Annotated in this window: 67 protein-coding genes and 1 tRNA gene; 56 read left to right on the top strand and 12 right to left on the bottom strand. The window is 70.8% G+C overall.

Going from position 1 to position 45,883, the window contains the following annotated elements; genetic code table 11:
• Positions 1 to 175: 175 nt before the first annotated feature.
• Both ACFWEP_RS03700 and ACFWEP_RS03695 read right to left on the bottom strand, forming a co-directional pair.
• Positions 176 to 1,426 carry a hypothetical protein gene (locus tag ACFWEP_RS03700; protein ID WP_387364981.1) on the bottom strand — a complete coding sequence of 417 codons (1,251 nt, stop codon included), beginning with the start codon at positions 1,424 to 1,426 and terminating at the stop codon, positions 176 to 178.
• Positions 1,427 to 1,715: 289 nt separating this feature from the next.
• Positions 1,716 to 2,216, bottom strand: a complete 501-nt coding sequence (locus ACFWEP_RS03695) for a helix-turn-helix domain-containing protein (protein WP_387364978.1) — start codon at positions 2,214 to 2,216, stop codon at positions 1,716 to 1,718.
• A gap of 213 nt (positions 2,217 to 2,429) precedes the next feature.
• On the opposite strand from ACFWEP_RS03695, the gene ACFWEP_RS03690 reads away from it, so the two are divergent.
• The 23 genes from ACFWEP_RS03690 to ACFWEP_RS03580 all read left to right on the top strand — a co-directional run bounded on the left by ACFWEP_RS03690 (position 2,430) and on the right by ACFWEP_RS03580 (position 16,870).
• The gene (locus tag ACFWEP_RS03690) at positions 2,430 to 2,642 is read left to right on the top strand and encodes a helix-turn-helix domain-containing protein (RefSeq protein ID WP_387364975.1); all 213 of its coding nucleotides are present in this window, start codon (positions 2,430 to 2,432) and stop codon (positions 2,640 to 2,642) included.
• Entirely contained in the window at positions 2,639 to 2,908 is a 270-nt protein-coding gene (locus ACFWEP_RS03685; protein ID WP_387364972.1) for a hypothetical protein, read from the top strand. Before ACFWEP_RS03690 ends, ACFWEP_RS03685 begins: the two co-directional genes overlap by 4 nt.
• A gap of 90 nt (positions 2,909 to 2,998) precedes the next feature.
• On the top strand, positions 2,999 to 3,412 hold the full coding sequence (locus ACFWEP_RS03680; protein WP_387364969.1) for a hypothetical protein: 414 nt from the start codon (positions 2,999 to 3,001) through the stop codon (positions 3,410 to 3,412).
• On the top strand, positions 3,409 to 4,272 hold the full coding sequence (locus ACFWEP_RS03675) for a hypothetical protein (RefSeq protein ID WP_387364966.1): 864 nt from the start codon (positions 3,409 to 3,411) through the stop codon (positions 4,270 to 4,272). Before ACFWEP_RS03680 ends, ACFWEP_RS03675 begins: the two co-directional genes overlap by 4 nt.
• Complete coding sequence (locus tag ACFWEP_RS03670; RefSeq protein WP_387364963.1) at positions 4,269 to 4,415, top strand: hypothetical protein; 147 nt, start codon at positions 4,269 to 4,271, stop codon at positions 4,413 to 4,415. The genes ACFWEP_RS03675 and ACFWEP_RS03670 overlap by 4 nt, the downstream gene beginning before the upstream one ends.
• Positions 4,408 to 4,611, top strand: coding sequence for a hypothetical protein (locus ACFWEP_RS03665; protein WP_387364960.1), 204 nt, complete (start codon positions 4,408 to 4,410; stop codon positions 4,609 to 4,611). Before ACFWEP_RS03670 ends, ACFWEP_RS03665 begins: the two co-directional genes overlap by 8 nt.
• Entirely contained in the window at positions 4,611 to 5,021 is a 411-nt protein-coding gene (locus tag ACFWEP_RS03660; RefSeq protein ID WP_387364958.1) for a hypothetical protein, read from the top strand. The genes ACFWEP_RS03665 and ACFWEP_RS03660 overlap by 1 nt, the downstream gene beginning before the upstream one ends.
• Positions 5,018 to 5,284, top strand: a complete 267-nt coding sequence (locus ACFWEP_RS03655) for a hypothetical protein (RefSeq protein ID WP_387364955.1) — start codon at positions 5,018 to 5,020, stop codon at positions 5,282 to 5,284. The genes ACFWEP_RS03660 and ACFWEP_RS03655 overlap by 4 nt, the downstream gene beginning before the upstream one ends.
• Positions 5,281 to 7,932 (top strand): bifunctional DNA primase/polymerase, encoded by a 2,652-nt coding sequence (locus ACFWEP_RS03650; protein WP_387364952.1) that lies wholly within the window; start codon positions 5,281 to 5,283, stop codon positions 7,930 to 7,932. The genes ACFWEP_RS03655 and ACFWEP_RS03650 overlap by 4 nt, the downstream gene beginning before the upstream one ends.
• Before the next feature lie 360 nt (positions 7,933 to 8,292).
• Complete coding sequence (locus ACFWEP_RS03645) at positions 8,293 to 9,909, top strand: DEAD/DEAH box helicase (RefSeq protein WP_387364949.1); 1,617 nt, start codon at positions 8,293 to 8,295, stop codon at positions 9,907 to 9,909.
• A gap of 59 nt (positions 9,910 to 9,968) precedes the next feature.
• Positions 9,969 to 10,238, top strand: a complete 270-nt coding sequence (locus ACFWEP_RS03640) for a WhiB family transcriptional regulator (RefSeq protein ID WP_387364946.1) — start codon at positions 9,969 to 9,971, stop codon at positions 10,236 to 10,238.
• Complete coding sequence (locus tag ACFWEP_RS03635) at positions 10,235 to 10,780, top strand: WhiB family transcriptional regulator (protein ID WP_387364943.1); 546 nt, start codon at positions 10,235 to 10,237, stop codon at positions 10,778 to 10,780. The genes ACFWEP_RS03640 and ACFWEP_RS03635 overlap by 4 nt, the downstream gene beginning before the upstream one ends.
• 79 nt (positions 10,781 to 10,859) lie before the next feature.
• A complete protein-coding gene (locus ACFWEP_RS03630; RefSeq protein ID WP_387364939.1) occupies positions 10,860 to 11,900 on the top strand; it encodes a hypothetical protein in 1,041 nt (346 codons plus the stop codon).
• Between the two features lie 90 nt (positions 11,901 to 11,990).
• Positions 11,991 to 12,647, top strand: a complete 657-nt coding sequence (locus ACFWEP_RS03625; RefSeq protein ID WP_387364936.1) for a hypothetical protein — start codon at positions 11,991 to 11,993, stop codon at positions 12,645 to 12,647.
• A gap of 40 nt (positions 12,648 to 12,687) precedes the next feature.
• Positions 12,688 to 12,939, top strand: coding sequence for a hypothetical protein (locus ACFWEP_RS03620; RefSeq protein WP_387364933.1), 252 nt, complete (start codon positions 12,688 to 12,690; stop codon positions 12,937 to 12,939).
• A 116-nt stretch (positions 12,940 to 13,055) separates the two neighbouring features.
• Positions 13,056 to 13,217, top strand: a complete 162-nt coding sequence (locus ACFWEP_RS03615; protein WP_387364930.1) for a hypothetical protein — start codon at positions 13,056 to 13,058, stop codon at positions 13,215 to 13,217.
• Positions 13,214 to 13,507 carry a hypothetical protein gene (locus ACFWEP_RS03610; protein ID WP_387364927.1) on the top strand — a complete coding sequence of 98 codons (294 nt, stop codon included), beginning with the start codon at positions 13,214 to 13,216 and terminating at the stop codon, positions 13,505 to 13,507. Before ACFWEP_RS03615 ends, ACFWEP_RS03610 begins: the two co-directional genes overlap by 4 nt.
• The gene (locus tag ACFWEP_RS03605; RefSeq protein ID WP_387364924.1) at positions 13,504 to 13,719 is read left to right on the top strand and encodes a hypothetical protein; all 216 of its coding nucleotides are present in this window, start codon (positions 13,504 to 13,506) and stop codon (positions 13,717 to 13,719) included. Before ACFWEP_RS03610 ends, ACFWEP_RS03605 begins: the two co-directional genes overlap by 4 nt.
• Positions 13,716 to 14,723 carry a hypothetical protein gene (locus ACFWEP_RS03600; protein ID WP_387364922.1) on the top strand — a complete coding sequence of 336 codons (1,008 nt, stop codon included), beginning with the start codon at positions 13,716 to 13,718 and terminating at the stop codon, positions 14,721 to 14,723. The genes ACFWEP_RS03605 and ACFWEP_RS03600 overlap by 4 nt, the downstream gene beginning before the upstream one ends.
• A complete protein-coding gene (locus tag ACFWEP_RS03595; RefSeq protein WP_387364919.1) occupies positions 14,720 to 14,869 on the top strand; it encodes a hypothetical protein in 150 nt (49 codons plus the stop codon). The genes ACFWEP_RS03600 and ACFWEP_RS03595 overlap by 4 nt, the downstream gene beginning before the upstream one ends.
• 8 nt (positions 14,870 to 14,877) lie before the next feature.
• Complete coding sequence (locus ACFWEP_RS03590) at positions 14,878 to 15,450, top strand: hypothetical protein (RefSeq protein WP_387364916.1); 573 nt, start codon at positions 14,878 to 14,880, stop codon at positions 15,448 to 15,450.
• Positions 15,447 to 16,055 (top strand): hypothetical protein, encoded by a 609-nt coding sequence (locus ACFWEP_RS03585; RefSeq protein ID WP_387364913.1) that lies wholly within the window; start codon positions 15,447 to 15,449, stop codon positions 16,053 to 16,055. Before ACFWEP_RS03590 ends, ACFWEP_RS03585 begins: the two co-directional genes overlap by 4 nt.
• Positions 16,052 to 16,870: a hypothetical protein gene (locus ACFWEP_RS03580; RefSeq protein ID WP_387364910.1), complete on the top strand. Its 819-nt coding sequence runs from the start codon at positions 16,052 to 16,054 to the stop codon at positions 16,868 to 16,870. The genes ACFWEP_RS03585 and ACFWEP_RS03580 overlap by 4 nt, the downstream gene beginning before the upstream one ends.
• 69 nt (positions 16,871 to 16,939) lie before the next feature.
• Here ACFWEP_RS03580 and ACFWEP_RS03575 read toward each other — a convergent pair whose 3' ends face one another.
• Positions 16,940 to 17,185, bottom strand: a complete 246-nt coding sequence (locus ACFWEP_RS03575) for a hypothetical protein (protein ID WP_387364907.1) — start codon at positions 17,183 to 17,185, stop codon at positions 16,940 to 16,942.
• Positions 17,186 to 17,323: 138 nt separating this feature from the next.
• Between ACFWEP_RS03575 and ACFWEP_RS03570 the strand changes: the two genes are divergently transcribed.
• Positions 17,324 to 17,899 carry a GIY-YIG nuclease family protein gene (locus tag ACFWEP_RS03570; protein WP_387364904.1) on the top strand — a complete coding sequence of 192 codons (576 nt, stop codon included), beginning with the start codon at positions 17,324 to 17,326 and terminating at the stop codon, positions 17,897 to 17,899.
• A complete protein-coding gene (locus ACFWEP_RS03565) occupies positions 17,896 to 18,072 on the top strand; it encodes a hypothetical protein (protein WP_387364901.1) in 177 nt (58 codons plus the stop codon). Before ACFWEP_RS03570 ends, ACFWEP_RS03565 begins: the two co-directional genes overlap by 4 nt.
• Positions 18,073 to 18,208: 136 nt before the next feature.
• On the opposite strand, the gene ACFWEP_RS03560 is transcribed toward ACFWEP_RS03565, so the two are convergent.
• Positions 18,209 to 18,433, bottom strand: a complete 225-nt coding sequence (locus ACFWEP_RS03560; protein WP_387364898.1) for a hypothetical protein — start codon at positions 18,431 to 18,433, stop codon at positions 18,209 to 18,211.
• Positions 18,434 to 18,868: 435 nt separating this feature from the next.
• On the opposite strand from ACFWEP_RS03560, the gene ACFWEP_RS03555 reads away from it, so the two are divergent.
• The 29 genes from ACFWEP_RS03555 (at position 18,869) to ACFWEP_RS03415 (ending at position 39,757) form a co-directional block, all read left to right on the top strand.
• A complete protein-coding gene (locus ACFWEP_RS03555) occupies positions 18,869 to 19,123 on the top strand; it encodes a hypothetical protein (protein WP_387364895.1) in 255 nt (84 codons plus the stop codon).
• Positions 19,124 to 19,317: 194 nt separating this feature from the next.
• Positions 19,318 to 19,779, top strand: a complete 462-nt coding sequence (locus ACFWEP_RS03550) for a hypothetical protein (RefSeq protein ID WP_387364892.1) — start codon at positions 19,318 to 19,320, stop codon at positions 19,777 to 19,779.
• A complete protein-coding gene (locus ACFWEP_RS03545) occupies positions 19,779 to 19,973 on the top strand; it encodes a hypothetical protein (RefSeq protein WP_387364889.1) in 195 nt (64 codons plus the stop codon). Before ACFWEP_RS03550 ends, ACFWEP_RS03545 begins: the two co-directional genes overlap by 1 nt.
• Positions 19,960 to 21,600: a hypothetical protein gene (locus ACFWEP_RS03540; protein WP_387364886.1), complete on the top strand. Its 1,641-nt coding sequence runs from the start codon at positions 19,960 to 19,962 to the stop codon at positions 21,598 to 21,600. Before ACFWEP_RS03545 ends, ACFWEP_RS03540 begins: the two co-directional genes overlap by 14 nt.
• Positions 21,601 to 21,604: 4 nt before the next feature.
• Positions 21,605 to 23,017 carry a phage portal protein gene (locus ACFWEP_RS03535; protein ID WP_387364883.1) on the top strand — a complete coding sequence of 471 codons (1,413 nt, stop codon included), beginning with the start codon at positions 21,605 to 21,607 and terminating at the stop codon, positions 23,015 to 23,017.
• Between the two features lie 3 nt (positions 23,018 to 23,020).
• Entirely contained in the window at positions 23,021 to 24,061 is a 1,041-nt protein-coding gene (locus tag ACFWEP_RS03530) for a hypothetical protein (RefSeq protein WP_387364880.1), read from the top strand.
• A 48-nt stretch (positions 24,062 to 24,109) separates the two neighbouring features.
• A complete protein-coding gene (locus ACFWEP_RS03525; RefSeq protein WP_387364877.1) occupies positions 24,110 to 24,748 on the top strand; it encodes a hypothetical protein in 639 nt (212 codons plus the stop codon).
• A gap of 49 nt (positions 24,749 to 24,797) precedes the next feature.
• Positions 24,798 to 25,754 (top strand): DUF5309 family protein, encoded by a 957-nt coding sequence (locus ACFWEP_RS03520; RefSeq protein WP_387364874.1) that lies wholly within the window; start codon positions 24,798 to 24,800, stop codon positions 25,752 to 25,754.
• A gap of 11 nt (positions 25,755 to 25,765) precedes the next feature.
• The gene (locus ACFWEP_RS03515; RefSeq protein WP_387364871.1) at positions 25,766 to 25,960 is read left to right on the top strand and encodes a hypothetical protein; all 195 of its coding nucleotides are present in this window, start codon (positions 25,766 to 25,768) and stop codon (positions 25,958 to 25,960) included.
• 2 nt (positions 25,961 to 25,962) lie between these two features.
• Positions 25,963 to 26,322 (top strand): hypothetical protein, encoded by a 360-nt coding sequence (locus tag ACFWEP_RS03510; protein ID WP_387364868.1) that lies wholly within the window; start codon positions 25,963 to 25,965, stop codon positions 26,320 to 26,322.
• Positions 26,319 to 26,729 carry a DUF6093 family protein gene (locus ACFWEP_RS03505; protein ID WP_387364865.1) on the top strand — a complete coding sequence of 137 codons (411 nt, stop codon included), beginning with the start codon at positions 26,319 to 26,321 and terminating at the stop codon, positions 26,727 to 26,729. Before ACFWEP_RS03510 ends, ACFWEP_RS03505 begins: the two co-directional genes overlap by 4 nt.
• Positions 26,726 to 27,136, top strand: coding sequence for a hypothetical protein (locus ACFWEP_RS03500; protein WP_387364862.1), 411 nt, complete (start codon positions 26,726 to 26,728; stop codon positions 27,134 to 27,136). The genes ACFWEP_RS03505 and ACFWEP_RS03500 overlap by 4 nt, the downstream gene beginning before the upstream one ends.
• Before the next feature lies 1 nt (position 27,137).
• Positions 27,138 to 27,545, top strand: a complete 408-nt coding sequence (locus ACFWEP_RS03495) for a hypothetical protein (protein WP_387364859.1) — start codon at positions 27,138 to 27,140, stop codon at positions 27,543 to 27,545.
• Between the two features lie 12 nt (positions 27,546 to 27,557).
• Positions 27,558 to 27,887, top strand: coding sequence for a hypothetical protein (locus tag ACFWEP_RS03490; RefSeq protein ID WP_387364856.1), 330 nt, complete (start codon positions 27,558 to 27,560; stop codon positions 27,885 to 27,887).
• Positions 27,888 to 27,951: 64 nt separating this feature from the next.
• Positions 27,952 to 28,431: a hypothetical protein gene (locus ACFWEP_RS03485; RefSeq protein WP_387364853.1), complete on the top strand. Its 480-nt coding sequence runs from the start codon at positions 27,952 to 27,954 to the stop codon at positions 28,429 to 28,431.
• Positions 28,431 to 28,952, top strand: a complete 522-nt coding sequence (locus ACFWEP_RS03480) for a hypothetical protein (protein ID WP_387364851.1) — start codon at positions 28,431 to 28,433, stop codon at positions 28,950 to 28,952. Before ACFWEP_RS03485 ends, ACFWEP_RS03480 begins: the two co-directional genes overlap by 1 nt.
• 50 nt (positions 28,953 to 29,002) lie before the next feature.
• Complete coding sequence (locus ACFWEP_RS03475; RefSeq protein ID WP_387364848.1) at positions 29,003 to 29,266, top strand: hypothetical protein; 264 nt, start codon at positions 29,003 to 29,005, stop codon at positions 29,264 to 29,266.
• 7 nt (positions 29,267 to 29,273) lie between these two features.
• The gene (locus ACFWEP_RS03470; protein ID WP_387364845.1) at positions 29,274 to 33,308 is read left to right on the top strand and encodes a phage tail tape measure protein; all 4,035 of its coding nucleotides are present in this window, start codon (positions 29,274 to 29,276) and stop codon (positions 33,306 to 33,308) included.
• 13 nt (positions 33,309 to 33,321) lie between these two features.
• A complete protein-coding gene (locus ACFWEP_RS03465) occupies positions 33,322 to 34,191 on the top strand; it encodes a phage distal tail protein (RefSeq protein ID WP_387364842.1) in 870 nt (289 codons plus the stop codon).
• A gap of 12 nt (positions 34,192 to 34,203) precedes the next feature.
• A complete protein-coding gene (locus tag ACFWEP_RS03460; RefSeq protein ID WP_387364839.1) occupies positions 34,204 to 35,184 on the top strand; it encodes a hypothetical protein in 981 nt (326 codons plus the stop codon).
• The gene (locus tag ACFWEP_RS03455) at positions 35,174 to 36,268 is read left to right on the top strand and encodes a hypothetical protein (protein ID WP_387364836.1); all 1,095 of its coding nucleotides are present in this window, start codon (positions 35,174 to 35,176) and stop codon (positions 36,266 to 36,268) included. Before ACFWEP_RS03460 ends, ACFWEP_RS03455 begins: the two co-directional genes overlap by 11 nt.
• A complete protein-coding gene (locus tag ACFWEP_RS03450; protein ID WP_387364833.1) occupies positions 36,269 to 37,018 on the top strand; it encodes a hypothetical protein in 750 nt (249 codons plus the stop codon).
• A gap of 14 nt (positions 37,019 to 37,032) precedes the next feature.
• Positions 37,033 to 37,338, top strand: coding sequence for a hypothetical protein (locus ACFWEP_RS03445; RefSeq protein ID WP_387364830.1), 306 nt, complete (start codon positions 37,033 to 37,035; stop codon positions 37,336 to 37,338).
• A gap of 64 nt (positions 37,339 to 37,402) precedes the next feature.
• Entirely contained in the window at positions 37,403 to 38,314 is a 912-nt protein-coding gene (locus tag ACFWEP_RS03440; protein WP_387364828.1) for an N-acetylmuramoyl-L-alanine amidase, read from the top strand.
• A gap of 2 nt (positions 38,315 to 38,316) precedes the next feature.
• Positions 38,317 to 38,538 carry a hypothetical protein gene (locus tag ACFWEP_RS03435; protein ID WP_387364984.1) on the top strand — a complete coding sequence of 74 codons (222 nt, stop codon included), beginning with the start codon at positions 38,317 to 38,319 and terminating at the stop codon, positions 38,536 to 38,538.
• A gap of 2 nt (positions 38,539 to 38,540) precedes the next feature.
• Positions 38,541 to 38,699, top strand: a complete 159-nt coding sequence (locus ACFWEP_RS03430; protein ID WP_387364825.1) for a hypothetical protein — start codon at positions 38,541 to 38,543, stop codon at positions 38,697 to 38,699.
• Positions 38,699 to 38,962 (top strand): hypothetical protein, encoded by a 264-nt coding sequence (locus ACFWEP_RS03425; RefSeq protein WP_387364822.1) that lies wholly within the window; start codon positions 38,699 to 38,701, stop codon positions 38,960 to 38,962. Before ACFWEP_RS03430 ends, ACFWEP_RS03425 begins: the two co-directional genes overlap by 1 nt.
• Positions 38,962 to 39,396, top strand: coding sequence for a hypothetical protein (locus tag ACFWEP_RS03420; RefSeq protein ID WP_387364819.1), 435 nt, complete (start codon positions 38,962 to 38,964; stop codon positions 39,394 to 39,396). The genes ACFWEP_RS03425 and ACFWEP_RS03420 overlap by 1 nt, the downstream gene beginning before the upstream one ends.
• Complete coding sequence (locus ACFWEP_RS03415; RefSeq protein WP_387364816.1) at positions 39,386 to 39,757, top strand: hypothetical protein; 372 nt, start codon at positions 39,386 to 39,388, stop codon at positions 39,755 to 39,757. Before ACFWEP_RS03420 ends, ACFWEP_RS03415 begins: the two co-directional genes overlap by 11 nt.
• A gap of 46 nt (positions 39,758 to 39,803) precedes the next feature.
• Here ACFWEP_RS03415 and ACFWEP_RS03410 read toward each other — a convergent pair whose 3' ends face one another.
• The 4 genes from ACFWEP_RS03410 to ACFWEP_RS03395 form a co-directional block, all read right to left on the bottom strand.
• The gene (locus ACFWEP_RS03410; protein WP_387364813.1) at positions 39,804 to 39,977 is read right to left on the bottom strand and encodes a hypothetical protein; all 174 of its coding nucleotides are present in this window, start codon (positions 39,975 to 39,977) and stop codon (positions 39,804 to 39,806) included.
• A 29-nt stretch (positions 39,978 to 40,006) separates the two neighbouring features.
• Positions 40,007 to 40,360: a DUF6233 domain-containing protein gene (locus ACFWEP_RS03405; protein WP_387364810.1), complete on the bottom strand. Its 354-nt coding sequence runs from the start codon at positions 40,358 to 40,360 to the stop codon at positions 40,007 to 40,009.
• 247 nt (positions 40,361 to 40,607) lie between these two features.
• The gene (locus tag ACFWEP_RS03400) at positions 40,608 to 41,054 is read right to left on the bottom strand and encodes a GNAT family N-acetyltransferase (protein WP_387364807.1); all 447 of its coding nucleotides are present in this window, start codon (positions 41,052 to 41,054) and stop codon (positions 40,608 to 40,610) included.
• 10 nt (positions 41,055 to 41,064) lie between these two features.
• A complete protein-coding gene (locus ACFWEP_RS03395) occupies positions 41,065 to 42,231 on the bottom strand; it encodes a helix-turn-helix transcriptional regulator (RefSeq protein WP_387364804.1) in 1,167 nt (388 codons plus the stop codon).
• A 99-nt stretch (positions 42,232 to 42,330) separates the two neighbouring features.
• Between ACFWEP_RS03395 and ACFWEP_RS03390 the strand changes: the two genes are divergently transcribed.
• Together ACFWEP_RS03390 and ACFWEP_RS03385 are read left to right on the top strand one after the other, a co-directional pair.
• Positions 42,331 to 42,522: a hypothetical protein gene (locus ACFWEP_RS03390; protein ID WP_387364801.1), complete on the top strand. Its 192-nt coding sequence runs from the start codon at positions 42,331 to 42,333 to the stop codon at positions 42,520 to 42,522.
• Between the two features lie 142 nt (positions 42,523 to 42,664).
• A complete protein-coding gene (locus ACFWEP_RS03385) occupies positions 42,665 to 42,865 on the top strand; it encodes a hypothetical protein (RefSeq protein ID WP_387364798.1) in 201 nt (66 codons plus the stop codon).
• A 9-nt stretch (positions 42,866 to 42,874) separates the two neighbouring features.
• On the opposite strand, the gene ACFWEP_RS03380 is transcribed toward ACFWEP_RS03385, so the two are convergent.
• The 4 genes from ACFWEP_RS03380 to ACFWEP_RS03365 form a co-directional block, all read right to left on the bottom strand.
• Positions 42,875 to 43,120: a helix-turn-helix domain-containing protein gene (locus ACFWEP_RS03380; protein ID WP_387364795.1), complete on the bottom strand. Its 246-nt coding sequence runs from the start codon at positions 43,118 to 43,120 to the stop codon at positions 42,875 to 42,877.
• A 423-nt stretch (positions 43,121 to 43,543) separates the two neighbouring features.
• Positions 43,544 to 43,616: transfer RNA gene (locus ACFWEP_RS03375), tRNA-Arg, on the bottom strand.
• Positions 43,617 to 43,819: 203 nt separating this feature from the next.
• Positions 43,820 to 44,500, bottom strand: a complete 681-nt coding sequence (locus ACFWEP_RS03370; protein ID WP_387364792.1) for a response regulator — start codon at positions 44,498 to 44,500, stop codon at positions 43,820 to 43,822.
• A gap of 19 nt (positions 44,501 to 44,519) precedes the next feature.
• On the bottom strand, positions 44,520 to 45,701 hold the full coding sequence (locus tag ACFWEP_RS03365) for a sensor histidine kinase (RefSeq protein ID WP_387364789.1): 1,182 nt from the start codon (positions 45,699 to 45,701) through the stop codon (positions 44,520 to 44,522).
• Positions 45,702 to 45,883 lie beyond the last annotated feature (182 nt).

Below are 45,883 nucleotides of genomic sequence, written 5' to 3'. Positions count from 1 at the left end.
GGACGTGCGCCCCGGCCCGGCCCTCGGCCGGATGCTGCTTCTTGGAACTGTGCCCCCGGCAGGATTCGAACCTGCGACACCCACTTTAGGAGAGTGGTGCTTCCCGGGTGTACCTGCCCTGATCAGGCATGCTGTCGGCACTCCCGTGAAGATCATCTGGGGAAGATTTGGGAGATCAACTTCCCGAACTCCTCCGGAGATCCACCCGACCCCACAAGGTCTTCAGCCCTGCGTTCCTCATCGCCTTCCAGAATACTTCTTCGAGCCCGTCCAGCCGCTCCTGGCGCATGTCCGGCGTCGGCTTCTGGTAGTGCCGCTTGATGCCCGGTCGTTGGTGCCCGGCTGCCTCGAACGCCAACGGTTCCTTCACGCCGATCTGTGACTGGAGGGTGTCGTGCAGCGCGCGGAGCGCTCGCATGTCCAGTCCGGGCAGGATCGGCCCCCAGGCCGCCCGGGCGGAGACGCCCTGTCGGCGCTCGCGTTCGTCGCGCCCGTCGCACGCAGGCCGGAAATCTCGGCTCCAGTTGCCACGGCGCCAGGGCTTCCCGGTCGACGTGCTGAACGGCCGCTCGAAGGGCCAGTCGTCGAGGTGGTACCCGAGCAGGCGGGCGAGGAACGGTGGCACATCGATGTCGCGGGTGCTGCCGTCGTTTTTCGTCGGCTCCAACTGGAGGATGTAGCCCCGCTTCGTACCGTCCGGGGCGCGCTCCTGGTACTCCGCGTACTCCTCGACGATCCGCAGGATCGGGCACGCGAACTCGCCTGCCCCCCAGGGCTGTCGACGCTCCAGCAGCGTGCGGTCGCGGTCCAGCCCGAGCCCTTCGCCCCAGCGGATACCGGTAAACGCCGTCGTGAGGACGTGGATGCCGCGCGCGGGTCCGAGCCGGTCCGCCACCAGGATGGCGTCCTCGGGTCGCGGGTCGCGGCTGACCTTCGGCGCCTTCGGTCTGGCCGCGTCGCCAGCGGTATCCCGCGTACGGCGCCGACCGAACAACGGGTTGACCGTGAGGTGTTGGGCGTCGACAGCGGCCGTCATGATGCTGGACATCAGCGAGACGCAGTGTCCCCGCGAGACGTCGTCCAGCGGGAGGGTCTGCTGCCACGCGTCAACGTCGTACCAGGTGATACTGCCGATGGCAGTGTCGGCCCATCGAGGCAGGATGTGGTTGTCGAGTTTGTCCCAGCGCACGCCCACGGTGCGCCCGCGCTTCTTCCGCGAGGACATGAACGTCTTGGCGAACTCCCCGAAGGAGACGGCCCGCAGATCCGGGTCGACCCAACGGCCGGCCCGGATCGCTGCCTCCTGCTCTTCGCCCCACTTCAGCGCGGTGCGCTTGGTGGGGAACCCTGGCTCGCTTCCCAGCGTGCCGTTCGGCAATTTGTACCGCGCCCGCCACGTGCGACCGCGCTTCTCTGCTGACGCCATCGCGTCCCCTTAGATCCTCCAACGGGGCGTGATGACAACGGGCTCGCACCCAGGAAGCACACCCCTGAGAGCAGTCAACACCTCTTCGGCGATGTAGAGAATCCACTCGCCGCCCCGCTTCACCAACCATGCGCACACGTCGAAGGGCATCGACGGAACGCACTTGATCTGAACCCGCATCGGACCCCCTGAATTGACCGAGCGGCGGCACCCTCGTCACGCGTTCACCATGCAACCACATCGCATGGCATATGCGGAGCCCCTTTCGTAACATTCCGAAACTAAGCGGTCACCCTGTGCCCGGTTTCCGGATGTGCGCCTCGGCGCGCTCCCACTGAAGTAGGGCCCGCTTGATCTGCTCGGGCGTGGCCTCCTGTCGGCGGCCCTTCACGATGACCACCATCTGGGCCTCTGGGTCCTCGCCCTCGGCGGCCGGTAGGTCGATCACGACCGCGTCCAGAAGGGGGCCCGCGGCGAGCGCTGCCTTGATGCGGAGGGGAAGCTCATCGGGCGTGACGTCGGCGAGGGTGGCAACGGAGTGGGGCGCGGGGGTGTCCGGGATCGTCGGATCGCCACCCGCCAGGACGGATTCCACGGAGTCATCGGTCCAGCCGACTGTCCGCGCGTATGCCCGCACGGTGGGGGTGACGCGGCTGACGTCGCCTACCTCGATGTTTCGGAGGGCGCCCCGCTTCACGCCGATTCGCTCGGCGACCTGCTGTTGCTCCAGCCCGAGGTCCTCGCGTCCGGCCTTCAGGGCCGCTCCCAGCCGTGCCCAGTCTCGCTCCATGGGGCACATCATGCCGCATGGTTCTGCAACCCGACAGCCCGACTCTCGGCCTCTGAGCAGCAGTAAGTGGGCGCATAGGGCGCACAAGGGTTGCATTTCGTGCGCCGGTCACGTGCTCCGCGAGCATTCGCTACGCGCAGTCATGCGCAGAAAGCGTCCGTCGAGCGGGTGAGAACGCTTGCATCACGGGAGTTGTCGTGTCAGTCTCTGAGCGTGACACCGAACGGCGATGCAATCCGAGCCCTCCGTGAAGCGCAGAAACTGAGCATTCGGCAGCTGGCGCTACGCACGGGGCTGAATCGCGGCTATCTCTCCCGGCTGGAGCGAGGACAGATCCAGCAACCGGGAGAGGCGAAGGTCGCGGCGATCGCGGCGGCGATGCAGGTGTCCACCACCGCCATCACTCACAAGGAGACACCGACGTGACCACGACGGCCACGAAGAAGGCGCACCCCACCGCCCGGGTCGGCGGCGCCACGGACCTCACCGACCTCGTCCTCTACAGCCCGGAGCAGGTCGAGGCGAATGCCTGGCTGCCGTACTCGGCCAGGACCCTTCGCGACCGAGCGGGTGACCGCACCTTCCCCCACAGCAAGGCCGGCGGACGTATCAGCTTCTCGCTCCGGCACATCCGGGAGATCCAGGCCATGTACGAGGTGCGCCCGATCCGCGAGCTGAAGCGCTCCGCCTGACCCCCGATACGGGTCGGGGCCGCCCGGACGGCCAGGTCCGATGCAGCCCCTGCCGGCAGTACCCCAACACGAACAGAAATGAGGACCACCGTGTCCAACGACCCTACCCCCACCATCGCCGACCAGGGCGGCCCGATCGGGCTCCTCGCCTACCTGCACACGGCGATGCCCCACCTGCCGGCCGCCACGGTCGGCGTGGACCGTGGCGCCACGACCACGCTGGAAGTCCGCGTCTACGACGGGCTGGCCAACTTCAACGTGTGGCTGACCGCCCTCGGTCTCGGCTACCCGACGCCCGGCCAACACGGCACCACGGCGTGGCTGACCACCAGCGGCAAGGTCGCGAACGTCGAGGTGGAGCTGACCGCGTATGCGTCGGCCGACGAGGTCGACGCGTACATGCAGCCGCTGCCCACCGCCCCCGCCGAGGTGTCCGCCGCGCTCACCGCGATGGCCACGGCGACCGCGAGCGCCACGGTGCAGCAGCAGGGCGGTGCCGCATGAGCACCACCGACACCGTGCGCCGGGCGCTCCTCGCCACGGGCCGCACCCCGGCCGAGGCGCAGCAGCTGCTCGACAGCCTGGCACTGGCCCGGCCCACGTTCCCCTGGGGCCCGGACCGCCAGGTCTGCTCGGAGGAGGACGCCCGCGCCGTCGGCCTGGACGTCGCCCCGTCGCCGACCGTGCTCAAACTCTTGGCCGAGCAGATCGTCTCCATGTGGGGCGACCGCTGGGCGGAGCCCGACGACCTGACCGCGAGCGTCGCAGACTCCGGCGCTCAACTGGCGCGCGCCACGCTGCTGATGCTCGCGGCGATGGACCGGCTCAGCACCGAGAGCAGCCAGCTGTACGCCGACCTCACCGGGGCAAACCTCGCCCGGTACGAGGAGGAGCAGGACAACGCGCGCCTCCGGCTGGCGCTCGCCTCGGCGAAGCGCGGCCGGCGCAGACTCCGGGACCGGGTCAACACCGTCGTCGCCGACCGGGACGCCCAGATCATCGAGTGGCTGGTGAAGAAGGGGCGCGAGGAGGGCGCGTCGAACCGCGAGGCCCGGAACCGGAGCGAGTTCGCCTTCCGCCTCGCCGACAAGCTCTCTCGCGGCGCCGTCCGCCCGCCGCTCAGCGGTGAGGTGCAGCAGCTGCGCAACAAGGTCGCCGAACTGGAGGCGCAGGCCGAACAGGTCGCCGCGTTCTGCGCCCAGCGCGCGGAGTACGTCACCCACCTGCGGGAGCCCCGCGAAAACGGGGAGCACGACTACTTCCGTTGGACGGGCCACGCCGAGGCGCGGAGGCAGCTCTCCCAGGCCCTCGGCTTGCCGGTGAGCTGGCCCGCCGAGGACGCCACCGAGGTGACCGCCTCGTGACCACGGTCCTCTTCATCACGGGTGCCGCGGGCACCGCGTACGGCTGCGGTGCCGCGCTGGTCGTCGCAGTCCTCGACGACCACCACCCGGTGGCCCGGATCATCCAGCTCGCCCAGCTGATCGGCGGTGCCCGCCGTGGCTGACCGCAGCGTCTTCGGCGGCGAGCACCGCCGCCCGCGGCAGGACGGACTCGGCCACAGCCAGCGCGAACTCCAGGACAGGGCGTCCTTCGACCAGGCGCCGCCGGCCGGAGTCGGCTGCCTCATCGCCCTCCCCATCAGCCTCGCCATGTGGGCGGGGATCCTCACCGCCGCCGCACACACGATCGGAGCCATCTGATGTTCGGACAGAAGAGCCAGCGCATTGCCGAGCTGGAGGCGCTCGCCGCACGGCGCGCCGAGCGGATCACCGAGCTGGAGGGCGACGCCCGGGGCCTGCGGTACAGCAGCCGCCACCACGCGGAGCTCGCCGACCGGCTCGGACAGCGCGCCCTGATGACGACCGGCGCCCACGCGCGCACCGTCCTCGCCCTGGGCCGGGTCTCCGTTCGCCTCCACCGCGTGATCCGCGCCGTCGCCCGGGAGCGCGCCGAGAACACGGGGCTCCGGGCCCGGCTCGTCACGCTCCAGGCGGCGTACGACAACGCGGTCGGGCTCGACCGCCCCGCGCTCGACGCGGGCGCCGACTGGCAGTCCCGGCGCGCCGACAAGCGGGCGGAGTACGCCACCACGGGTGTGGTCCGCCAGTGACTGAACCCCTGACTGCCGCGACGGCCGGGGTGGCTACCGCCCCCGGCCGTCCGGCCCAGGCCCAGCAGGTCGTGGCCGCCCTCTTCGTGGACTTCGGTAACGACCGCGGCGACAACCGCCGCCCGCCCCGTGCCCGCTACGAGTGCGTCCGCTGCAACCACCGCAGCGAGGTCGTCACCGGCCCCGCAGCCGTCGCGGCTTTCACCGCGACCGTCAGGGACACCCATCGCTCCGTCTGCCCCGCACTTCAGGAGAACCAGTGATCGACGCGCAGACGCCCGACCTGCGGGCAGCAGCCCGTGAGTACGACAACGCCGGGCTGTGCGTACTCCCCATCAAGGCCGACGGCAGCAAGGCCGCCTCCGTCAAGTGGACGCCGTACAAGGTGACCCGCTCGACCCCGGCCGAGCACGACCGGTGGTTCCCTGCAGCCACGAACGCCGGTATCGCGGTGGTCTACGGAGCCGTATCCGGCGGCGTGGAACTCATCGAGTTCGAGGGCACGGCCATCGAGGAGGGACTCCTCGAAGAGGTCACCGAGGTCATGGAGGCATCCGGTCTCGGCGAAGAGTGGCACGCCATTCTCACCGGGTGGGCCAGCACGTCCCCGTCCGGCGGCCGGCACTTCCGGGTTCGCGTCGACGGCGGCACCGTCCGCCCCAACACGAAGCTGGCGAGTCGGCTGGCACGCCCGGAGGAGTACACGCCGGAGGAACAGCAGCGCCTGGCAGAGAGGCCCGGCAGCCAGATCATCCGCGTGCAGATCGAGACGCGCGGCGAGGGCGGGTACGGGCTCGTTGAGCCGAGCGGAGGAGCCGTTCACGCGACCGGCCGCCCCTACCTCCGTACCAGCGGCACCCCCGCCAGCATCCCCACCGTCAGCGCCGAGCGTCTGGACGCCATCCACGAGGTCTGCCGGATGGTCGACACGCTCCCCAAGCCCGAGTCCCCGAAGGCGGTCGGCAAGGCGCTGCCGCCGCTGCCCGACGGCGGTCTGCGCCCAGGCGACGACTTCGAGCGGCGGTCGGACTGGGGGACGATTTTGAACGGGACCTTCGTCCCGGTGACCACGCGCGGCAACACCACCTACTGGGGGTGGGCCGACGGGAAAGGCGGGGTCAAGGCCACCACGGGCCGTGGGGACGCCGACCGGCTGTACGTCTTCACCACCAGCAGCGAGTTCACCGCCGAGACGCCCTACTCGAAGTTCGGGGCGTACGCGCAGCTGCACCACGGGGGGAACCACAAGGCGGCCGCCGCCGCCCTCCGGGAACAGGGGTACGGCAGCGCCCCCGTGCGCCGCCGCCTCTCCTCCGTGCCAGCGCAGCAGCAGCACTTCGCCGACGGCTCCTCCGCACTCGACCCAGACCACGAACCCGACCCGCAGGACGGGTTCGAGGGCGGCCCGCAGCTGCGCGCCGTCCCGGCCCGCCCCGAGCTGGACATCACGAACGAGGCCGACGGCATCGACGGTGTCCTCGCCCTCATGAAGGACTGCCGCCTGCCCGACCTCTACAAGCGGTCCGGCGGCCCGTGCTGGGTATACCGCGACGACAACGACGACCCCGTGGTGCAGCAGCTCGCCTCCGACAACCTGCGGGCGTACCTCGCCGACCACGTCTCCAGCTACGTCGTGAAGCGCAACCCTGTCACCGAGCAGATGGAGGAGCACCGGGAGCTCCTCATGCCGAAAAGCTGCGCCACGGTCCTCGGACGGAAGGACTGGCCGCTGCCGACGCTGCGCGGGGTCGTTACGTCTCCTGTGATCCGGCCCGACGGCAGCCTGCTGGAGTCTCCCGGGTATGACCGGGCCACCGGCCTCTACCTGGAGCCTCGGGTGCCGCTGCGCCGCCTGCAGCCGCAGGTGACCAAGGACAGCCTGGAGCGGGCAAAAGACATCGTGCTCGGGCAGCTGCTCTGCGACTTCCCATGGGTGGAGCCGAGCGACAAGGCCAACTTCCTGGGCGCGCTGCTCACCCCGATCGTGCGGGCCTACTTCCACGGGCCGACCCAGATGGTCGCCATCACCGCGACGGCGGCCGGCAGCGGCAAGACCCTGCTGAAGGACATCTTCAAGTACTGCTACGGCACGGCGGACACGGCCTGGCCCGAGAACGACACCGAACTCCGAAAGTCGATCACGACGCAGCTGTACGGCACCGGCTCGCCCGTTGTCGTGTTCGACAACCTGCCGAACGGCTTCGTCTTGAAGACGCCGATCCTCTCCGCTCTCCTCACCGGCGAGCACTGGGGCGACCGGATCCTCGGGGCCACCGGCAAGGTGACCATGCGGAATGACCGGCTGTGGATCGCCACCGGCAACGCGCTGCGCACCGGCGGCGACAACGGCCGCCGAGTCCTGTGGGTGCGGCTGGACCCGGACTGCCCCGACCCCGACCAGCGGGACGGGTTCCGCGTCGGTGACCTTCGCCCCTGGCTACGCACCAATGCCTCCACGCTGGTCGCTGCGCTCGTCACGCTCGTCCGGTCCTGGCTGGCCGCCGGGGCTCCCGTCATCCGCGTTCGAAAGGGCGACTACAGCGAGTGGGCCTCCATGATGGCGGGCCTCCTGCACTACCTCGGTGTCGACGGCTGGATGGCCGACAGCGCTGACGCCCGCAACCAGGACGACGAGCAGCAGGAGTGGTCGCTCTTCCTTGAGATGTGGCGCGAGACCTACGGGGCCGAGCCGCTGGCGACGGGCGCGGTCATCAAGGGCCTGCCCAACCACGTGCCGCGCAAGGGTGACGAGCCGCCCTCGGCGAACCAGCTCGGCATCTGGCTCAAGGCGAGGGCGGGCCGCTACTTCGGCGTCCACAAGGTCGTGATGGTTGTCGACAGCCACCGGAAGCAGAACCTGTGGCGGGTCGACGTCCATGCCGACCGCGGCACCGGCCGGCATGAGTCATGAGCCGCTGTCCTGCGGGGAGTGCGGGGACTCTGCGGGGACCTGTGCGGGGACCTGGAGAGGTCCCCGCGCAGCGGGCCACCTGCGCCGATGCGGGGACGCGGGGAGTTGCGGGAGCTCGTCCCACTCCCCCATATACCGCGCGCGTCTCACATACATCGGACGTCACATGCGCTGTGTGTCATCGCGCAACAGCTCAACAGCTTCTCGACATCAGTGGACTTTCCAAGTCCCCGCAAGTCCCCGCATCCCCGCAAAACCGCTGATCAATGCCACTGCGGGGACCTGGCGGAAGTCCCCGCAGAGCTTCCGCCAGGTCCCCGCACTCCCCGCAAACGCCCAGCAACCCGAAACGAGGTAACCGTGACCAGCACCGCCTTCACCCCTCGCCCCTACCAGCTCGACGCCATTGAGGCGCTGCGCAAGGGATGGGCCACCGGAACGAACCGCCTGGCCGTCGTCCTGCCCACCGGCGCCGGAAAGACCGTCGTCTTCAGCACTCTGGCCCACCAGATGCTCGACAGCCTCGGCGGCCGACGCGTCCTCGTCATCGCCCACCGCGAGGAGCTGATCGAGCAGGCCGCTTCCAAGCTGCTCACCGTCGACCCGCTGCTGCGCGTCGGCATCGTCAAGGCCGCCCGCGACGACCACCACGATGCCGACGTCATCGTCGCCAGCGTCCAGACCCTGGCCGTCGCCCGCCGGCGCGAAGCCATTCGGGACATCGGGCTGATCATCGTGGACGAGTGCCACCACGCCGCGGCCCGCACCTACATGGAGGTCCTCCGGCACTTCGGTGCCTGGAACGGCGTACCCACGGCCGGCTTCACCGCGACCATGACCCGCACGGACGGCGGCCTGGCCGAGGTCTGGACCGACGTCGTCTTCCGCATGGACATCCTCGACATGATCAGCGACGGCTACCTCTGCGACGTCCGAGGCAAGTCCATCACCGTCGACACCCTCGACCTGAACAAGGTGAAAACCCGCGGCGGCGACCTGGTCGACGGCCAGCTCGGCAAGGCGCTGGAGGACTCCGGGGCCCTGGACGCCATCGCCAAGGCATACGTCGACCACGCGGCCGACCGGCCCGGTGTCGTCTTCACCCCGACCGTTGCCACCGCGCAGGGTGCTGCCGCCTCGCTACAGGCGGCCGGTATCAGCGCAGCCCCCGTCTGGGGCGACATGGGCCGGGACGAGCGGCGCGCCACGCTCGCCCGGTACGAGGCCGGAGAGGTCCAGGTCCTCACCAACTGCCAGGTCTTGACCGAGGGGTTCGACGCGCCGCACACCTCCTGCGTCGTCGTCGCCCGCCCGACTAAGTCCCCCGGCTTGTACGTGCAGATGGTCGGTCGCGGCCTGCGCCCTTCGCCCGGCAAGAAGGACGCCCTGCTGCTCGACGTCATGGGCGCCGCGAGCCGCCACAAGCTGGCCTCGATGGTCGACCTCACCGAGCGGGAGATCGGGCAGGCCAAAGAGGGGCAGAGCCTGCGCCAGATCGCCGAGGTGCACCAGGCCGCGGAGAAGCAGCGCGCCCTGGCCGCGCAGGTCAGGGCGGAGGAGATCAACCTGTTCGGCGGGTCGTCCATCTGCTGGTTGCGCACGCCCGCGGGCACATGGTTCATCCGCGCCTCGGCCGCGATGCTCCTGTTCCTCGCCAGAGAGCCGGGAGACCGCCTCTACCGGATGCGGCGTTGGACGGCCGACGGCGGTGTTCAGCAACCCCGCGAGGACGTGGCCCGGCCGCTCGGCGACGCGCTGGCGTGGCTGGAACAGCAGGCGCGGGTGCTTGCCCCGGAGGCGTTCGTCAACCGCGAGGCCCGCTGGCGTGCGGGGCGGCCCAGCCCTCGCCAGCTCGGCCTGTGTCGGCGCAGGGGCATCGAGGTACCGCAGCGGGCCACCGCCGGTGAGGTGGCGGACCTGATCGACACGGACCATGCCGCGTTGATCCTCGACGCCCTGCTCGTCTCAGCCGCGTGAAGGCCGGGCCTGTCGTTACCAGGCCCGGCCTTCACGCCCATCACACCACGGAGGAAGGCATGAACAAGACCACCGCCCGCGCCGAGATCGACTCGCAGGCGATCTGCGCACAGACCGACCCCGAGATTTTCTTCCCCGAGAAGGGGCACGGCGACGTCGCCCGCGCCGCAAAGCGGATCTGCGTCGGCTGCCCCGTCCGCCGGGCCTGCCTCGCCGAGGCGCTCGCCACCGAGGGCGACCTGACCGCGTCGAGCCGCCATGGCGTCCTCGGCGGGCACACCCCGCAGGAACGCGCCCGGATCGCGAAGAGCTGGAGGACCGCGTCATGACGAGCCTGTTCTGGCGGGACGACGCGGCGTGCCGCGACGCGGACCCGCGGATCTTCTTCCCCGTGTATGGCAGTGGGCGGTCGACGAAGGCCACGGCCGAAGCAAAGGCCACCTGTGCCACCTGCCTGGTGCGCATCGCGTGCCGCGACTTCGCCCTGGAGATCGGTGACGACAACGGGGTATGGGGCGGGCTGTCGATCCACGAACGGCGCACCGCCCGGGCAAGGCGGTCCGCGAATCCGTCCCTCTCCTGGGACGAGGTGGTGCCGGCGCCCCGCCCGCCGCTGGACGAGTACTTCACCTCACGCATCAAGGTCGACGACGACGGTCACACCCGGTGGATCTACAACGGGACGAGCCTCTTCGTCGACGGGCAACGCCGCACCCCGGGGCAGGTCGCATTCCTCCTTGGCCACGGGCGCGAACCCGAGAGCCGCATCCACGCCGAGTGCCGTGTCCATGGGTGCATCACCAGCGGCCACCTCATCGACGACCGAATCCGCCGCGAACGCCAGGCCATCCAGGACGACATCGCCGCGTGACACGCAGTACGGCCGGCCCGGGGGCAATCCGGGCCGGCCGCCCACCCACATCCCGCCACACCACCAGGGAGACACCCCGATGACCACTGACCACGAGTACGACAACGTCATCAAGGCCGCGCTGCGCGTCATCAGCGCCACCCACTACGCCCGGGTTGAGGACCCGCACGCGGACGCCGAGCAGGAGTACTCGCGCGAGCAGCTCGCCCTGGCCGCCCGTGCGCTCGTCCAGGCCGTCGACGAGCAGCCGGCCGACGACCAGCCCATCGGCTGGAACGAGACCGTGCCGGACACTGGGCTCCGCGACCGGATCGCCCAGGCGCTCGTCGCTTGGGCGTATCGCGGCAAGGCTCCTGAGCACAGCGGCATCCTGGCGACCGTGCGCGCCAACGCGTACAGCCGCGCCGACGCGGTCCTCGCCGTCCTGCCCGCGCCCACCGACTGGGGCGCCGTGCTCCGAGAGGCCGGATGGACGGAGTGCTCGCCGAGCTGGCTCCACGCCCGTTCGGGAGAGTGCGACACCGCTCCACGCCTCCCTGGAGACGCCGACACGTCGCACTGGCACCCGACCCGCCGCCTGGCCGACGAGACGCAGCAACCCGAGGCCACCGCGAGCTCGGGGCCCGACCGCATCCCGCTCGACGACCTCACCAGCGACCAACTCGACGCGCTGTACGACCGGATCGACACGTTGGAGGCGGTCTGCGAGAGCAACAAGCGCGCCTACGTAGGTGCGGTGCGCGCCGCCTGGGCCGCTGAGGCCGAGCGCGACCGGTACCGCACCGCCTGGACGTCCGCCCGCCTCCGCGCCGAGGCGCGCGGGGAGGGCATCGAACGCCTCTGCGGCGACCGCGACGCCTACATGGGGTGGATGGGGCAGGAGCAACGCTTCACCGCCTCACTCCGGGCGCGCATCACCGAGCTGGAGGCGGGGGCCGTCGAGCACCGTGCGGCGCACGAGCAGGAGACCGCCAACACTGCCGCCGAGATCGACCGGGCACGGACTACCGAGTCCACGCTCGCCCGGGTGCGCCGCCTCCTCGACTGGGGGCCGATCGGCACCTGCTGCTCCCACTACCTCCGGGCCGCGCTCGACGCACCGCAGCCGCCCACCACCTGACCCACCACCACCCGCCGGCCGGGACGACCACCGCCGTCGTCCCGGCCGGCACCACCACCCGAGTCCCACCGCACGCCCATGGAGCCCGCCGTGACCGTCATCCTCTGCCTCCACTGCACCGACCGCGACGCCCAGGGCGGCCAGCTCTGCCCCGTGTGCGCCCGCGCGACCCTGGTGCGGCTCCAGTGCCTGCCCGAGCTGTACACCGCGCTGGAGGACGTCCTCGCCCCCTCCGGGGGAAGCGCGCTCGGTGTCCGCGGCCCGAAGCCGGTGTGGGCGCCGCTGCCGGTCCGCGAGGACGTTCTCGACCTCCGCCTCACCGATGGGATGCTCGCCCCGCTGGAGTCCTGGGTCGACGCGGTCCGCGAGGAGCGTGCCCGTCCGCCCCGGGTCCGTACCGGGTCCGCCACCGGGCGGGTGCAGCGCGCCGCCGCCGAGCTGATCGGGCACATGCCGTGGATCGCCATGTCCTGGCCGCAGGCTGGGGTGTTCGCGGCGGAGATTCGCGACCTGGCCCGTGACGTCCGGTCGGTCATCAGCCCCAGCTCTGCCAGCGAGCGGGGGACGCGCATCGGCCGCTGCCCGGCGCAGCACGAGGACGGGACGGTGTGCGGGGCGGTGCTCCGGCTGGGCCAGGGCGAGCGGGTGGTGACGTGCGACTGGTGCGGGTGCACCTACCCGCCGGCCACGTGGGTCGGGCTGAAGGCGTTCATCGACGAGGACGCGGCGGCCTCGAATGCCGCATAGCGCTTGCCCTGGGACACTGGTGTCCTATAGAGTGTTGCTCGTGCCGAACTCCACTTGGCGCGAACGGTTCGAGGTCGAGCAACAGCGACACCGCGACCTGCTGGAAGAGATGTCCGCCAGCGCCCGGAGACGGGCCGCAGCCCTGCAAGACGGGGTGGCGGAACTCGGAACGAAGAGCGCCGTGGCGCGAGCCGTCGGCATCGACGTAAGCGCAGTACGCAGATCCATCCGCGAGTACGGGGCGACTCCACTGCCCACGGACTCAACAACAGAACACCCGAGCAACAAGTAGACCCCCCGGCAAAGGCGACTCCACCGCCAAGCCGAGGGGCTGCTACCCGGGACACCGGACGCGCGCAAACGCGGCCGGCTCCTACCGCCCACCTTGATACGACCAAGGAGACGGCTATGGCTCATCGTGCCATGCCCGCTGCACAGAGCAGCACCCCGCCCGACCGGCGCATTCTCGCCGTCGGCACCATCACCAAGCGCGACGGCCGTACCACCACCGTCTGCGCCACCGAGGCCGGCGTCACCCGCAGCACCCGCCCCACCGGCGGTGCCCGGTGAGCATCGACACCGAGCTGCACCAGCTCCTCACCACACCGTCCCGCCCCCAGCAGATCCTCACCGCGGTTGCCTCGGCGCTCCTCTCCGAGGACCCGCTCGCCCCGGTCACCCTGGACGCGGTCGACGCGTGCCTCTACGGCGCCGCCCTCGTCATCACCCACGGCCTGCCCGACGTCGTCGCCACCCAGGTCTGCGAGACCGCCGCCCGCGCCCTCCCGAGCATCCACCCCGGGGAAACCCCCGACGCCTACGCCCTGCGCCTCCACAGCATCGTCAGGGGGCTGCGATGAGCGACGCCTACCACCCACTGTTCGACCCGGCGACCGACGGCGACACCTGGGTCCCGTCGCTCGATATGGCCCTGGAACTCGCCCGCGACACGCTCGCCATGCAGGCCACCGCGAACATCCACGACCACAACGCAATGGTGCGTGCCGCCGTCGCCCTGGAAGACCGCCTCCGCACCCTGGTTGCCTCCCTCGACAAGGAGGCCGGCCGATGAGGCGCCCCGCTCCGGGCGCCGGGCCGCGCCTCGCCAAGGCGGTCGTCTCCCTGGCCGCGCTCGCCACGACCGGCTGGTCGCTGTACGCGGTGGCCCGCCACTACGACGCACCCAAGCCGATCGCGGTCGCTGTCTTCGCCGTCTTCGACGGGATCGCCTACGTCGCGCTGCACCTCGCGTCCGAGGCGTCCGCCGCCGGCCGGTCCGCGTTCGGCGCCCGGCTCACCGCGTTCGGCATGGCCGGGGTGTCGGTCTACCTCAACCGGTTCCACGCTGACCTGATCGACGGTGGCGTCCCGGCGGCGCTGCTCTTCGCCATCCCGACCATCGGCCTGCTGCTGCTCTCCGAGCTGTCCTGGGCCGGGCCGCGGGCAGCCGCACGAGCCGAACGGGGCGCCGAGCAGCCGTACAGGCTCCCCGCGTTCGGCGGCTGGGCCTGGGCCCTGGCACCCCACCTCGCTGGGAAGACCGTCCGCAAGCGGGCCATCGCGCACATCATGAGCGAGCCTGAGCCCCCGGCGCTGCCTGTCCGGCACTCGGCGACCGAGGCGCTGCGGCCCCGCTTCTCCTCGATGAACCCGGCTGACGCGATCCGTGTCGCACATGATGCGCAGCCTGATATGCCCCCGGGTGAACTGGCCGCGCTCCTCGTCACCTACGGGGTGATCGTGGACGCGGTCCAGGTCGCCCTGGTCCTCCACGACCAGCCGGAGCGCATCACCGTCGACCGCGATGATGCGGATGACGCGGGCGATGATGCGGACGCTGATACGGGTGATGCGCCGCAGGTCACGCCCGTGCCCGCCCTCACCAAGGCCGAGGCGATCATGGCCGCAGTTGCCGCCCTCGGCCCCGGGTTCACGCACGCCGACATCGTCGACCGCGTCCAGCGCATCAACCAGATCAGCACCGACCGGGCCTACGTCCGCACGGTCCTGTCCCGCGAGGCCAAGAAGTCCGAGCAGCCCCAGGGCGACGACCACATGGAGGGCGGCTTCCTGTGACTGCCCTGGCCCTGTTCTTCCCGGTCGCCGCCGTCAGCTCTGTGGTCGCGTTCGTCGTGCTCCTCTCCGGCGAGACGCCCCGCTTCCGCGCCACCCTCGCCCTGCTGCTCACCGCCGCCGCGCTCACCGCGGCACTCCTCCGCTGAGGACCCACATGCCCGAACCCATCACCCCGAGCCGGATCATCCCGGCTGGGGCCCCGCTCCCCGGAGGCAGCATCCCGCCGCCCCCGCCCCCCGCGCCGCCGGTCTTCCCTCCGATCCCGGCCCCCGGAGGCGAGTGGTGGAGGCGCCCCCCGCCGCCGGCGCCCGTCGCCGTACCGCCGCCGATCGACATCACCATCCACATCGACCCGTCCGCCTGGCTCCCCGCACAACCCGAGCCCGCCCCCGGGCCGCCGTGGTGGAGGCGGCTCCGCCTCGGCTACAACGCCGCCTGCATCCTCTGCTCGTTCCCCACGACCGGCCTCTGGTCCGACGTCCTCCAGGCCGTCCGCGACGCCGACGCCCTCGCAGGCGCCTGGGTCATCGCCGCAGTGCCGTTCGGTGTCGCAGCCGTCGCCGACAACGCGCACCGCATCCGCGCCGCCCACGCCGACCCGGATCTGTGGGCCCCGAAGATCCGGGCGTTCGCGGCCCGGACCGCCCTCTGGACCACGATCCTCGGCCCCGGTATCGCCCTCCCCGTCACCACGATCACCTACCTCATCACCGGAGTTCGCCCATGAGCGTCACCCTCGCCGCCGGACTCAGCGGCGCCACCTCGGCCACCATCACCTCTGCCGGCCTCGCCGTCGGCCTCGCACTCCTCGCCGTCGAGCACGTCACGTGGTGGCGCGGCGCCACCGCCGGGGGAGGGGGCAAGAAGGGTGGCGCCCCGGTCGAGGGGGGAGGCAAGGCGAAGGACCCGCGGGCCCTGATCCCGTTCTGGTTCGGCGTCGCCTTCGGCACCCTTGCGGTCGCCTGCCCCGCCGGGCTCCTCGGCTACGGCGCCGGGTTCCTCCGCTGGGGCGGCAACACCGTGGGCGGAACCGTCATGTCGTGGATGACCGGCCAGAGCGCACCCACCGTTGCCACCGGCAGCGCACCCAGCCTCGACGGGTACGGCGCCCTCGTCGTCACCGCGCTCGTCATCGTCCTGTGGCTGCTCCGCAAGAAGTTCGGCAAGGCCACCACGGGCAAGTGGAAGAAGGGCGTGGTCGTCGGCGTCCTCATCGGCATCGGCACCGGCGTGTTCGCCATGGTCGGCAATCTTGTCGTCCCCGGGGCCAACGACCTCGGGGCCTGGGCCCTCGACGGCCTCATCCACGGCGACCTCGGGAGCATGCTGTGAGCGAGGACCAGACCACCGCCCAGTGGCTCCGCGCCGCCGCCGAACGAATCGCGATCGGCTCCAGCAGGATCTGCCTCGTGTGTGCCCGGCAGCTCGCCGAGCGCCTCCTCCGCAAGGGCCGGGCATGGAAGGGCAACATCGGTGACTGGCTCGGAGAGGCCGAAGGGCTCAACTGGGCGTTCCGTGTTGCTCTGCTCGTCGGCGGCGCGTTGATCCTCCGGAAGGTCGGCGGCGGGGTCCTCGTCGCCCTCGGCCACGCTGTCCAGTCGCCCTCCGCCCGCTGGCTCCTCTGGCCGGCCGCCGCAGTCTGGATCGTTGCCGCGTACCGGATCGGCCACCCCGAGTGGGCACCGAAGGAGAGGCCCGAGTCGGCGGCCCCGGCTGAGGAGCCGACCGAGGACGACGACTCGCCGGAGGAGACACCGCTCCCCGAGGCGCCCCCGGCGCCCGCCGGACCGACCCTCAGCGACCTTCACGAGACCCTCGCCCGCATCGGTACTCCGCATGCCCACATCACCGCCCTCGCCGAGGCGCTCGACACCACCCCCGAGCTCGTCCGCGAGGCCCTCGGAAAGGCGGGCGTACCGGTCGAGGCGGTGAGGATGCGCGGGCGCGGCTCCTCCACCGGCGTCCGCGGCGGCAGCATCCCCGCCCCCCTCCCCGCCCAGAAGGGCCCCCTGACGAACGTTGTTGTCGCAGGTCAGCCCGCCAACAACAACGACAACAACGGCGGCGACACGGTCACCGTGCAACGGCACGCGAACGGGGCGCACATCACCGTCACCCCGGCCCGCCAGGACATCCACGCCGCCTGACGGCCGCCCGATCCACACCGGTGCCCCACCGCCACAATCCCCCGACGGTGGGGCACCGGTGTGTACGAGTCAGCTCTGGAGTACGGAGAAGGCCAGGATGAGACTGAGGAAGGCGTTGAGCAGGGTCAGCCACGCCACCCACTTCACCTTGGCGTCCACCCCCAGGACCACCTTCCGTATCTGCGCAACGTCCTCAACCGTGGAGGGGCGATCGGCCTCGTTCGCCTGCTTCGCAAGCGAGATGAGTGCCAGAACGCCCCCGACACCTGTGGCGAAGGCGGCCAGTATTCCAATGACGAACAGAGCGATCTTCATGGACGCAACGTAGCTGGACGCCATGCAGCCCGTAGGAGGTACGAAGCACGTGCTCCTCCTCGGCCCCTCAACTGTCAGAAGCACGTGCGACAGTGACCGCCTGGACTCGGGTGGTAGGCATGCTGAATAGGAGTCGATGTGTACGAGGAGCATCGTGGCCACCTCTGGGGGCCCGATACGCAAGCTGCCCCGCTGGCGGAGCAACTCGCCTTGGCAGGAGCCCTCATCGACCCCCACGACCCTGCGCTCACCGAGATTCTCCTCGAACTCGGGCGCATCGGCGGGGAGCTCAGGAACCTTGCCGCCCCCGACGACGACACGGTCCGCATGGCCATCCGCCTCGGCAGGGCCCGCCACGAACGGCTCAGCAATCAGGTGCCCGCACCCCGCCGAAAATCGGCCCGCGAAAACCCAAACGGTTCGATCTACTACGTGCGGCGCGGCGCCATGGTGAAGATCGGAACCACGATCAATCTGCAAGCACGCATGGCCGCCCTGCTGCCAGAGGAGATCCTGGCCATCGAGCCAGGGAGCCACGCGAAGGAGGCCGAGCTGCACCGGCAGTTCCGGTCGCTCCTCGTGCCCGGACAGCGCGAGTGGTTCTACGCGGGTCCCGAGCTTCAGGAGCACATAGAGAAGGTGCTCGACGCACAAGGCCCGCCGCCGGCTAACCTGCCCACGCTTCCGCCCACCACTGGCATCCTGGACTCGTGAGCAGACTCGTCGACACCGCAGCAGCCCAGCTCGGCATGGGCGTCAAGCCCGCCACGATGCGGAAGTGGATTCAGCGCGGCAAGCTGACCCGCCACGGCCACGACTACCGCGGCCGTGCGCTCGTCGACCTGGACGAGGTCGAGCAGATCCTCGCCGCACGCCAAGCCGCTTGAAAGATCAATGACCGGGTGTCACAATGACTCCGGACCCGCATGTCCAAGCTCAGGCCCGCCCACTCGGCGGGCCTTTCGCGTTCCCCCACGAACCGGCCCGGTCGCATCCCCCCGTTGCGGCCGGGCCTTCCACGCGTCAGTGCTTGCGGTGCCACGGGCGCTTGTCCCCGCCGGGGCGCAACGTGACCTCCGGTGCTGGACCAGTCCTCCGGGTCCGCACCGTCGCAGCCACGGCCCCGAACATCAGCAGGCCGCCGATCACGAGCGGCCACACCGTGAACCCGGTCATCACCCCACCCATGAACACGACCAGACCCACCACGAAGACACCCACCGCACCATCAGCACGACCAGCAGCCACAACAACCCCCTCGGTAGGGGGACACGCTACGGCGACGGAGGTGCATCACGTGGCCAGACGTTCTACCTGGCGGGTGTGCTCCACCCCTGGGTGCCCCCAGTACACCGACCAGGGCGGCCGGTGCGACGACCATCGGCGCGAGGCCGAGCAGCGACGAGGCAGCGCACGACAGCGCGGCTACGGCGCTCGGCACGAGCGGCGCTTCCGTGCCGCCGTCCTGGCCCGGGACCCGCAGTGTGTGTGCACCGAGCGAACGCACGGGCACGGCAGTCCGTGCGGGCAGCCGTCCGTTCACGCCGACCACTGGCCATTCGACCGGCGCGACCTGGTCCGCCAAGGCCTCGACCCTGATGACCCGAAGCGGGGCCGCGGGCTGTGCCAGCCGTGCCACAGCAGCGAGACGGCACAGCACCAACCAGGAGGGTGGGCCGCACAGTGAGCACGCATCAGGTGGAGATCGGCAGCAAGGGCTTCACGCACAGCCTCAAGATCGATGGACACGACCTGTCGAGGGGTGCCCGCGGCTGCACCCTGACGCTGGGCCTGGCCGGCACCATGCCGCAACTGGAGGTCGACCTCCAGCTCATCGACGTGAGCACGGTCGGCTCCATCGAGGCCGAGGTGACCCTGGGCGCCGGCGCTCGCGAGGTCCTGGTGGCGCTCGGCTGGACCCCGCCGGCCGGGGCCTGATCATCCGATGGTTACGCAGAGTGATCCCACCTCATGATCACCCCTGGGGAGGGACCCCAATCAAGATCATCAGAAGGACCGCCGGGGAGGTGTCTGGCAGGTCTGCCAGGTTCAGAACCCCGATGATCATGCTCCGCTGTCACGCAACGTGATGGCGCTCTCGTCGCGCAACGCGACCAACAGGAGTGATCAACATGGCAAAGGGTGGTGCACGAGCACGGTCCGGTCCCGCCCCCGACCCTGACGCCCTGCGCCGGGAGCGGGACGCCGGCGAATGGTCGATCCTGCCCGCCGAGGGCCGCCAGGGCGCAACGCCCGACTGGCCGTTGACGGACCAGACCGACCGAGAAGACGTGCTCTGGGAACGCCTGTGGCAGATGCCGCAGGCCCTGATGTGGGAACGGTACGGCCAGGACATCGAAGTGGCCCTGTACGTCCGGCGGCTGGCCGAGGCCGAGTCCGCCGAGGCGTCCGTGGCCGTCGGCACGCTGGTTCGGCAGATGTCCGACTCGCTCGGGCTGACCACCCCGGGGATGCGCGCGAACCGGTGGCGGATCGACCGGGCCGAAGAGACAGAGGAGCGGCCGGCGGGGCCGGTGCAACCCGCCCCGAACTCGGCGCGCGCCCGACTGCGTGCTGTGGCTGGAGGTGCGTGATGGCCCGCAGCGAGAAGCGTGTAGTCCTGGTCAAGCCCGGCGACGTTCTCCTGATCGGCAACCTGGGTTTGTCCTGCGACGAAGCGCTGGAGGGCGCGCTGGCGTTGGGTGAGTTCCTGGCCACGCTCGGGATCTCCGCAGCGCTTTTCGACGAGGACATCGACTTGGACATGGTGCCTGGTGGTAGCGGCTGACGACGGGACGTGGCCTACCGACTTCCCCACGCTCTTCATCGTCCCGGACTGGATTGCTCGGCACTGCTGGCTGGAGTCGGTCGGCGGGCTGGTCAGCGAACCGCAGCCGTTCGAGATGTACGACTGGCAGCTGCGAGCAACCGTCAACCACTACCGGGTCAAGCCGACGGCGAAGGTCGGGCAGTTGGCCACGGCGTTCTTCTACCGGCGCTCGCAGATCGTGGCTCCGCAGAAGAGCGGCAAGGGGCCTTGGACGGCGGGGATCACGGCCGCCGAGGGGGCCGGGCCGGTGCTCTTCGCCGGGTTCGCGTCCGGTGGTGAGCGGTACCGGTGCTCAGATCACCGGTGCGGGTGCGGCTGGGTGTACGAGTACGAGCCTGGCGAGCCGATGGGCCGCCCGTGGAACCGGCCTCTGATCCAGATCACGGCGACGTCCGAGGACCAGACCGACAACGTCTACCGGCCCCTTCAGGCGATGATCCGGAACGGCCCGCTGGGCGAACTGATGAAGGTCGGCGAGCAGTTCATCCGCCTGCCGAACGACGGGCGGATCGACGTCGTCACCAGCAGCGCGCAGTCCCGCCTCGGGAACCCGATCACGTTCGCTCCGCAGGACGAGACGGGGATCTGGACCGACACGAACAAGATGACGCGGGTGGCAACCACCCAGCGGCGCGGCCTCGCGGGCATGTCAGGGCGGTCGATGGAGACCACCAACGGGTGGGACCCGTCGGAGAACAGCGTGGCCCAGAAGACGGCGGAGACGAAGACGAAGGACGTCTACCGCCTCCACCGGCTGCCGCCGAAAGGCCTGTCGTACACGAACAAGGCCGAGCGCCGGCGCATCCACGCGCACGTCTACGAGGGGTCCACCCACATCGACCTCGACTCCATCGAGGGCGAGGCGGCCGAGTTGCTGGAGAAGGAACCGGCCGAGGCCGAGCGCTTCTTCGGCAACCGCATCGTCGCCGGTATGGGTGCCTGGATTCAGCAGGACCGGTGGGACGCCCGCAAGGACATCCAGGCGGTCCCGGACGGCACGCGGATCGTCCTCGGGTTCGACGGGTCGGACGTGGACGACTGGACGGGCATCCGAGCGGAGACGCTGGACGGCTACCAGTTCACCCCGGTGTACGGGCCGGACCGGCTGGCGACGGTGTGGAATCCGGCGGACTGGGAGGGGCAGGTGCCCCGCCTGGAGGTCGACACCGCGTTCCGGGAGATGTTCGACCGGTTCGACGTGGTGCGGGCGTACTGCGACCCGCCGTACTGGACGTCGGAGGTGGCCGCGTGGCAGGCGGCTTTCGGGGAGAAGCGGGTGACGGAGTGGCATACGACGCGGGTGGTGCAGATGCACGCGGCGTGCGAGTCCCTGCTGACGGACGTGCTCAAGGCGGAGACCAGCTTTCGGCACGACGGGTGCGAGACGACGTCCACGCACGTCCGCAACGCGAGGAAGGCCGCGCGGCCGTCGAACCGGTACGTACTTCGCAAGGCCAGCGTGCAGCAAAAGATCGACCTGACCGTGTGCTCCGTGCTCGCCCACGAGGCGGCGTCGGACGCCATCGCGGCAGGCCAAGCCAAGCCCAAGAAGAGCGGGCGCATGATCGTGATGGGGCGGAGGTGAGCAGGTGAAGCCGTCGGACCGCACCCCTGACGAGTGGGTGGCCTACCTGGCCCGGGTGCACGAGGCGCAGAAGCCCGGCCTTGAGGAGCTGAACCGGTACTACGAGGGTCAGCAGCCGCTCGCCTACCTCCACCCGGAGCTGCTGGAGGAACTGGGCGAGCAGCTCCGCCAGGTCGTCATCAACTGGCCGAGGCTGGTGGTCGACGCGCTGGAGGAACGCCTCGACGTCGAGGGCTTCCGGTACGCCGACGACGAGTCGGCGGCTGAGGACCTGTGGGACACCTGGCAGGCCAACGGGATGGACGAGCAGTCCCAGCAGGGCATCGTGGACGCCCTCGTGATGCGGCGGTCGTTCATGGTCGTCGGGACGAATGAGAAGGACCCGGCCCACCCGCTGGTCACCGTGGAGTCCCCGTTGCAAATGCAGGTGGACTGGGACCCGCGCACCCGGGCGGTCCGGGCTGGCCTGAAACGCTGGCACGAACAGGACCCGATCACCGACGCGATCACCGACCGGTACGCGGCGCTGTACCTTCCGGGAGTCACGCACTGGTTCGAGCAGACCACCGCGAACGGATGGCGAGAGACCAACCGGGACGCGCACGGCCTGGAGGTCCCCCCGGTGGTCGCGCAGGTGAACCGCCCGCGGCTGATGAGCCCGGGTGGCGTGTCCGAGCTGGCCGACGTCATCCCGCTGTCCGACGCGGCCTGCAAGATCGCTACGGACATGATGGTGTCGGCGGAGTACCACGCGATGCCGCGCCGGGTTGCTTTCGGGTTCGACGAGAGCGACTTCACCGACGCGGACGGCAACCCAGTCTCGGCCTGGTCGCGGCTGGCCGGCCGTATCTGGGCCACGGTGCGGAACCGGAAGACTGGGGTGGACGGCGACGGCGCGGACGTCATCCAGTTCCCGGAAGCCCAGCTGTCGAACTTCCACAGCACGGCCGAGCTCCTGGCCAGGCTGGTCGCGTCACTTGCCGGGCTGCCCCCGAACTACATGGGCCTCGACACGAACAATCCACCGTCGGCGGATGCGATCCGGTCCGCTGAGACCCGCCTGATCAAGCGGGCCGAGCGGCGCCACCGCCCGTACGGCGGCTCCTATGAGCAGATGAACCGGCTGGTGCTGCGAATCCGCGACGGCGACTGGGACCCGAAGGCGCAACGCCTGGAGACCCTCTGGCGAGACCCAGCGACTCCGACCTACGCGCAGAAGGCGGACGCCGTCGTGAAGTTGAGGCAGGCCGGCATCCTGCCGGTCGAGCAGTCCCGCGAGGACCTCGGGTACACCGCGGTGCAGCGGCAGCGGATGCGGCAGATGGACCAGGACGCGCTCGACCGGGCACTCGGCGGCGACCTGGCCGCCGAGTACGGGCCGAAGCCGCCGGCGGACGACCCCACGGTCCTGGAGTAGCCGGTGGTGACCACCGAGGTCCGGGACATCGCCATGGACCAGTATCGGGCCCAGCAGCGTGCGGTACGCCGGGCCACGAACCGGGTGCAGGCTCTGTGGCGGCAGATCGACCGCGGGGACATCACCGGTTCCTGGACGGCGCTGGCCCCGGCGCTGGAGCGGGCCGTGACCGTCGAGCAGACCACGGCGGCGCTGCTGGCCGACGCCTACCTCGACGCGGTCCAGGCAGCCGAGGGAGCTGAGACCGCGGCAGCCGGTGCGGTCCGGGCGTCGTCGCTCGCCGGGATCGCGTCGGACGGGCGCCCGCTGCTGTCCCTGCTGTACCAGCCGGTCATCGACTGGAAAGTCCGTCTGCTGGCCGGGCAGTCTCCGCAAGAGGCCGCCCGGGGCTCGTTGGCCTCGGCGCTCCGGATCACGAGCACCCAGGTCGCGGACGCCGGGCGGGGTGCGGTCGCTACGGGCATGGCCGGGCGCAGAACAATCCAGGGCTACGTGCGGGTCGTGCAGCCTCCGGCGTGCGCCCGGTGCGTGATCCTCGCGGGCAAGGAGTTCGGCTGGAACACCGGCTTCCAGCGGCATCCGAAGTGCGACTGCATCCACCTGCCGACCACGCTGATCGCCCGCAACCAGCGGGGCCGCCAGGGCGCGGACAGCTTCACCCCGACCACCCGGCCGGGCACCGGGGCACCGGGGTTCCTCGACCCCCGGGCGTACTTCAACAGCCTCCCGGCGGCCGAGCAGCGGCGCGTCTTCGGCGAAGCCGGGGCCCGCGCGATCCGTGAAGGCGCCGACATGGGCCAGGTCGTCAACGCGCGGCGCGGGATGAACGCCGCGGGGACGACCACCAGGGTCGGGCTCCGGCGCGGCTCCCGGTACTGGCACGTCGAACGCCGCCGGGCACTCAACGCCGGGGAGATCACCCCAGACGTCGACCGGGCGTTCCGCATCAGGTCCGCGCGCCTGATGCCCGAAGAGATCTTCCGCACCGCCACGAGCCGCGACGACGCGGTGCAGATGCTGCGGCGGTACGGCTACCTGACCTGACCCCGGCGCAACGCCGACGGTCACCACCTCCTGCAACGGGAGCACCTGATGAGCACACCCACACCTGCCAAGCCGACGACGGAACCGGCGGGCGACCCGCCGAACCCGACGCCGGCCGAACCGACGACGGAACCGGCGGGCGAACCGTCCACGGATGACGCCCCTCTCGGCCCGGCTGGCGAGAAGGCCCTGGCCGAGTGGAAGGCCCGCGCGAAGGCGGCGGAGAAGGAACGCGCCGAGCAGGCCGCGCGGCTGCGGGAGTTCGAGGACCGCGACAAGACCGAGGCGGAGCGGCAGGCCGACGCGCTGAAGGCGGCGGAGACGCGCGCCGAACAGGCCACCCGGCTCGCGGTGTCCGCGTCGGTCCAGGCCCTTGCGGCGGGCCGGTTCCAGGACCCGCAGGACGCGGTGGACGCCCTCGCCAACGGCGAGTTCCTCACCGAGGACGGTGCCGTGGACGGCGAGGCCATCAAGGCGGCCCTGGACGGGCTGCTGGAGCGCAAGCCGCACTGGGCGGTCGGCAGCAGCGGGCCGCGTCTCCCCGCGCCGGACCCGTCGCAGGGCGCCCGTCCTGGTGGGACGCCGACGCTCGACGCGCAGGTTGCCGAGGCGGAGAAGGCGGGCGACACCCGGCGGGCGATGGCGCTCAAGACGCTCCAGCTCCGCGAGATCACCAAGACGAAGTAGGGCAGCAGGCCACCAGGCCGGGCCCTCACCCTTTTGAGAGGACAACCCCATGGGTGCAGTTTCCGGGCAGGGCACGACCTTCAACCTGCCGAACTACCACGGCCAGCTCTACACGGTCACCCCGACCGAGACGCCGTTCCTGTCCGCGATCGGCGGCCTGTCCGGCGGGAAGCGGACCAAGTCGGTCGAGTTCGAGTGGCAGACCGTCGACCGGCGCACGTCGACCGCCGGCAACGCGGTCGTCGAGGGAGCGAACGCGCCCACCGCGGTCGCCCGGTCCCGGTCGAACGTGTCCAACGTGGTGGAGATCCACCACTCGGCGATCGAGGTGTCGTACACCCGGCAGGCCGCGACCGGCATGTACTCCGGGATCAACATCGGTGCGGACGACAACCCGGTCAACGACGAGCTGACCATGCAGATCACCACCGAGCTGGAGTCGATGGCGGTCGACGTCGAGATGTCGTTCCTGACCGGCACCTACGCGAAGCCGGCGAACAACGCGACCGCCCGCAAGACGAGGGGGCTGCTGACGGCGATCACGACCAACGTGAACGCCAACGGCGGCACGGGGCGCGCGATCAGCAAGGCGATCGTGGACGCGCAGCTGTCCAGCATGTTCGGCAACGGGGCCAAGCTCCCGCAGGACAGCACCGTGTTCATGGTCGGCCCGGCGCAGAAGGTCGCCCTCTCGAACCTCTACGGAACCGGCTCCCTCAACCAGCCGACCATGACCCGCAACATCGGTGGCGTCGCCGTCGACACGCTGGTCACCGACTTCGGGACGTTCGGCGTGATGCTCGACCGGTGGATGCCGACCGGGCAGATCGCCGTCGTCGACCTCTCCGTGTGCGCCCCGGTGTGGCTGGAGATCCCCGGGAAGGGGCTCCTGTTCGCCGAGCAGCTGGCGAAGACCGGGGCGAAGGAGTCGTGGCAGCTGTACGGCGAGGTCGGCCTGGAGTACGGCCCCGAGACGTACCACGGGCTCATCAAGGACCTCACCTAAGGAGGAGCGTCATGGCGACGTTCACCAGCAAGACGTACCCCGGGCTGACCCTCCAGGACGAGACCGGAGTGTGGGCCCAGTTCGCGGGCGGCACCTTCGAGACCTCGGACGCGGCCGTGGTCAAGCGGCTGCGTGCCCTGCCCGAGGACGAAGGCATCGCCGAGGCCAAGGCGCCCGCCAAGGGCGACAGCGGCGCGAAGGAGTAGGGATGGCCCTGGCGACTCCGGAGGATCTGGCGGACCGGCTCGGCCGGGACCTGACTCCCACCGAGGAGCGCCAGGCCCCCGTACTCATCGGTGACGCCACCGCCGTCATCCTGGACCGGTTCCCCCGGTACGGGACGGCGCCGACGGTCGTCTCGACCAAGGTGGCATGCGCGATGGTGCTGCGAGTCCTGCGGAACCCGGATGGAAAGCGGCAGGAGACGATCGACGACTACTCGTACACGATCGACTCGTCTCGCAGCTCCGGCGAGATCTACCTGACGCCGTCGGAGATCGAGGAGCTGCGGCCGGCGCACAGCGGGGGCGGCGCGTTCTCCATCGTGCCCGGGGCGGTGGCCCCGTGAGCCTTGCGGACGCACTGGCCCGCGGCCGGTCTGCTGCCGAGGCGCGGATGCTCGACCGGGTGCGCCTCTACACCCAGGGCGACGACGTGTTCGACCGGGAGACCGGGGAGACCGTACCGGGCGCGCAGACGGTGCTGTACGAAGGCCAGGCACGGGTGAAGCCGGTGGCCCAAGCGTCCGGGGAGGACGCGCAGGCGGGCGAGCGCGAGGTGATGCTCCGGGAGATCGAGGTGTCCCTGCCCTGGTCCACTCCGCTCCCATCCGGGGTGCGGGTGCTCCCCGGGTCCCGGGTCGCCGTCCTGGCCGCCGAGGACCCGCGCATGACCGGCCTGGTGCTCTGGGTCACCGGGGCACAGTACGGGTCGCAGGCCACCGCCTGGCGGCTGAGTACGGAGGACCGGTCGTGACGGGCCGGAACGCCTTCGACTTCGACACCAGCGAGATCCGGAGCCTGTCGCGTCACCTGGCCCGTGTGGTGCCGCAGGCCCGCCGGGACACCCGGGCGGTGATGATGCGCGGTGCCCTGAACATCAAAAGGGACTGGGCGAAGAACGCGCGCGCCTCCGCGCCGAAGCACGCGCCGGCCTACCCGAGGGCCATCGGGTTCGATCTGCTCGCCTTCGGCCCCGACCAGCTGCTCGCCACCATCGGCCCGGACAAGCGCATGCCGCAGGGCGCCCTCGGCAACCTGCTGGAGTACGGCAGCGTGAAGAACGGCCCGCACAACGACGGCGGCCGGGCACTGGCGACCGAGATCCCCGCGTTCGAGGCACAGATGGCGCTGATCCAGCAGCGCGGATTGACGTGGTGGTGAGATGACGACACCGGCCGTCCTGCCCCATGTCGACGCCGTCCAGGCCGCGCTGGTGGACGCCGGGCTGACCGTGTACCTCGGCGGGACGCCCGGCGGCACTTGGTCCCCGCCGGACAAGTTCGCGGTGCTTTACCCGGAGCCGGGCCGGGCGGTCCGGTCAAGCCTCGCCGACAACCGCACCGACTTCACCGGCATGGTTCAGGTGACCTGTGTGGGCGGCTCGATGGAGCGCGCTCTCTGGGTCGCCGACCGGGTCCGCATGGCACTCTCCGGGCCGCTGACGGTCGCCGGACGCCGCGCGTGGCGCCCCGAGGACCAGGGCGGCCCGCCCGTCGCCCGGGACGACGACGTCACCCCGCCCCTGTGGTTCGTCCCGGTGCAGTACCTGATCCAGTCCATCCCTTCCTGAGCGGAGACCGCGATGCCCCTCCTCACCCCCCAGGCCGTGAGCCTGGCCGGACTCACCCCGACCTACAGCGCCGCCGCCGCGTCCACCACGGTGCCCTGCGGCGAGCGCGTCTTCCTGCACGTGAAGAACACGGCGGCCTCCCCGGTCACCGTCACCCTGACCTCGACCGCGCGCGTGCGCGGCCAGCTCGCGGCCGACCTCGCCGTCACCGTCCCCGCGACCACCGGCGAGAAGCTCATCGGACCGATCCCGTCCGAGCTGTTCGCCGATCCGACGTCCGGGAACTGCGCCGTGGGCTACTCCTCCACGACGTCGGTGACGGTCGCCTGCCTGCGCATCTGACAGCACCTCTGCCTCTCTCGCCCCGCCCCGACAGGGGCCTTTTCTATGCCCCAAGGAGGGCCCCATGGCTGACCTGATCAGCGACGGCAAGACCCGCGTGGTCTGGGCCGCGAGCATCGCGAACATCAACGCTCCGACGGTCGCGGAGCTGACCGCAGCTGCGGACTACACCGCGCGCATCACCCCGGACGGGCTCAAGGTTGACCCGACCACGGCCGACGTCGACACCAACTCTCTGGCCTCCCGCTACGACACGAAGACGGTCGGCCGGGTCGGTTACGACGCGGAGCTGACCTTCAAGCGCGGCACGACGCCGGCCGACGACGCGCCGTACAAGACCCTGAAGTACGGCACCAACGGCTACCTCGTCGTCCGTCGTGGGATCGATTTCGAGACTGCGTGGGCGGCTGGCCAGGACGTCGAGGTCTACCCGATGGTCTGCGGCGAGCGGGCCAACTCCGCCCCGGCGGCGAATGAGGTGGCCAAGTTCGTCAGCCCCATGAAGGTGACCACCCAGCCCGCGACCGACGCTGTGGTGGCCTGATGCCCGACATCAAGGCCCTGCTCGCCAAGGCGAAGCCGCGCGAGGGCAGCACGACGATCCTCCTCGACGGCCAGGTCGCCGGGGAGATCGAGCGCCTGGAGGCCGAGCTGCTCACGGTGTCCGAGGACTGGACGCCCTCCGACCTGACGGAGGTCTCCCCGGCCCGGAAGATCAGCGAGCAGATCGCGAAGCTCCGCAAGCGGGCGCGGGCGTCCGAGGCGGTGTTCCGGTTCCGGTACGTCGGCGATGAGGCGTACTCCAGCCTGCTGGCCGCCCACCCGTCGAAGGACCCTGCCGAGGGGTTCGACTCGGTGACGTTCCCCCGGGCTCTGATCGCCGCCTCCGCCGTGGACCCGGTGATGACCGAGGACGACGTGAAGGCGCTGTTCGAGGTCATCAGCCAGGGCGACATCAAGCGGCTGTTCGACACCGCCTGGGACGTCCACAACGCGAGCGGCCTCGTCCCTTTTTCGCTGGCCGCCTCCGCTCTCCTGGCGGGGCTCGCTGGCGGCGGGAAGTAGAAACCGCACGGGCGTGGTCCACGCCACGCTCGGTTTTCCTCGGCCGCGTCGTGGCTCCCGACGAGCCGCTGTGGACCGAGGAGGACCGGGCGTGGGCCCTCGCCCTGGCCGAGGTCGAGGCGGACACCTGCCCGGACTGCGGGCAGCCCTGGTCCGAAGCGACTGACCAAGCCAACGAGTTCGAGTACCGCGCCGAACTGATCATGTGCCACGCCTGTGCGACCTCGGCTAAGGCCGTCCGCGCGCACCAAGACGGCAAGGGCAGCACCGACGGGCTTCACGTCCACCTGGAGCACCGCACGAAGAGGAGGTGACGCCGTCGTGGCCGTCCGCACCGTCACCGTCCGGCTCCGCGCCGACATCAGCCAGTACACCCGGGGCATGCAGCAGGCCAGCACCCGGACCGCCGCCCTGGGCAACGCAGGGGCGGCCCTCGGTGCGGGCATGGTCGCCGCGTTCGCGGTGGCCGCCGCGAGCGCCGCGAAATTCGACAAGGCGTTGTCCGGGGTCCGGGCCGTGTCCGGGGCGACCACCGCCGAGATGAAGCAGCTCAGGGCTGCCGCCCTCGACGCGGGCAAGACCACGAGCTTCACCGCGACCGAGGCGGCAGACGCCGAGGCGGAGCTCGCCCGTGCCGGCGTGTCCGTCGCCAACATCACCGGCGGTGCGCTCAAGGGCGCGCTGGCACTCGCCGCGTCCGGGCAGGTCGAGGTTTCCGAAGCGGCGGTGACGGCGGCGCAGGCGATGAACACCTTCGGCTTGGAGGGCCGGGACGTCACGCACATCGCCGACCTCCTGGCCGCTGGCGCGAACAAGACGGCCGCGGACGTTCACGGGCTCGGCATGGCGATGCGCATGGGCGGTCTCCTCGCGCACCAGACCGGCCTGTCCATCGAGGACACCGTCGGCACTCTGGCCGCGTTCGCCGACCACGCGCTGATCGGCTCCGACGCCGGGACGTCGCTCAAGACGATGTTGCAGCGACTCGTCCCGCAGTCGAAGGAAGCCCAGTCCGCGATGGATGCCATCGGGTTTTCCGCCTACGACGCGTCCGGCGAGTTTGTCGGGCTGTCCGAGCTGGCCGGGCGGATGAAGACGAGCTTCAGCAAGCTCACGCCGGAGGCGCGCAACAGCGCGATGGCGACGATTTTCGGTTCGGACGCCGTGCGCTCCGCGACGATCATGTACGAGCTGGGTTCCGAGGGCATCGACAAGTACGTCAAGAGCGTGGACGACTCCGGTGCCGCCCAGCGGATGGCTGCCGTTCAGACCGACAACCTCATCGGCGACGTCGAACGGCTGAAGGGCGCCCTGGAGGTCGCGCTCATCGAGGGCGGGTCCGCCGCGAACGACAGCCTGCGCAGCATGACGCAGATGGTCACCGGGCTGGTCAACGCGTACACCGGCCTGCCGCCCGAGCTCCAGCACGCGGTGACCGGGTTCCTCGGCATCGGCGGTGCGGCTACTTTGGTCGGCGGCGCCATGCTGCTGATGCTGCCCCGGATCGCTGCGACCCGGGCGGCCCTGGTGACCATGGGCGTGACCGCGCAGACGGTCCGGGCCGCGATGATGTCCCTGGGCCGCCTCACCCTGGTCATCGGCGGTATGGCGGCGGTCTCATACGGCGTCAGGGCCATGGTGCGAGCCTTCGACGAGGCGCCCCCGAACGTCACCAAGCTGACGAACTCGCTGGTCAACCTTGCCCTTCAAGGCAAGGCCAGCGGGGAACTGACGCGGACTTTCGGCGACGACCTGGACAAGTTCGGCTTCTCCGTTGCCCGCATCGCGCACGCCGGCGTCCTCGACAAGGTCGGCGACTCCCTGTACACGATCACCCACCTCGGCGGGGACTCCTACGAGTTGGAGAAAAGCCGCGAGAACGTAAAGTCGCTGGACGATGCGCTGGCTCAGTTGGTCCAGGGCGGGTCGCCCGACATCGCCGCGACCGCGTTCCAGCGGATGGCGAAGGAAGCCGAGTCGCAGGGCACCAGCACGGAGAAGCTCCGCACCCTGCTGCCCCAGTACTCCGATGCCCTGTCCGGGCTCGACACCCAGCAGAAGCTGGCGGCGGACTCGCAGGCTGGTCTGGGCGACGCGGCCTCGATGACCGCCGACGAGATGGCGGACGAGCGCACCGAGGCCGAGAAGCTGACGGACGCGCTCAAGAGCCTCAACGGGATGGCCATTTCGACGGCCGAGCAGGAGATCAGTTTCCGCCAGTCGCTTCACGACCTGACGGATGCGGTGAAGGAGAACGGGCGCTCCCTCGACGTCACCACGGAGAAGGGCCGCGCGGTGAAGGGCGCGTTCCTTGACGCGGCGAAGAGCGCCATGGAGTACGCGCAGTCTGTGGCCGAGCAGACCGGCAGCCAGGAAAAGGGCCAGGCCACCCTGGAGAAGAACATCGGACTCCTGCGGGATCAGATGTCGGCTGCTGGGTTCGGCAAGGACGCGATCGACGAGCTGACCCGGTCCTACCTCCAGCTGCCGGTGTCGCACACCACGGTCGTCAAGACCGACAAGACCAGCGCGGTGAAGGACCTCCAGCACGTCCAGGCGGAGATCCGGAAAACCAAGGGCAAGCCGATCGTGATGTCCACCATCAGCGCGCCAGCGGAGAAGGTGCTGCGGCAGCTGGGGTACACGGTCACGCACATGCCGGACGGCTCCGTCACGGTGTCCGTGCCCACGGGCCCGCCGCTCGCGTCGGTCGGGGCGATCCAGCGTGCCATCAACGGCATCCAGGGCAAGCCGGTCGGCATCGGCGTCTACCTCAAGGCCACGGCCAGCGACTCCGACGCCAACGGGGTGCCGGACATGATCCAGGCCCGCGCCCAGGGCGGCATCGTCCGCCGAGCTGGCGGCGGGGCGGTGCAGTACTACCCCCAGGGCGGGGAGGTGTTCGGTCCGGGGACCGGCACGTCGGACAGCATTCCCGCGCTGATCAGCAATGGCGAGTACGTCATCAAGGCCGCTTCGGTCCAGAAGTACGGCGTGGCCATGTTCGACCGGCTCAACGCCGGCCGGTTCGCCTCGGGCGGTCTCGCCGGGTTCAGCTACACCCCGACCGGTCAGGCCGTGCTCGGCGGCCCGAGCGACGCGAAGAGCCGTTACGACAAGGAGGTGGAGGACCTCCGGCAGGCGTGGGCCGACCTCAACACGGCGCTGGCCGAGGCGAAGAAGAACGCCAACGCGGTAACGGACGCCGAGAAGAATCTGGCGAAGGTCCGACAGGGCAAGCACACGGCGAAGCAACTGGACGCGGCCGAGGACAAGCTGGCCAAGGCACGGTCCACAGCGAAGGCGTCGAACGCCAAGGTCGCGAAGGAGCGAAAGGACCTCTACGCGGCAGACGCCGCGCTGGGGGTCGGCAAGGGCGCGAAGGTTCCCACCTCATTCTCTCTGGCCGCATACCAGAAGCAGCTGACGGCCTCGCTCGCGGCCACGACACGGTGGCGGACCAGCTTGACGAAGATCGGGCAGCGGGGCGGTGCCGAACTGAAGGCCATGCTGGAGGGCATGGGCGAGGACGGGTACGCCCTCGTCAACGCGTTGGCCGGTGCCAGCACGAAGCAGTTCAACGACATCGTGAAGAAGCTGACCGCGACCGGCGACCTGGCCAAGGCCACGTTGGCGGACTTCACGACGCAGCTTGGCGCCAACACGAAGGAGGCACAGCAGTTCGCGTCCGACCTCCAGACCCTGGCGGCGCGCGGATTCGGTGAACTGGCCCAAGCCCTCGCCGGGCAGGGCGACGCCTCGGCGCAGGCCCTGGCGCGCGGGGCGGTGACCGGGTCGGCGGCCGACGTGGCGCGGGCCCAGGCCGCAGTGAAGGCGGCGACCGGCACGCTGTCCGGCGAGGACCTCGAGGACGCCCTGACGCTGCTGACCACGCTCCGGGGCGGGACCGGGCGGGGATTCTCCGACCTGATTGCGGCCGGTCTGGACACGGCCACCATCCGGGCCCTGGTGCCGCGCATGATGGCGCAGATCAACAGCCTGCCCGCAGCGAACAAGGGCGAGTTCCTCCGCCAGTTCGCCGCACAGGGCGGGGTCACCGCGATGGCCCGGGGCGGCATCCTGTCCGGTCCCGGGCTGGTCCTCGGCGGTGAGGCCGGGGTGCCCGAGTCGTGGATTCCGCACGACGGGTCGGCCCGGTCCCGGGCACTGCTCGCCACGACAGCCCGTGCGCTCGGCTACGACGCGCGGCCGGCGAACCGGTGGGGCACCGCGGGTGGGTCTGGTCCGGCGACCACCTACGACCAGCGCCAGACGCACGTGACCCTCCAGGGGGCCAAGCAGACGGCTGGCGAGCAGGCTGCGGACATCGCCCGCCACCTGACGTTCATCGGCTGACGGGAGGAGGCACGTGCCGTACACACCAGGGCAGTCCCTCGGCGGGCTCACGGCCACGCTGGGGGAAATCCCGCTCGGCTCCGTCGACCCGGCCGGGGTCGCGTGGGTCCTCCAGGACCTCGACGGATGGGACAGCCCCGAGGTTCGCTCCGAGCTCCAGCAGCGCGAGGCGGACCACGGGGCATGGCAGACCCCGGTCTACTACGGGGAGCGGCCCATCACGCTGGCCGGGACGATCGTGGCCCCGGACCGGGCGGCGCTGGACGACGCGATGGACCGGCTCCGCGCGGCCGTGTCCCTCACCGACACCCTGCTGACGGTCGCCGAGACAGTCCCGAAGTGCTGCGTTGTCCGCCGGTCCGGGAAGCTCCTCGCGAGGTACACCACGGACACCGTGGCGTCGTACTCGGCGCTGGTCACCGCGGCGGACCCTCGGCGGTACGCGACGGCCGACCAGACCGGGACGACCGGGCTGCCGAGCACGAGCGGCGGGTTGACGCTGCCGGCCACCGTCCCGTGGACGATCAGCGCGACCACCGTGTCCGGGCAGATCGACGCCGAGAACTCTGGGTCGATGCGGACTCCGCTGGTGCTGACGATCACGGGCCCGGTTCAGCAGCCCCAGATTTTAGTGACCATGCCCGGCGGTGCCGTCGCCCAGCTGACGTACAGCCAGGACCTGGGCGCCGGGGACGTGCTGGTCATCGACACCACTGCGCGGACCGTCGTCCTGAACGGCAACGTGTCGCGCCGCCGGTTCCTTGCCGTCCCGTCCGGCTGGCCGTCGATCCCGCCGGCCTCGACCGTCGCGGTCGTCTTCCGGGCCGCCGCCTACAACGCCACCGCTTCGCTGACCGCCACCTGGCGCTCGGCCTGGGACTGAAGGAGAGACCCGATGCCGGTCGATGCCACCTGGCTGAACACCCTCCAACTCGACGGGCCCGAGATGCGGCGCGTCGACTCCATGCTCGTAATGGGCGACGGAACCGCGCTGGGCGCACGAAGCGGCGTCCGCCCTGGCGACCCCGGGCTGACCGTCACCCTGTCCGGCACCACCATCAACGTCAGCGCGGGCGTCGCTGCGGTGTACCGGTCCGGGCAGGGCGTCTACCGGGCCGCCCTGCCGACCGGGGTGTCCCCCGGGACGCTGACGGCCGCGCACGCCACGCTGGCCCGCGTGGACCTGGTGTACCTGCGGGTCTGGGACACGGATGTCGACGCTTCCGGGCTCCGGCAGGCGGACGTCGTCTACCTCGCAGGTACCGCGTCCTCGACGCCGGTCGCGCCGACCCCGGCGGGCACCGTGATCTACATCCCGCTGGCCACGATCAGCGTGCCCGCGTCCGGCGGCGGGTCCGCGTCCGTGTCCTCGGCGGTCCGGCCCGTCACCGTCGCCCCGGGCGGCATCCTGCCCGCGCAAACCACCACCCCGAGCAGCCCCTACGCGGGGCAGGCATGGCACGACGGGACCGACCTCAAGGTGTGGAACGGCTCCTCGGTCGACACCTATGCCAAGGTCAAGTCCGTCGCCTGGACCACCATCACGCTGGCCAGCGGGTTCACTACGCCAGTGGGAACCCTGGGCATCGCCCAGTACCGGATCGTCACGGTGGACGGCACGCAGCGGGTCGAGATGCGCGGGTCCGTCACGTGCACTACGGCAATCGAGACGGCCACGACCTGGACCACCATGCCGGTGGCCGCGCGCCCCTCCGCGTCCCGGTCCATGCCGGTCGCACGGAACTACAGCAGCACCACCGGAGGCACAACGCGCATGGAACTCACCGCGTCAACGGGGGTGTTCCAGGTGTACGCGTCCCCGAGCCCTGCACAGACGAGCTGGTTCACCCTGGACAACGTGTCCTATGACCTCTGAGACGCCCTACCGGCTGGCCTGGTACGGGTGCGACCTCCGTACCGGCGGCATCGTCGAGGACCTGCCGTCGCTGAAAACGCCGACGCTGTCGAGGCGGCTCGGTCAGTCGACGACGGCGCAGTTCGACCTCCAGCTCGGCGGAGCTCCGGCGGATTGGGTCGCCGCGACCGCGCACGGCCGGTCCGCGCTGGTCGCCGTCGACACGCTGACGGACACCCCGATCTGGGCAGGCAGCGTCCTGCGCCGCAACCGCGGCTCCGGGCTCACCTCGACGCTGGCGTGCGCCACGCTGGAGGCGTACCTGGACCGCCGGTACACCGGGACGCTGAGCCTGGTGGGCGCGGATCAGGCTGCGGTCGTCTCCGGCCTGGCAACGAATCTCCTCACGAACGGGCCGCCCTTCGTCATCGACGCACCGAGCATCGGCGTGACGATGGACTACTCCGTGCTGGACTCCGACGACAAGACGATCCTTTCCGCCCTTGCCGAGGTGATGGGCATGGACGGCGCTCCCGAGTGGACCGTGGACGTCGAGTGGGCAGACGCGGCGCACACGAGCTTCCAGTTCGTTCTGCGGGTCCGGCCTCGGATCGGCACGCAGAGCACCCTGCCCGAGGCCACGTTCGACTTCCCTGGGAGCGTCTCCTCCTACGAGCAGGAGGAGTCCTACGAGGACGGGAAGGGCGCCACCGCGACGCTCGCCCGAGGCGAGGGGGAAGGCGACTCCCGGCTGTCCAGCTCCAGCAAGGTCGCCAGCGACCTCATCGCCTCCGGCTGGTGCCAGTACGTCTACCGCTACACCCCGGGGGCCGGGCTCACCGACCCCGACCAGCTCAACTCCCACGCGACGTCCGCGCTCGCACTGATGCGCACCGGGGCATCCGCCTGGTCCGTGACCGGGGTGGCGTCCCGGGCGCCCCGCCTCGGTACCGACTGGGGCCTTGGCGACACCGTGCGCCTGGAGGTCGCCCCCGGCCGGTCTCCGGGGCATCCCGACGGCGCATCCGTCGTCGCCCGCGCCTGGGCGTGGGACCTGGACGTCGCGGCCGACACAATCACCCCGATCCTCGTCGAGGAGGACTGAATGCCCACAGGCGCCGACCACCTACCCACGGACACCACGACCCTGATGCGCCGCATGGCTGCACTTGAGCGCGACTTCAAGGAGTTCAAGGCTGCCCGGCGGCTGGAGTCCGCGTCCGTCGGGGCCGGCGGCCTTCAGGTCGTCAACGGCGGCCGACTCGCGGTGTCGACGCCCGACCGGCACCGGGTCATCGACTTTGGGCAGATCGACAACGACGCCTACGACCACACCGACGGCAGCAGGCAGCAGGCTCTCTTCATGCGCCGCGAGGACGGCAGCATGGTCTTCGCGTGCTACGCGTACCCGCCGGCCAGCGGGGACGACCAGTACTGGAACTTCTACGACCGGTCCGGCAACGCGATCCTCACCGAGGACGGCTCCAGCGGCACGGGCCTCGGCCGGCCGTACCTGCCGATGAACGCCCCGATCCCGTCCGACTCCTCGCTGTGGCCGAAGACCACCGCCAGCGGCTGGACGGCCATCGCGTCCGTCTGGAACACCCGTTGGCAGCCGAAGATGCGGATCTACGGCCTCACGGCGACGGTCGGCACGGCCACCGGCGAAATCCAGGTGTACGTCAACGGCGTCGCCTGGGGGCCGGTCGTGTCGGTCGGCGGTGTCATTGACTACACGGCCGCGCCCAGCGTCGACATCGGCCAGCAGTTCCAGATCGAGGTCCAAGCCCGACGCCTGACCGGCACCGGTTCGATCTGCGCGCAGATCTTCATGGTGTACGGCCGCCAGTCCTAACAAGGAGAAACCGCATGTCAGCACCCGCAGAAGCCACCCTCATCACGTACGTGCTCAGCCAGTACTCGCCCGGGATATGCCCTCCGGTGGAACTCTCCATCGACTTCCAGGCAACCGCGGAGAACATCGCGGCCGTGGACGAGGCCGCCGAGGCCGCGATCCGCACGATGATCGCCACCCTGGAGGCCCACTACCCGGGCGCCTCGGTGGGCACCGAGCGCCGGTACACCTCGACGCTGATCGAACCGTCTTGGTACGTCCCGCTCGGCGAGGTCCCCGACCCGCCCGGCGACACCCCGCCGCCGCCGGCCGCCGACTGACCCCTCATCCACCCACCCGCCCCGCGCCACCCTGGCCCGGGGCTTCGTCATGTCTGGAGACCTGATGGCCATACCCCTGACCGCCGACCAGTGGCTGGCGGCCCTGCGCGCCGAAGGCGTCACCGTCGAGGAGTACCCCGGGTGGCGCACCCGGGGCCGGGATGCCGCGACCGGGCTCACGTTCGGCCCGGTCCGCATGTTCCTCAACCACCACACCGCCGGGCACGGAGCGAAGGACACCGTCGCGAAGAACGGCGTGGTCGGGCTGCCGGGCCCCCTCGCCCACGTCTACCTCGCCCGCACCGGGGTGGCGACGATGTGCAGCGCGGGCCGCGCCAACCACGCCGGGAAGATGGCGTCGAACGCCTACGCCTCGTTCCGCGACGAGGCGAAGACGCATCCGGCGCCGTCGGCGGCGTCCGGCACGATCGACGGCAACGACGTCTCCTACGGCGTCGAGTGCGAGAACCTCGGCGACAACGCCGACATCTACCCGCGCGCCCAGTACGACGCGTGGGTGCGGATCAACGCCGCCGTCTGCCGCCACCACGGGTGGTCCGCCGAGTCCGTCGGCTGCCACAAGGAGACCTCGGTCGAAGGGAAAATCGACCCCCGCGGCCCCGTCGAGGGCTACGGCGCTCGCGGGATGTTCGCCTTCACGCCCGCCCAGTTCCGCACGGACGTCACCGAGCGCCTCGCCCACCCGGCGACCTGGTCCCCCACCACCCCGAGTCCCGAGGAGGACGACCCCATGACCCTGACCGATACCGACGTGAAGAAGGTCGCCGCGGCGGTGGTCGAGCAGCTGCTCACCGCCGACCGGTTCGACGCCCCGGCGGACGCCGCCGACTACAGCGCGGACAAGACAAACGCCAAGCACTACTGGTCCGGGCGGAGCGTCTTCAGCGACCTCGTCACCCGGGTCCGCCGCATCGACCGCACCCTGACCGCGCTCGCCAAGAAGCTGGAGGCGTGACCATGGCCGAGCGCCACCCCGGCACCACGCACCTGCTCCACCACTTCGACACGGCCCACCTGCCCGAGCACCTCCAGGCGGTGAGCGCCCCGTGCGGCGACCTCGCCCGTCAGATGGTCGACGCGCTGCCGGACGGGCCCGAGCTGACCGCCGGGCTCAGGAAGTTGCTGGAGGCGAAGGACTGCTTCGTCCGCGCCGCTGTCGACGCGGCCCGGGAGGAGTAGCCGTGTCCGTCGACCCGGCCACCGAGCCGCAGCTGGCCCACCGCCTCTTCGCCCCCGTGCCGCAGACCCTGGTCTACGAGTACCTCGCGGCCCGTGCCGCCGCCCACCCGCCCCTCCCGGAGACGTTCCGGGGACCGAACTACCGGAAGGACAACATCTGATGTCCGAGACCCCGTTCCCCCTGCCCAGCACCGAGACCGTCCTGAAGAGCGCCGGCACCTACGCCCGCGACCTCGGCGAGCGCGTCGTGTCGACCGGGCTGGAGGCGTTCGTCGGCGCGCTCGTCGTCACCGCACCGTTCGACCTGTCGATGTGGCAGAACGCCGCGACCGCCGGCGCCGCCGCCGGGTTCGCGGTCCTGAAGGGCGTGGCCGCCCGGCTCCGCGACGTGCGGAACTCGGCCTCCCTCGCCCGGGGCGTGTAGTGCGGGCCGCCCTGTGGCGGCACCTCCAGTGGCGTGGCCTCGCCCTGGCCGGGACCGGCGCCGCCTGGGTGGTCGTCGGTCTCGGCCTGCTCCTCACCGACCGGCCTGCCGTGCGCGCGGGTGCCGGACCGCTCATCGACCTCATGTGCATCCAGGGCTGGGGCGGGGTGTGGATCGGCTGCGGGCTCCTCGGCCTGGCCGCCGGGCTCCGCCGCCCCGGCCGGGACGTCTGGGGGTTCGGCGCGGTCGCCGGGCCGCCCGCGTGGTGGGCGCTGGCCTACCTCGCAGCGGCCGTCAGCGGCCGGTACCCACCCGGGTGGGCAACCGTCCCGGTGTACGGAGTCATCGTCCTGCTGCTGGTCGTCGTTGCCGCGCTCACGGGGAGGCAGAGGCGCATCTGTTCGTGTGAGAGAGGAGGGCACGGTGGGCGTTGAGAACACGGTGCTCGGCGTCATCGTCGCGGTGATCGGCGGGGTGAGCATGATCCTCGTGGCCCGAGTCTCCACGCCCCGGCCGGCGCCCGCCCCAGAGCAGCCGAACGAGGACGAGCCGCCCCCCGGCCTTCAGGTTTCGCCGGAGATCTGGGAGTACTTCTCTGGCCGCTTCGATCGGCTGGAGGCGGATGTCGCGCACCTCACGGCCGTCGTCGAGACGAAGAAGATCGAGGTGTCCGCGCTGGAGAAGCTCCTCCGTTCCGCGATGCGGATCGTCCGTCGGCAGCAGCGCCGCCTTCGCGCGCACGGCGACCGGCCCGAGGACGTCCCGCTGGAACTTATCCCGTACAGCATCGACTGACCACCACCGCCCCCGTCCTGGCATCGCGCCGGGCGGGGGCGATTCGTCATGTCCGGGCGAGGGTCGCCTCCAGCTTCTCCGCGGCGGCCAGCAGGCTTTCGGCGTGCGCCGGGTCGGTGCCTGCTGCTCGGCCAGCGGAAAAGGAGAGGAGCCGGACGGCGTGCTGAAGGGCGGCGCGCAGCTCGCCGACCTGTTGATCACGATCGAGAGGTGTGGTCACGTCCGACCAACGAGCGGCGGGGCGCAGCGTCACGTCCGACCCGGGGCGAGGACCCGCTCCGGCTGGCACACGTCGCACGGGGGCGTCCCGGCCGCGAGGTGCGCAGCGGCGTCCTCCCGGCTGAGCGGGCGGATCTCGCCGCCGTCGGCCCAGCAGTCGCCGCGGTGGACAGCCTCTCCCGGGCCGAGACCGACGCGGGCGACACCGAACGCCGGGGTGGCGGGGCGCTTGCGCGGGGGCGGTGCAGTGACGGCCGCAGGCTGGCGCACCGGGGCCGCCTGCCGCCCGGCTGCTGCGATAGCCCGGTCGACCTCGGCGAGTTGGAGCGCGAGATAGACGCGGAGCACCTGAAGGCGGGCAACATCGGGCGGCAAGTCGGACATGCGTTCGAGTGTACGGCGATGCCCGGACTACAGCATTCCGCTCTCGGGTCGCTGCCCCGCCCGGCACCATGAGCCCATGACCGACACCACCACAGCCGTCCCCGCCGGCCGCGCACTCTGCCTCGACTGCCTCGGGACGGGGCGCGTCACCAATCCCTACGCGCACGAGTGCCCGAGCCCTGCCTGCCAGGACCTGGCCACCGTTCAATGCCCCGAGTGCGACGGGGCAGGGCACCATGGACGCGTATCAGACGCCGACTCGGTAGAACACCTTCCCCTGGTGCCTGTCCACGCCGAGCGCCTCGTACAGGGCGAGCGCGGGCGGGTTGCCGATGTCGGCAGTCCACTCGACGCGTGAGCACCCGGTCTCAGCGGCGATCCCCTTCAGCGCGTCCATGAGGGCGCGGGCCACACCGCGGCGGCGTGCTTCCGTGCGGACGTACAGTTCCTTCAGGTAGAGCGACGAGTCCGCTCCGGCCGCTGGCCACAGATACGTGTAGCTGGCCATCCCGAGGGCGTCGCCGCAGTCCCGGGCGAGCAGCACCGTGGCGTGCGGGCGCGGGCCGAACAGGGCGGCGCGGATCTGCTGCTCGTCGGCAGGCGCCTGGTCGCCCCCGTAGTACGCCTCAATTTCGCCGAGGATCACGGAGATCACCCCGGTGTCCGCGTCCGTTGCCGGGCTGATCTCCACCATGCTGCTGTCCCTACTCCCCAGGGGGCAGCGCCAGAATCTCGCGCAACACCCGCACCTCTGACACCGCTCGTGCCTCAGGCACCCTAGCTGCGACGTCGGCAGCCCGGTAGATGATCAGCGCGGAGCGGTGCGACGGCGGCAGCCCGACCACCGTGGTCGTGGCCCGCTGTGCGGCCCCGGCGGCGTCGCCCTCGATGGCCAGGCACATGGCAAGGTCCAGGTCGATCAGCGCCCGGTCCATGTGGTCCGCCTCCGGGTACAGCTCCAGGGCGCGAGCGTGCTCCTCGCGGGCGCGGGCCGTGTCGCCCAGGTGCGTCCAGGCGTTGCCGCTGTGGAAGCGGAGCTGCGACTCGGAATAGCCGAAGGCGGACGCAGTCCGGGCCGTCTCGGGCAGGCGCTCCAACGCGTGCTCGGCGCGGTGCAGTGCGTCCGCCGCGGCGTCAGGTCGCGCGAGGAGAGCTGCAGCGCGGGCCTCCAGCGGCGCGGCCAGCGCCGGGCCAACGCACGGAAGTCCGCCGGCCAGCTGCTGCGCGCGGCACGCCAGCTCGACCGCGCCGTGTATGTCCCGGCTGTAGAACAGCTGGTACGCCTCCTGCGCGTAGATCCACGAGAGGGTCGCCCGGTCCTCGGCCGCGGCTGCCGCGCTCCGGCCCGTCCTCCACCAGGCTCGCGACCGGGCATCGCCGAGCTTGAGCAGGGTGAGGGCCATGAGCCCAGACATCTGGGCGACGGCAATCAGGAGGCGGGTCCTCGTCCGCGCGGCCTGGCGGCCGGTCAGCCGGAGACGTAAGTCCGCGAAGTCCGCGAGCAGTTCGGGCAGCAGCTCGGCCTCCGCCCGGTACCGGGTCGCGCGTCCGTGGCGTGCCACCGTGTACTCGACCTCATCGAGGCCCTCCCCGGTGAGCGCACTGGCGGCGAACTCCTCGGCGAGGCCGCGCTGGAGGGCGTCCGCTTGGTCGAGTGGGTCGGCGTCCGGCCGGTGCTCGGCCAGCACGATCAGCTCGCCGTTCGCGCCGAGCGCGTGGTCGAGCACGCGCGCCATCTCCAGGGTGGGCTTTCGCTTTCCGAGCTCCATGTCGGAGACGTGGGTCTTGCCGCAGTTCGCCAGCGCGGCCACGTCCCGGATCGACCGGGATCCGCGCAGTCGACGTAACGCCTGGCCAAAGGTCTCGCTCATCAGGATGTCCCCACACTGTCCGCGCTGTCCGCACGGCTGCGGACACTGGCGGACACGGCGCCTCTGGGCATCACGGTCCGCATCGGAAACGCTACTCGCATGCAGCCCGCACCTGAGCCCGAATCACTGTCGGAGACGCAGCAGCGCGGCGCCGACTGTGTCTGGTGCGCGGCACCGCTGACACCCGGCGACGCCCACGACTTGGGCCCGCGGCCCGACCCGGCATACGGCGGCTCGCTCGTCACCTGGTTCCCCCGCTGCTGCCTCACCTGCTGGAAGGGACGGAACTGATGGCCACCGCAGAGAAGCACACTGCCGGAGACCGCGCGTACCGCGCGCTGATCATCCACACCGAGCGGTGCGCGAGGTGCCGCCGCGACGCGGAATGCGACGACGCTGCGGAACTCGCCCGCGCATGGAAGGGGGCGCGTCGATGAGCATCTGCATCTACTGCGACGGGCCGATCCTCGGCGAGGCCATCGTCGCGGCCGAGGGGCACTCCGCCTCCGGGGCGCGACCGGACGCGTACGCCCACCGGGTCGACGACCAAGCATGCACCGGCCGACGGGCCGCGCCGAGCATCCTGCACCGGCAGCTCGACGAGATGCCGTCGCCGGGGCCGGGACCGCGCTGACGCAATTCGTCAGCCGACGTCGCGAACCAGCTCAGCAAGCGGGACGCCGATGGCGTCGGCGATGCGGATCAGGTTGTCGAGCCGGGGGCTGGCGTGCCCCTTCTCGATGCGGTTGTACGAGTCGAGCCCGATGCCAGCGCGGAGGCTGACCGCTTCCTGAGTGAGGCCGGCGTGCAGTCGGGCGGCTCGTATCCGGTCGCCGACGGCTCGACGGCGCGCGAGGACGCGGTCGTCGGGCAGCGGCTGGTGGTGCACCTGCCCACGGTCGCCGGACCATGATCAATTGTCTTTAGGGTTGACCATAAAACGGCTGATCATGGATGCTTCACTCGCTACCGGAATGCTTCGATCCCTAAGGGTGTTGCACGGCAATTCGAACACGTGTTCCGATGGCCTTGCGGTCACGGTTGCGCCCATGACGTGTCAGGTGAGAAGGGCGGCACCCTCGACCTGACGCGCGGCGGCCTCTCGCAACAGCGGGGGGCCGCTTTGCTGTTGGGGGCGTCCGGCCTGGGAGTCCCTCATGATCATCTGGGGAAGATTTGGGGAACGCGGTCGCGTGCTCAGAGCGGGAGAGAACGGGAGGGAACGCGAGTGGAGCGGGAGCGTACGCAGAAGGGCCAGGCCGGGCATGTGCCCTGACCTGGCCCTTTGTCTGAAACCGCCTGGTTGACGCTGTGCCCCCGGCAGGATTCGAACCTGCGACACCCACTTTAGGAGAGTGGTGCTCTATCCCCTGAGCTACGAAGGCGTGGACCCGTGGAACCTTGTCGAAGACCCACGGTGCGGATCTTCGGCGAGGTATACGAACCCGCCGGCCCGACATGGTGCGACGCTCTCCACGGGCTTGCCCGGGCAGACAGTGCGACGTACCAACGACTGACCAAGGACAGCGTAGCGGATGCGCGTCGGCGAGGGCCCTCCGTGCGGACCGACCACACGCACCGCCCGCCGTCAGTTCCTCGACGGACCGGGGTGGACGAGGCCGCTCTGGTAGGCGGTGACGACGAGTTGGGCGCGGTCGCGGGCGTGGAGCTTGTGCATGGCGCGCTGGATGTGGGTGCGGACGGTCAGCGGGCTGAGGACGAGGGAGTCCGCGATCTCCGTGTTGGACATGCCGCGCGCCGCCAGGATCGTCATCTCGCGTTCGCGCGCGGTGAGGGAGTTGATCTGGTCGGGCAGGTCCTCGTCGGAGGTGGGTTCGGGGGTGCCGAGGAAGCGGCCCACGAGGAGCTTGGTGGCGGTGGGCGACAGCAGTGAGTCGCCGGTCGAGATGGTGCGGATTCCGTCGAGGAGGGCGTCGGCGGTCACGTCCTTGCCGAGGAAGCCGCTCGCTCCGGCGCGCAGTGCCCGGGCGACGTACTCGTCGGTCTCGAAGGTGGTGAGGATGAGGATGCGGACGGCGGAGAGATCCGGGTCGGCGCAGATGGCGGTGGTGGCGGCGAGACCGTCGGTGCCGGGCATGCGGATGTCCATGAGCACGATGTCGGGACGGAGCTTCCCGGCGAGGTCGACGGCCTCCGCGCCGTCGGACGCCTCACCGACGACCTCCAGGTCGTCCGCGGAGTCGATCAGGATGCGGAAGGTGTACCGGAGGAGGGCCTGGTCGTCGGCGAGGAGCACGCGGATGGTCATGGGGTTTTCCCGGATCGGATCAGAAGTGGACGGGGAGTTCGGCGGTGGCGGTGTAGCCGCCGTCGGGGAGCGGACCGGAGGAGAACCGGCCGCCTGCGGACAGAGCGCGTTCGCGCATGCTGATGAGGCCGAACCCCGAGTTCACGGACGGTGGGGGCGGAGGCGCCGGGCGCCCTCGGCCGTTGGTTATCGCGATCGTCAGGAGGTCCTCGTCGTACGCAAGTGTCACCTGGGCGGTCGTGGTCCCGGCGTGCTTGGAGACGTTGGTGAGTGCTTCCTGGATGATCCGGAACGCGGTCAGGTCCACCGCGGGGGAGAGTTGCCGTGGCTCTCCCTCGGTCGTGACCGTCACGTCGAGTCCGGTGGTGGCGAGCGCGGCGACGACGTCGGGGAGCTGTTCGAGCTTCGGGGCCGGTTCCAGGGGCGAGTCGGGGTCCTCGGGCCGACGCAGCAGGCCCACCGTCGATTTCAGCTCCCGCAGGGCGGTCGAGGTGGTGGCGCTCAGACCGTTGAGCAGTTGGGCCGCCTGTTCGGGGTCCTTGCGGATGATGTGTGCCGCGGTGGTCGCCTGGGCGTTGGCGAGGGTGAGGTGGTGGGCGACGACGTCGTGGAGTTCGCGGGCGATGCGTACGCGCTCCTCGGCGACGCGGCGGAGCGCCTCCTCCTCGCGGGTGTGCTCGGCGTGTTCGGCGCGGGCGCGCAGCGAGTCGGTGAAGGCTCGGCGCAGTCGGAGGGCCGAGCCCCACGCCACGGGGAGGAACAGCCCGATGGCGGGGTTCAGCGTCACGATGACGAAGCTGGCGAAATGGGGTGATTCCAGGACGGCGGTGGGCACCATCAGCGCGACGACGCCGAGGCCGTAGAAGTGGGCGATCCGGCGTTCGTCGAGGAGGGCGAGCGAGAACAGGGCCACCATCACGGGAGCGAGCAGCAGCATGGTGGCGAGATAGCCGAGGCCGACGGCGGTGATGGCGCAGACGCCCGTGACCACGACGACTTCGCGCGGGTGGGTCCGCCGCCACAGCAGGGCCGCCGTGGCGACGGTGCCGAGGGCGAGCCCCGGCCACCAGGGGATCGGTTCCCGGGGATCCCAGGTGCCGAAGAAGCTCGCCGCGGACACGCAGACGAGGACCCAGAGCATCTGCGCGGAGTCGAAGACGCGCGGGTGGGCGAGCGCGAGGCGTTGGGGGGCGCTGGGCATTGCGGGCTCCGGTTGCGGCGGCTGTTCGGGCTGGTGGGTGCGGCGCGGGGCGTCGGTCGGCGGGTGGGGCTCGATGCCCGGGGTTCGGGGCTCGATGCCCGGGCCCCATGGCTTGGGGCTTGGCGCTCGGGACTTGCGGCTCGGGCGGATCATGCACCGGGTGAGGGCCGCCCGGCATGCGC

It is taken from the genome of Streptomyces sp. NPDC060198 (genome assembly GCF_042728415.1).
GTDB lineage: Bacteria > Actinomycetota > Actinomycetes > Streptomycetales > Streptomycetaceae > Streptomyces.
The sequence above is the reverse complement of the archived record's forward strand: the minus strand, read 5'-3'. Positions and strand labels throughout refer to the sequence as shown.

What these genes read in the sequence shown, in the direction of transcription:
- ACFWEP_RS03700 (WP_387364981.1), bottom strand. Translation starts at nt 1,426, where the DNA reads ATGGCGTCAGCAGAGAAGCGCGGTCGCACGTGGCGGGCGCGGTACAAA.
- ACFWEP_RS03695 (WP_387364978.1), bottom strand. Translation starts at nt 2,216, where the DNA reads ATGGAGCGAGACTGGGCACGGCTGGGAGCGGCCCTGAAGGCCGGACGC.
- ACFWEP_RS03675 (WP_387364966.1), top strand. Translation starts at nt 3,409, where the DNA reads ATGAGCACCACCGACACCGTGCGCCGGGCGCTCCTCGCCACGGGCCGC.
- ACFWEP_RS03660 (WP_387364958.1), top strand. Translation starts at nt 4,611, where the DNA reads ATGTTCGGACAGAAGAGCCAGCGCATTGCCGAGCTGGAGGCGCTCGCC.
- ACFWEP_RS03640 (WP_387364946.1), top strand. Translation starts at nt 9,969, where the DNA reads ATGAACAAGACCACCGCCCGCGCCGAGATCGACTCGCAGGCGATCTGC.
- ACFWEP_RS03635 (WP_387364943.1), top strand. Translation starts at nt 10,235, where the DNA reads ATGACGAGCCTGTTCTGGCGGGACGACGCGGCGTGCCGCGACGCGGAC.
- ACFWEP_RS03630 (WP_387364939.1), top strand. Translation starts at nt 10,860, where the DNA reads ATGACCACTGACCACGAGTACGACAACGTCATCAAGGCCGCGCTGCGC.
- ACFWEP_RS03615 (WP_387364930.1), top strand. Translation starts at nt 13,056, where the DNA reads ATGGCTCATCGTGCCATGCCCGCTGCACAGAGCAGCACCCCGCCCGAC.
- ACFWEP_RS03605 (WP_387364924.1), top strand. Translation starts at nt 13,504, where the DNA reads ATGAGCGACGCCTACCACCCACTGTTCGACCCGGCGACCGACGGCGAC.
- ACFWEP_RS03600 (WP_387364922.1), top strand. Translation starts at nt 13,716, where the DNA reads ATGAGGCGCCCCGCTCCGGGCGCCGGGCCGCGCCTCGCCAAGGCGGTC.
- ACFWEP_RS03590 (WP_387364916.1), top strand. Translation starts at nt 14,878, where the DNA reads ATGCCCGAACCCATCACCCCGAGCCGGATCATCCCGGCTGGGGCCCCG.
- ACFWEP_RS03585 (WP_387364913.1), top strand. Translation starts at nt 15,447, where the DNA reads ATGAGCGTCACCCTCGCCGCCGGACTCAGCGGCGCCACCTCGGCCACC.
- ACFWEP_RS03575 (WP_387364907.1), bottom strand. Translation starts at nt 17,185, where the DNA reads ATGAAGATCGCTCTGTTCGTCATTGGAATACTGGCCGCCTTCGCCACA.
- ACFWEP_RS03550 (WP_387364892.1), top strand. Translation starts at nt 19,318, where the DNA reads ATGGCAAAGGGTGGTGCACGAGCACGGTCCGGTCCCGCCCCCGACCCT.
- ACFWEP_RS03545 (WP_387364889.1), top strand. Translation starts at nt 19,779, where the DNA reads ATGGCCCGCAGCGAGAAGCGTGTAGTCCTGGTCAAGCCCGGCGACGTT.
- ACFWEP_RS03525 (WP_387364877.1), top strand. Translation starts at nt 24,110, where the DNA reads ATGAGCACACCCACACCTGCCAAGCCGACGACGGAACCGGCGGGCGAC.
- ACFWEP_RS03520 (WP_387364874.1), top strand. Translation starts at nt 24,798, where the DNA reads ATGGGTGCAGTTTCCGGGCAGGGCACGACCTTCAACCTGCCGAACTAC.
- ACFWEP_RS03515 (WP_387364871.1), top strand. Translation starts at nt 25,766, where the DNA reads ATGGCGACGTTCACCAGCAAGACGTACCCCGGGCTGACCCTCCAGGAC.
- ACFWEP_RS03510 (WP_387364868.1), top strand. Translation starts at nt 25,963, where the DNA reads ATGGCCCTGGCGACTCCGGAGGATCTGGCGGACCGGCTCGGCCGGGAC.
- ACFWEP_RS03495 (WP_387364859.1), top strand. Translation starts at nt 27,138, where the DNA reads ATGACGACACCGGCCGTCCTGCCCCATGTCGACGCCGTCCAGGCCGCG.
- ACFWEP_RS03490 (WP_387364856.1), top strand. Translation starts at nt 27,558, where the DNA reads ATGCCCCTCCTCACCCCCCAGGCCGTGAGCCTGGCCGGACTCACCCCG.
- ACFWEP_RS03485 (WP_387364853.1), top strand. Translation starts at nt 27,952, where the DNA reads ATGGCTGACCTGATCAGCGACGGCAAGACCCGCGTGGTCTGGGCCGCG.
- ACFWEP_RS03480 (WP_387364851.1), top strand. Translation starts at nt 28,431, where the DNA reads ATGCCCGACATCAAGGCCCTGCTCGCCAAGGCGAAGCCGCGCGAGGGC.
- ACFWEP_RS03460 (WP_387364839.1), top strand. Translation starts at nt 34,204, where the DNA reads ATGCCGGTCGATGCCACCTGGCTGAACACCCTCCAACTCGACGGGCCC.
- ACFWEP_RS03455 (WP_387364836.1), top strand. Translation starts at nt 35,174, where the DNA reads ATGACCTCTGAGACGCCCTACCGGCTGGCCTGGTACGGGTGCGACCTC.
- ACFWEP_RS03450 (WP_387364833.1), top strand. Translation starts at nt 36,269, where the DNA reads ATGCCCACAGGCGCCGACCACCTACCCACGGACACCACGACCCTGATG.
- ACFWEP_RS03445 (WP_387364830.1), top strand. Translation starts at nt 37,033, where the DNA reads ATGTCAGCACCCGCAGAAGCCACCCTCATCACGTACGTGCTCAGCCAG.
- ACFWEP_RS03440 (WP_387364828.1), top strand. Translation starts at nt 37,403, where the DNA reads ATGGCCATACCCCTGACCGCCGACCAGTGGCTGGCGGCCCTGCGCGCC.
- ACFWEP_RS03435 (WP_387364984.1), top strand. Translation starts at nt 38,317, where the DNA reads ATGGCCGAGCGCCACCCCGGCACCACGCACCTGCTCCACCACTTCGAC.
- ACFWEP_RS03425 (WP_387364822.1), top strand. Translation starts at nt 38,699, where the DNA reads ATGTCCGAGACCCCGTTCCCCCTGCCCAGCACCGAGACCGTCCTGAAG.
- ACFWEP_RS03405 (WP_387364810.1), bottom strand. Translation starts at nt 40,360, where the DNA reads ATGTCCGACTTGCCGCCCGATGTTGCCCGCCTTCAGGTGCTCCGCGTC.
- ACFWEP_RS03400 (WP_387364807.1), bottom strand. Translation starts at nt 41,054, where the DNA reads ATGGTGGAGATCAGCCCGGCAACGGACGCGGACACCGGGGTGATCTCC.
- ACFWEP_RS03395 (WP_387364804.1), bottom strand. Translation starts at nt 42,231, where the DNA reads ATGAGCGAGACCTTTGGCCAGGCGTTACGTCGACTGCGCGGATCCCGG.
- ACFWEP_RS03390 (WP_387364801.1), top strand. Translation starts at nt 42,331, where the DNA reads ATGCAGCCCGCACCTGAGCCCGAATCACTGTCGGAGACGCAGCAGCGC.
- ACFWEP_RS03385 (WP_387364798.1), top strand. Translation starts at nt 42,665, where the DNA reads ATGAGCATCTGCATCTACTGCGACGGGCCGATCCTCGGCGAGGCCATC.
- ACFWEP_RS03370 (WP_387364792.1), bottom strand. Translation starts at nt 44,500, where the DNA reads ATGACCATCCGCGTGCTCCTCGCCGACGACCAGGCCCTCCTCCGGTAC.
- ACFWEP_RS03365 (WP_387364789.1), bottom strand. Translation starts at nt 45,701, where the DNA reads ATGCCCAGCGCCCCCCAACGCCTCGCGCTCGCCCACCCGCGCGTCTTC.